At 51.2% G+C, this 57,135-nt stretch carries 64 protein-coding genes and 3 tRNA genes (1 of these 67 only partly in view); 16 read left to right on the forward strand and 51 right to left on the reverse strand.

Going from position 1 to position 57,135, the window contains the following annotated elements; all coding sequences use genetic code 11:
* Positions 1-72 precede the first annotated feature (72 nt).
* Entirely contained in the window at positions 73-969 is an 897-nt protein-coding gene (locus EZM41_RS00700; protein ID WP_198468413.1) for a Gfo/Idh/MocA family oxidoreductase, read from the reverse strand.
* Between the two features lie 728 nt (positions 970-1,697).
* Between EZM41_RS00700 and EZM41_RS00705 the strand changes: the two genes are divergently transcribed.
* Entirely contained in the window at positions 1,698-2,894 is a 1,197-nt protein-coding gene (locus tag EZM41_RS00705; RefSeq protein ID WP_198468415.1) for an MFS transporter, read from the forward strand.
* A gap of 40 nt (positions 2,895-2,934) precedes the next feature.
* On the opposite strand, the gene EZM41_RS00710 is transcribed toward EZM41_RS00705, so the two are convergent.
* From EZM41_RS00710 to EZM41_RS00725, 4 genes are all read right to left on the reverse strand, one after another.
* Positions 2,935-4,227, reverse strand: a complete 1,293-nt coding sequence (locus EZM41_RS00710) for a TRAP transporter large permease subunit (protein WP_198468417.1) — start codon at positions 4,225-4,227, stop codon at positions 2,935-2,937.
* 5 nt (positions 4,228-4,232) lie between these two features.
* A complete protein-coding gene (locus EZM41_RS00715; RefSeq protein WP_198468419.1) occupies positions 4,233-4,730 on the reverse strand; it encodes a TRAP transporter small permease in 498 nt (165 codons plus the stop codon).
* A gap of 148 nt (positions 4,731-4,878) precedes the next feature.
* Complete coding sequence (locus tag EZM41_RS00720; RefSeq protein WP_198468421.1) at positions 4,879-5,877, reverse strand: TRAP transporter substrate-binding protein; 999 nt, start codon at positions 5,875-5,877, stop codon at positions 4,879-4,881.
* Positions 5,878-6,191: 314 nt separating this feature from the next.
* Positions 6,192-7,589, reverse strand: a complete 1,398-nt coding sequence (locus EZM41_RS00725; RefSeq protein WP_198468423.1) for a DJ-1/PfpI family protein — start codon at positions 7,587-7,589, stop codon at positions 6,192-6,194.
* A gap of 1,052 nt (positions 7,590-8,641) precedes the next feature.
* Between EZM41_RS00725 and EZM41_RS00730 the strand changes: the two genes are divergently transcribed.
* The 4 genes from EZM41_RS00730 to EZM41_RS00745 are packed head-to-tail and all read left to right on the forward strand — an operon-like array spanning position 8,642 to position 12,281.
* Positions 8,642-10,396 (forward strand): carbon starvation CstA family protein, encoded by a 1,755-nt coding sequence (locus tag EZM41_RS00730; RefSeq protein WP_198468425.1) that lies wholly within the window; start codon positions 8,642-8,644, stop codon positions 10,394-10,396.
* A gap of 10 nt (positions 10,397-10,406) precedes the next feature.
* Positions 10,407-10,667, forward strand: coding sequence for a hypothetical protein (locus EZM41_RS00735; RefSeq protein ID WP_198468427.1), 261 nt, complete (start codon positions 10,407-10,409; stop codon positions 10,665-10,667).
* A gap of 37 nt (positions 10,668-10,704) precedes the next feature.
* The gene (locus EZM41_RS00740; protein WP_342449184.1) at positions 10,705-11,637 is read left to right on the forward strand and encodes an ArsA family ATPase; all 933 of its coding nucleotides are present in this window, start codon (positions 10,705-10,707) and stop codon (positions 11,635-11,637) included.
* On the forward strand, positions 11,634-12,281 hold the full coding sequence (locus EZM41_RS00745; protein ID WP_198468429.1) for a hypothetical protein: 648 nt from the start codon (positions 11,634-11,636) through the stop codon (positions 12,279-12,281). Before EZM41_RS00740 ends, EZM41_RS00745 begins: the two co-directional genes overlap by 4 nt.
* Here EZM41_RS00745 and EZM41_RS00750 read toward each other — a convergent pair.
* A complete protein-coding gene (locus EZM41_RS00750; protein WP_198468431.1) occupies positions 12,214-13,248 on the reverse strand; it encodes an MBL fold metallo-hydrolase in 1,035 nt (344 codons plus the stop codon). The genes EZM41_RS00745 and EZM41_RS00750 overlap by 68 nt on opposite strands.
* A 165-nt stretch (positions 13,249-13,413) precedes the next feature.
* Entirely contained in the window at positions 13,414-14,652 is a 1,239-nt protein-coding gene (locus tag EZM41_RS00755) for an integrase catalytic domain-containing protein (RefSeq protein ID WP_198468433.1), read from the reverse strand.
* A 172-nt stretch (positions 14,653-14,824) separates the two neighbouring features.
* Here EZM41_RS00755 and EZM41_RS00760 point away from each other — a divergent pair, with 172 nt between their 5' ends.
* The 4 genes from EZM41_RS00760 (at position 14,825) to EZM41_RS00775 (ending at position 19,402) form a co-directional block, all read left to right on the forward strand.
* Positions 14,825-15,850 (forward strand): branched-chain amino acid aminotransferase, encoded by a 1,026-nt coding sequence (locus EZM41_RS00760; protein WP_198468435.1) that lies wholly within the window; start codon positions 14,825-14,827, stop codon positions 15,848-15,850.
* Positions 15,851-16,042: 192 nt separating this feature from the next.
* Positions 16,043-17,431: a dihydropyrimidinase gene (hydA, locus tag EZM41_RS00765; protein WP_198468436.1), complete on the forward strand. Its 1,389-nt coding sequence runs from the start codon at positions 16,043-16,045 to the stop codon at positions 17,429-17,431.
* 27 nt (positions 17,432-17,458) lie between these two features.
* The gene (locus tag EZM41_RS00770) at positions 17,459-18,700 is read left to right on the forward strand and encodes a DNA recombination protein RmuC (RefSeq protein ID WP_198468438.1); all 1,242 of its coding nucleotides are present in this window, start codon (positions 17,459-17,461) and stop codon (positions 18,698-18,700) included.
* Positions 18,701-18,730: 30 nt separating this feature from the next.
* The gene (locus tag EZM41_RS00775; RefSeq protein ID WP_198468440.1) at positions 18,731-19,402 is read left to right on the forward strand and encodes a SagB/ThcOx family dehydrogenase; all 672 of its coding nucleotides are present in this window, start codon (positions 18,731-18,733) and stop codon (positions 19,400-19,402) included.
* Between the two features lie 10 nt (positions 19,403-19,412).
* Here the strand turns inward: EZM41_RS00775 and nudC are convergent, their stop codons facing one another.
* Positions 19,413-20,195 (reverse strand): NAD(+) diphosphatase, encoded by a 783-nt coding sequence (gene nudC, locus EZM41_RS00780; RefSeq protein WP_198468442.1) that lies wholly within the window; start codon positions 20,193-20,195, stop codon positions 19,413-19,415.
* Positions 20,196-20,337: 142 nt separating this feature from the next.
* Between nudC and EZM41_RS00785 the strand changes: the two genes are divergently transcribed.
* From EZM41_RS00785 to EZM41_RS00805, 5 genes are read left to right on the forward strand one after another with little or no spacing between them, the layout of a single operon-like run.
* Positions 20,338-20,946, forward strand: a complete 609-nt coding sequence (locus EZM41_RS00785; protein ID WP_198468444.1) for a TetR/AcrR family transcriptional regulator — start codon at positions 20,338-20,340, stop codon at positions 20,944-20,946.
* Positions 20,936-22,273: a TolC family protein gene (locus tag EZM41_RS00790; RefSeq protein ID WP_198468445.1), complete on the forward strand. Its 1,338-nt coding sequence runs from the start codon at positions 20,936-20,938 to the stop codon at positions 22,271-22,273. Before EZM41_RS00785 ends, EZM41_RS00790 begins: the two co-directional genes overlap by 11 nt.
* Positions 22,270-23,418 (forward strand): efflux RND transporter periplasmic adaptor subunit, encoded by a 1,149-nt coding sequence (locus tag EZM41_RS00795; RefSeq protein WP_198468447.1) that lies wholly within the window; start codon positions 22,270-22,272, stop codon positions 23,416-23,418. Before EZM41_RS00790 ends, EZM41_RS00795 begins: the two co-directional genes overlap by 4 nt.
* A complete protein-coding gene (locus EZM41_RS00800; protein WP_198468450.1) occupies positions 23,415-26,519 on the forward strand; it encodes an efflux RND transporter permease subunit in 3,105 nt (1,034 codons plus the stop codon). The genes EZM41_RS00795 and EZM41_RS00800 overlap by 4 nt, the downstream gene beginning before the upstream one ends.
* 2 nt (positions 26,520-26,521) lie before the next feature.
* Positions 26,522-26,812, forward strand: coding sequence for a PG0541 family transporter-associated protein (locus EZM41_RS00805; protein WP_342449187.1), 291 nt, complete (start codon positions 26,522-26,524; stop codon positions 26,810-26,812).
* Between the two features lie 8 nt (positions 26,813-26,820).
* Here EZM41_RS00805 and EZM41_RS00810 read toward each other — a convergent pair whose 3' ends face one another.
* The 10 genes from EZM41_RS00810 to EZM41_RS00855 form a co-directional block, all read right to left on the reverse strand.
* Positions 26,821-27,096, reverse strand: a complete 276-nt coding sequence (locus tag EZM41_RS00810) for a (2Fe-2S)-binding protein (RefSeq protein ID WP_198468454.1) — start codon at positions 27,094-27,096, stop codon at positions 26,821-26,823.
* Positions 27,089-27,598 (reverse strand): 4Fe-4S ferredoxin, encoded by a 510-nt coding sequence (locus EZM41_RS00815; protein WP_342449185.1) that lies wholly within the window; start codon positions 27,596-27,598, stop codon positions 27,089-27,091. Before EZM41_RS00815 ends, EZM41_RS00810 begins: the two co-directional genes overlap by 8 nt.
* Positions 27,585-28,709, reverse strand: a complete 1,125-nt coding sequence (locus EZM41_RS00820) for an NAD(P)/FAD-dependent oxidoreductase (protein WP_446697795.1) — start codon at positions 28,707-28,709, stop codon at positions 27,585-27,587. Before EZM41_RS00820 ends, EZM41_RS00815 begins: the two co-directional genes overlap by 14 nt.
* Entirely contained in the window at positions 28,706-29,023 is a 318-nt protein-coding gene (locus tag EZM41_RS00825) for a (2Fe-2S)-binding protein (RefSeq protein WP_198468455.1), read from the reverse strand. Before EZM41_RS00825 ends, EZM41_RS00820 begins: the two co-directional genes overlap by 4 nt.
* Before the next feature lie 119 nt (positions 29,024-29,142).
* A complete protein-coding gene (locus tag EZM41_RS00830) occupies positions 29,143-29,868 on the reverse strand; it encodes an aspartate/glutamate racemase family protein (RefSeq protein ID WP_198468457.1) in 726 nt (241 codons plus the stop codon).
* Positions 29,869-29,882: 14 nt separating this feature from the next.
* Positions 29,883-31,799, reverse strand: coding sequence for a TRAP transporter permease (locus tag EZM41_RS00835; RefSeq protein ID WP_198468459.1), 1,917 nt, complete (start codon positions 31,797-31,799; stop codon positions 29,883-29,885).
* A 16-nt stretch (positions 31,800-31,815) separates the two neighbouring features.
* Positions 31,816-32,838, reverse strand: a complete 1,023-nt coding sequence (locus tag EZM41_RS00840) for a TAXI family TRAP transporter solute-binding subunit (RefSeq protein WP_198468460.1) — start codon at positions 32,836-32,838, stop codon at positions 31,816-31,818.
* 46 nt (positions 32,839-32,884) lie between these two features.
* A complete protein-coding gene (gene dapA, locus EZM41_RS00845; protein ID WP_198468462.1) occupies positions 32,885-33,763 on the reverse strand; it encodes a 4-hydroxy-tetrahydrodipicolinate synthase in 879 nt (292 codons plus the stop codon).
* 31 nt (positions 33,764-33,794) lie between these two features.
* Positions 33,795-34,994, reverse strand: a complete 1,200-nt coding sequence (locus EZM41_RS00850; RefSeq protein WP_198468464.1) for an NAD(P)/FAD-dependent oxidoreductase — start codon at positions 34,992-34,994, stop codon at positions 33,795-33,797.
* Positions 34,995-35,025: 31 nt separating this feature from the next.
* Positions 35,026-35,760, reverse strand: coding sequence for an FCD domain-containing protein (locus tag EZM41_RS00855; RefSeq protein ID WP_198468466.1), 735 nt, complete (start codon positions 35,758-35,760; stop codon positions 35,026-35,028).
* Between the two features lie 289 nt (positions 35,761-36,049).
* Here EZM41_RS00855 and EZM41_RS14475 point away from each other — a divergent pair, with 289 nt between their 5' ends.
* Complete coding sequence (locus EZM41_RS14475) at positions 36,050-36,430, forward strand: transposase (protein ID WP_446697796.1); 381 nt, start codon at positions 36,050-36,052, stop codon at positions 36,428-36,430.
* A 162-nt stretch (positions 36,431-36,592) separates the two neighbouring features.
* The gene (locus EZM41_RS00865) at positions 36,593-36,820 is read left to right on the forward strand and encodes a DDE-type integrase/transposase/recombinase (RefSeq protein ID WP_198468470.1); all 228 of its coding nucleotides are present in this window, start codon (positions 36,593-36,595) and stop codon (positions 36,818-36,820) included.
* 648 nt (positions 36,821-37,468) lie between these two features.
* On the opposite strand, the gene EZM41_RS00870 is transcribed toward EZM41_RS00865, so the two are convergent.
* The 33 genes from EZM41_RS00870 to rpsH form a co-directional block, all read right to left on the reverse strand.
* The gene (locus EZM41_RS00870; protein WP_198468472.1) at positions 37,469-38,707 is read right to left on the reverse strand and encodes an MFS transporter; all 1,239 of its coding nucleotides are present in this window, start codon (positions 38,705-38,707) and stop codon (positions 37,469-37,471) included.
* 312 nt (positions 38,708-39,019) lie between these two features.
* Positions 39,020-39,095: transfer RNA gene (locus EZM41_RS00875), tRNA-Phe, on the reverse strand.
* Between the two features lie 16 nt (positions 39,096-39,111).
* Positions 39,112-39,188, reverse strand: a tRNA-Asp gene (locus EZM41_RS00880).
* Positions 39,189-39,202: 14 nt separating this feature from the next.
* Positions 39,203-39,277 (reverse strand) — tRNA-Val (locus tag EZM41_RS00885).
* Positions 39,278-39,332: 55 nt separating this feature from the next.
* Positions 39,333-39,779, reverse strand: coding sequence for a YkgJ family cysteine cluster protein (locus EZM41_RS00890; protein ID WP_198468474.1), 447 nt, complete (start codon positions 39,777-39,779; stop codon positions 39,333-39,335).
* Positions 39,725-40,015, reverse strand: coding sequence for a hypothetical protein (locus EZM41_RS00895; protein WP_198468476.1), 291 nt, complete (start codon positions 40,013-40,015; stop codon positions 39,725-39,727). Before EZM41_RS00895 ends, EZM41_RS00890 begins: the two co-directional genes overlap by 55 nt.
* On the reverse strand, positions 40,012-41,121 hold the full coding sequence (locus EZM41_RS00900; protein ID WP_198468477.1) for a flagellar basal body P-ring protein FlgI: 1,110 nt from the start codon (positions 41,119-41,121) through the stop codon (positions 40,012-40,014). Before EZM41_RS00900 ends, EZM41_RS00895 begins: the two co-directional genes overlap by 4 nt.
* Positions 41,122-41,133: 12 nt before the next feature.
* On the reverse strand, positions 41,134-41,706 hold the full coding sequence (locus tag EZM41_RS00905) for a flagellar basal body L-ring protein FlgH (RefSeq protein WP_198468479.1): 573 nt from the start codon (positions 41,704-41,706) through the stop codon (positions 41,134-41,136).
* 6 nt (positions 41,707-41,712) lie between these two features.
* The gene (gene flgA / locus EZM41_RS00910; RefSeq protein WP_198468481.1) at positions 41,713-42,612 is read right to left on the reverse strand and encodes a flagellar basal body P-ring formation chaperone FlgA; all 900 of its coding nucleotides are present in this window, start codon (positions 42,610-42,612) and stop codon (positions 41,713-41,715) included.
* Between the two features lie 8 nt (positions 42,613-42,620).
* Positions 42,621-43,409 (reverse strand): flagellar basal-body rod protein FlgG, encoded by a 789-nt coding sequence (gene flgG / locus EZM41_RS00915; RefSeq protein ID WP_198468482.1) that lies wholly within the window; start codon positions 43,407-43,409, stop codon positions 42,621-42,623.
* Positions 43,410-43,427: 18 nt separating this feature from the next.
* Positions 43,428-44,207 carry a flagellar hook-basal body protein gene (locus EZM41_RS00920; protein ID WP_198468484.1) on the reverse strand — a complete coding sequence of 260 codons (780 nt, stop codon included), beginning with the start codon at positions 44,205-44,207 and terminating at the stop codon, positions 43,428-43,430.
* A gap of 13 nt (positions 44,208-44,220) precedes the next feature.
* Positions 44,221-45,258 carry a rod shape-determining protein gene (gene mreB, locus EZM41_RS00925; protein WP_342449186.1) on the reverse strand — a complete coding sequence of 346 codons (1,038 nt, stop codon included), beginning with the start codon at positions 45,256-45,258 and terminating at the stop codon, positions 44,221-44,223.
* A 67-nt stretch (positions 45,259-45,325) separates the two neighbouring features.
* On the reverse strand, positions 45,326-46,084 hold the full coding sequence (gene truA, locus EZM41_RS00930) for a tRNA pseudouridine(38-40) synthase TruA (protein WP_198468486.1): 759 nt from the start codon (positions 46,082-46,084) through the stop codon (positions 45,326-45,328).
* Positions 46,085-46,089: 5 nt separating this feature from the next.
* Positions 46,090-46,896 carry a CbiQ family ECF transporter T component gene (locus EZM41_RS00935; protein WP_198468488.1) on the reverse strand — a complete coding sequence of 269 codons (807 nt, stop codon included), beginning with the start codon at positions 46,894-46,896 and terminating at the stop codon, positions 46,090-46,092.
* The gene (locus EZM41_RS00940; RefSeq protein WP_342449188.1) at positions 46,869-47,726 is read right to left on the reverse strand and encodes an ATP-binding cassette domain-containing protein; all 858 of its coding nucleotides are present in this window, start codon (positions 47,724-47,726) and stop codon (positions 46,869-46,871) included. Before EZM41_RS00940 ends, EZM41_RS00935 begins: the two co-directional genes overlap by 28 nt.
* Positions 47,726-48,553: an energy-coupling factor transporter ATPase gene (locus EZM41_RS00945; protein ID WP_198468491.1), complete on the reverse strand. Its 828-nt coding sequence runs from the start codon at positions 48,551-48,553 to the stop codon at positions 47,726-47,728. The genes EZM41_RS00940 and EZM41_RS00945 overlap by 1 nt, the downstream gene beginning before the upstream one ends.
* 9 nt (positions 48,554-48,562) lie before the next feature.
* Positions 48,563-48,916 (reverse strand): 50S ribosomal protein L17, encoded by a 354-nt coding sequence (gene rplQ / locus EZM41_RS00950; protein WP_198468493.1) that lies wholly within the window; start codon positions 48,914-48,916, stop codon positions 48,563-48,565.
* A 6-nt stretch (positions 48,917-48,922) separates the two neighbouring features.
* Positions 48,923-49,918 (reverse strand): DNA-directed RNA polymerase subunit alpha, encoded by a 996-nt coding sequence (locus EZM41_RS00955; RefSeq protein WP_198468495.1) that lies wholly within the window; start codon positions 49,916-49,918, stop codon positions 48,923-48,925.
* A gap of 5 nt (positions 49,919-49,923) precedes the next feature.
* Positions 49,924-50,550, reverse strand: coding sequence for a 30S ribosomal protein S4 (rpsD, locus tag EZM41_RS00960; protein ID WP_198468504.1), 627 nt, complete (start codon positions 50,548-50,550; stop codon positions 49,924-49,926).
* Between the two features lie 30 nt (positions 50,551-50,580).
* Complete coding sequence (gene rpsK / locus EZM41_RS00965; RefSeq protein WP_198468506.1) at positions 50,581-50,973, reverse strand: 30S ribosomal protein S11; 393 nt, start codon at positions 50,971-50,973, stop codon at positions 50,581-50,583.
* Positions 50,974-51,004: 31 nt separating this feature from the next.
* Positions 51,005-51,388, reverse strand: coding sequence for a 30S ribosomal protein S13 (rpsM, locus tag EZM41_RS00970; protein ID WP_198468508.1), 384 nt, complete (start codon positions 51,386-51,388; stop codon positions 51,005-51,007).
* Positions 51,389-51,394: 6 nt separating this feature from the next.
* A complete protein-coding gene (gene rpmJ, locus EZM41_RS00975) occupies positions 51,395-51,520 on the reverse strand; it encodes a 50S ribosomal protein L36 (protein WP_198468510.1) in 126 nt (41 codons plus the stop codon).
* Positions 51,521-51,579: 59 nt separating this feature from the next.
* Positions 51,580-51,798: a translation initiation factor IF-1 gene (gene infA, locus EZM41_RS00980; protein ID WP_198468512.1), complete on the reverse strand. Its 219-nt coding sequence runs from the start codon at positions 51,796-51,798 to the stop codon at positions 51,580-51,582.
* Positions 51,785-52,030, reverse strand: a complete 246-nt coding sequence (locus EZM41_RS00985; protein WP_198468514.1) for a hypothetical protein — start codon at positions 52,028-52,030, stop codon at positions 51,785-51,787. The genes infA and EZM41_RS00985 overlap by 14 nt, the downstream gene beginning before the upstream one ends.
* 73 nt (positions 52,031-52,103) lie before the next feature.
* On the reverse strand, positions 52,104-52,874 hold the full coding sequence (map, locus tag EZM41_RS00990; protein ID WP_198468516.1) for a type I methionyl aminopeptidase: 771 nt from the start codon (positions 52,872-52,874) through the stop codon (positions 52,104-52,106).
* Entirely contained in the window at positions 52,861-53,523 is a 663-nt protein-coding gene (locus EZM41_RS00995; protein ID WP_198468518.1) for an adenylate kinase, read from the reverse strand. The genes map and EZM41_RS00995 overlap by 14 nt, the downstream gene beginning before the upstream one ends.
* A 42-nt stretch (positions 53,524-53,565) precedes the next feature.
* Positions 53,566-54,858, reverse strand: coding sequence for a preprotein translocase subunit SecY (gene secY / locus EZM41_RS01000; RefSeq protein WP_198468520.1), 1,293 nt, complete (start codon positions 54,856-54,858; stop codon positions 53,566-53,568).
* Between the two features lie 3 nt (positions 54,859-54,861).
* Entirely contained in the window at positions 54,862-55,311 is a 450-nt protein-coding gene (rplO, locus tag EZM41_RS01005) for a 50S ribosomal protein L15 (protein ID WP_198468522.1), read from the reverse strand.
* 3 nt (positions 55,312-55,314) lie between these two features.
* The gene (gene rpmD / locus EZM41_RS01010) at positions 55,315-55,509 is read right to left on the reverse strand and encodes a 50S ribosomal protein L30 (protein WP_198468524.1); all 195 of its coding nucleotides are present in this window, start codon (positions 55,507-55,509) and stop codon (positions 55,315-55,317) included.
* A 15-nt stretch (positions 55,510-55,524) separates the two neighbouring features.
* Positions 55,525-56,010, reverse strand: coding sequence for a 30S ribosomal protein S5 (gene rpsE, locus EZM41_RS01015; protein ID WP_198468598.1), 486 nt, complete (start codon positions 56,008-56,010; stop codon positions 55,525-55,527).
* Positions 56,011-56,047: 37 nt separating this feature from the next.
* Entirely contained in the window at positions 56,048-56,416 is a 369-nt protein-coding gene (gene rplR / locus EZM41_RS01020) for a 50S ribosomal protein L18 (protein ID WP_198468526.1), read from the reverse strand.
* Between the two features lie 14 nt (positions 56,417-56,430).
* A complete protein-coding gene (gene rplF, locus EZM41_RS01025) occupies positions 56,431-56,973 on the reverse strand; it encodes a 50S ribosomal protein L6 (protein WP_198468528.1) in 543 nt (180 codons plus the stop codon).
* Between the two features lie 12 nt (positions 56,974-56,985).
* A protein-coding gene (gene rpsH / locus EZM41_RS01030; RefSeq protein ID WP_198468530.1) for a 30S ribosomal protein S8 crosses the window boundary here: on the reverse strand, positions 56,986-57,135 show its 3' portion. 255 nt of this gene lie beyond the right edge of the window; 150 of the gene's 405 nt are visible here — the last part of the coding sequence; its start codon lies off the right edge, out of view; the stop codon is at positions 56,986-56,988.

The following is a 57,135-nucleotide window of genomic DNA, read 5'->3' on the forward strand; positions in this document are numbered from 1 at the left end:
GTACCCCATATTCGCTGGATATCTCCGCTATTGTCTTTTCTCCCTTTACTGCTTCTAAAGCTATTTTAGCTTTTAATGTAGCATCGTATTTCTTGCGAATGTTGCCCATATGTCTGCCTCCTTTTTGTATATACAGGCTAACATCCATCTTATTCCTCTGTCCAGCTTATGGGGTCCATCATAGTCTTCCACGTCTTCCCAGTCGCTTACAAGCCATTTTTTGTTTCCTTTCAGAAAAGAAGGAGTTTTTGTGAGATTACCCACTTCTGCGGTAACAGACTTTACTTTGATCGGTTCGCCTTCTGTCATTAAACCCTCGAAATACTTCAAATGTATCGCCGCGCCCAATGGATGAGATCCCAGTCTTAAGAGGGAACCGCCTCCTGCCAGTTTCCATTTCTTTGCATACGCAGCGTGCGACCCGCTATGGCTTTCTTCAGCCCTGATATCGAGTATTGTCCCCTTACTCGTTCTAATGAGACGTTTAGCTTTTGTTAACGCAGGAGCATATATATAGTTCTCCGCATAACACAACTTTACTTTATTGCTTTTAGCTTCCTGCACAATCCTTTGCGCGCTTTTCATAGCCTGTGTATACATTTGTCTCTTAGAAATAGTCTTCCCGACATTCTCAACTGTCTCTGATAAATCTTGGCCAAAATACCCGGTCAGCGGTTTTTCGCAGATGATGTGCTTGCCTGCCATTGCAGTTTCCATACAGACTTTCTCGTGAAGAATGTTCGGGACACAAACATCAATAACGTCGATGTCTTTAGAGTCTAAAAGATAACGATAGTCAGTGTAACAGTTGTTAATGCCAAACTGTCTCGCAAAGGACTCAACGTGCTCTTTTGTGCGCGAAGCAATTCCTGCTATTTCCACTTCAATCCCTGCTACTCGACTTAAGGCATTGACATGGATGTGTGCTACAAAACCACACCCCACCATCCCAACCCTTACCCTCTCCACAGATTACACCTCCATTGAAACTCCTATTTAGTTCACAAAATGCCATATAGTAGAGCGAGTCTGCTGAATAGCCTACATTTTAGCTACACTATTAGCAATATAACTTGTAAAATACATCAGCACTGTCTTAATTCTTCTCTGCCATTTAAATAAACCAAGGGCGAATGTAAGCAAATTGAGCAATTTTTTAGTAATTTTGAGTAAGTAGTGGCAATAATTTATCAAATAGATTAGTACTGCACGCTCACGATAAAGTCCACATAATGCTTTGTTTTCTCAAGCAAAACCAAAAACCTATAACTGATTCAGCAACATGTTTATCTTACTAAAGAATGTTCCAGTCCTTCGAAAAGCATTTTACTAAATGACGCTAATTTCTGTCAACTCTGTGTCTTGCATAAAATAAAAGCAAAGTTACCAATTCCTTTAAAAGATGTCATAGGGGGGCGGAGGATGGGGGCTGTCGTCGGTGTAGACCGGAAGAGAAATCATCCAGTAAATAAACATGTAAAGACGAATCGTGACCAAAAGTCATAGATCATTAGGAACGTTAAATTAGGCAACAGGCTCACAGTTTTGGATGAAGATGGCTTCGTTTCAAAACAAATTGAGGTCAAAACAAATTGAGGTTTTTCGGATAACGTGATGCAAAACGGGTAAAAGTAATGTAATCTTTATTATGGCTCGAAGCTATCGAAAGGGTTTCTACTGTCCGAGGAGATGACAAAATGCAAGAACAAGCGCGCGAAGGCACTGCCTTAAAAAGAGTGCTCCTTTTGGCGTTGGGGCATTTCATCAACGACATCCATGCGTCATTTTTGCCGGCTTTCGTACCCACGCTGGTGGCACGCCTCGGGATATCCATCACCCAGGCGAGTTTCTTGAGCTCAGTCTCCGGAATAATAAACATGACGGGTCAGCCGATGTTGGGGCATCTCGCGGACAGGACGACCAAAACAATCCCCCTCTTGGTGGGGCCAATCCTATCCGCCATCGGGGCATCGCTCATTCCCTCATCACCGACTTACGGACTGGCTTTCATTTTTGTGGCGCTCTGGGCTATAGGCAGCTCTACCTTTCACCCTCAGGCTCAAGGTTCTATCGGCTTCATCGTGCCTCCGGGAAGACTTTCTTTCTCTCTGTCTATATTTTCGACAGGCGGCATCTTAGCGGCAGCCATAAGCCCTCTTTACGCCGTCGGCTTACATCAAACCGTAGGACCAAAGTTAATGCCGATGGTAACACTGATACCCGTCTGTGCTTATGCGTTTTTCATCCTGAAATTTTTGCCGCACATTCCCAAGCAGCTGTGTAGCAAAACTGACGCTTCGAGGGCAGGGGTATTCATCGATGTCTGGTCGGTGGCGAAGACCACACTGCCCGCCTTAGTCGTAGCCATAGCGCGCGACACCGTTGTCCAAGGGGTGCGCTTCCTTCTTCCACTGGTGGTGGCAGCGGGTGGTGGATCGATAGCAGACGTAGGAACGACGCTGTTTATCATCTCCATAGCTCGAGTGGGGGCACCTATGGCAGGGGGCTACATTGCCGACCGCATGAACAAAGGAACACTTTCATGCTATTCGGTCATCATATCAACAATCTGCCTTGTGCCCGCTGCCCTTATCACAGGAGCGCCATCGCTTATCTTATACATCTTAGGGGTGAGCGCTCTGGAAGCGAATATAGCAGCCACTGCCGCCATGGCTCAAGAGATGGCACCCCACGCGCGCAGCGTGGCCAGCTCTCTATCTATGGGCTTTTCTTGGGGGATGGCAGAGCTCTTAGTCGTCCCCCTCGGCATGGTGGCCGACTTTGCGAATCTTACAACTGCCTTGCTGGTAATGGCCGTCGTACCGCTCTTAGCACTCCCGAGCGCACTAAAGCTTAAAAAAGCTCAAAGTGCGAGGCGACTTCTTGATTCATAAACTTAAGTCCTCTCTAAAGTGCTCGTTGTGCTTCCCTCCTTTACCTTGATCCCAACAGCAGGTCTGGCAAAAAAGTGACAACCGGTGGGAAGAGGGTAATCACGATGAGGGCAGCAAAAAGGGGGATAAAAAAGGGCAAACAGGCTCTCGCTATTCTGGTCGATGGTATGCCCGTTATCTTGTTTAAGATAAATAGGTTCATACCAAATGGAGGGGTAAGCAAACCTATCATGAGGTTAAGGATCATAACGAGGCCGAAATGTAACGGGTCTATGCCAACTTTTAAGATTAAAGGGGTAACAGTGGGAACCAAAATGCCGAGTGCTGCTATACTTTCCATAAAACATCCTATAATGAGTAAAAAGATGTTCAGCAATAAAAGTATCACCAGAGGATTAGTGCTAATTCCAGTGATAAACTCCAACAAAATAATTGGCGTGCGGCTGCGGATCAATACCCAGCCGTAAAATGTCGCGCAGCTAATGATAAAGGTTATGGTAGCGGTTTCCCGAGAGGCTTCTTTCAATATTTTCCACAAATCTGCCAACGATATCTCTCTATATACGAAACAGCCTAAAATCAGGGCATAAATGGCAGCTATGGCTGCAGCCTCTGTAGGCGTAAAAATCCCGCTTAAAATACCACCTATGAGAATGATGGGGGTCAACATAGCGCCGATAGCTTCCTTAAAGGCTTGCCAGATCTCCTTAGCGTTGCTCTTCGGACGTCTCGGGTAACCCTTCCTCTTGGCGTAGACAGACACCATCATCATGAGACAAATGCCTACCAAAACGCCCGGAACTACCCCACCTATCAATAGGCGGCCAATGGATACATTAGCAAGTATCCCGTAAATCACCAAAGGCACGCTGGGCGGAATGATCGGTCCGATGACCGAACTCGCCCCAGTAACTGCACAGCTGAAATCATCGTCATAACCAGCATCTCTCATGGCTTTAATTTCAACGAGGCCTAAGCCGGCTGTATCTGCGGCGGCCAAGCCGGACATTCCAGCGAAGATCATGCTCGCTACCACATTTACCTGTCCCAATCCTCCATTCATATGCCCAACGAGGACATCTGCGAACTTGAAGATGCGTTTCGTAATTCCGCCAGTGTTCATCAACTTTCCAGCTAAAATAAAAAACGGTATGGCCAGTATGACAAAGTTGTTGGCCCCATAAAGCAACCTTTGGGCCACAATCCCGAAATTCAAGGAGCCTCCCCACAAGATCTGCAACAGGATCAGCCCCGTAATTCCCAAGGCAAACGCGACGGGCATTCCACCCATAAATAAAGCGATCAATACAGCGACAAAAATAAAGAATTCCACTTCTATCAACCTGCTTTCACTTTAATAATATCGCGCAATTCTTTTAATATTTCTAACGCCCAAGCTACTAAATAAATTAACATGAGAGAAGTACCTGTAGGAAGGATCAAATAAACCCTACCGAGTGTGAGCCAATGAATGGAGCCAACGGGGGAGTTCCAAGTCAATGCCGTCATAACGACACTGCCCCTAAACACTACAACCAAAAAGATGCCCATAGCCACAATAAAAATCAACTGGATAAATAAACTTGCGCCTTTTGGGAGCCTATCCAGCAGTACGGGGATGCTGATATGCTCTCTGGTCCTTATAGCCACAGCCCCGCCCCAAAATGTGACGAAGATCAAAAAATATCTCGCCGCTTCCTCTGTCCAAGGAATAGGAACATGCACAACGTAACGAAAGACGACTTGCATGACAACGCACAACAACATCAATATGAAGCCTAATGTCGTAATACATTCCAGAATACTGTCAAAACGATGTTTAAATCTTACAACCAAGTCCATCCTCTCCATTTTTATGGGATCCATTGCGGGATACCAAAGTTACAACCTCGGTATCCCGCATATAGACAACATGATCACTAAATATTTATTGAGCAAGTTTTTGATACAAAAGCGATAATGCGAATTTGTGCTCTATGTTGCTTTAGTACGAAAGCACCTCATCCCACGTAGTAACAGTCCACTGCTCCTTGAACAACCTTTCCACAGCAGGTCGTGCTTTCTCTCTGAAGGCTTCGGCGTCCGGGGTTATCACTTCCATACCTTTTGCCTTTAGATCTTCTATAATATCTTCCTCGCCACTCAGTATTTGCTGAGATCCCCACTCCGCAGCCTCCAGGCCGGCCTCTTTTACTATCTTCTGATGCTCCTCGCTGAGGCTATCGAAGAAAGGCTTGTTTATAGTGAGTGCCCCTGTTTGGACCAAATGACCAGTCAGCGAGAGGTATTTCTGAACCTCGTACAGATGGAACGAATGAATCTGGGTGACGTCGCCCTCGGACGCATCAGCTACGCCAGTTTGTAGAGCAGTGAACAGTTCAGTTAAGGCTATCGGGACGGGCAGCGCCCCCAGCTCCTTCCAAACGGCCACCCATGTGGGAAGCTGTGGCAAGCGCAGTTTTATGCCCTTTAAATCTGCTGGCGTGCGAACCGGCTTATTGCTGGTGAAATGTCTCAAGCCCCTATATACGACGCCGAGATACATGGTGTTTCCGTTTTTCAACACCTCTGCTTGGGCTTTCTGTCCTAAGTCACCGTTGAATACCCGCTTGAAATGCTCCCAGTCTTTAATCACGTAAGGAGAGTCAAGAAAATAGTATTTCGGCGCATACATCTGGATGGGCAACCCGCCCCCAGCTTGCATCTCCACTGCCTTGATGCTCACGGCTTCGGTCACTTCCTCTTCGGAACCCATAACGCCGCCGAAGAAGAGTTCTACTTTAATTTCTCCATTAGAGCGCTCCTCTACCATGGTTTTGAATTTATCTGCTGATCTACAAAGGATATGAAGCGGCTCAAATGCGCTGGCAATGCGGATCGTCACGGTTTCTTTAGCCAATGCTTCGTTTGGAAGCCCAATCGCCACCGCACAAACCAAGGAAAGAATGGCAACCCATATCGCTGTAGCCTGACACCTTTTCATGCCCATCACCCCTCTTATAGTCGTTTTTTAATTAAAATCACGCCCTTTGTTGAAATATACAGTGCCATGATTTCTATGTCAAGAAACGATTAGAATCACGAGCTCTATGCTATTAAGCGTAACCAGATATAGGATCATCTTTCTATCATTTTACTTAAATTGCTCAACCTCAAAACCATAGCTAGCCTCTATGAGATACTATGGATTAATCGCACAAAGAATGCCATGAGCTCCGCACCTTTTTTGGGCAAACAAGCGAGACGAAAAATCATAAGGGCATGTCCGAACAAAAGCTCGGACATGCCCTTACTATGCTACAGTCTCAGTAGCGCCTCAGTAATGGCATCTACAAACTCGGGCACTTCCGGCGGAGTTCTTCCTGTCACAATTCGCCCATCGATTGCCGCAGCCCAATCTTTCATAAATGTACCACCCATAATGTTCACAGCGTCCTTGCAGGCCAACCATCCAGCGCATTTCCTTCCTTTCAGCAAATCAGCAGCGGCCAGAGGAATTGGACCATGACAAATAGCAGCTATAATTTTCCCTTTGGCGTAAGCGTCCCTCAGGAAATCGCGATGTAACACGGTTATATGCCATGGGTTAAAGGCGCCAGGAATAAATACCAAGTCGAAATCATCCATCCTTAAATCCTTTTCCTTTGTAACTTTATAGTAGCTATCTGGGATTTCCTGAAATGGAACGGTTGTCCCAAAACTTCCATGACGTACATCAGACCCTAAGAGCGCAGGTCGCGATTTCGTTTGAGGCTCAAACAGTCCGACAATTACTTCCGCACCTCTGTACATAAACTCAAGTATGGGGGCGCACAGCTCGATATCCTCCCAGTCCTCGCAAACCATAGCCATGATCCTCTTGCCTTTGAGGATATCTTTATGCTCGTCAACGAAGTTGGGGTCGAAAGCTTTGCACAACGCTCTGAGCACAGCAGGAGTATCGACTGTGTCTCTGCCGGTAATAATATTGCCATCTGTTACAACAGGTTCGCCGCGATAATCCCCGATCTCCTTCAGCATATAATCAACGGCTCGATTGCCCGTGCATTTCTTGCCATCCATCATGCCAAGACTGATCAGCGGGAGAATACCGCCCCCAATAGCAGCTATGGGAACATCCCTGTCGGCCACGGCCTTTATAAACCCTAACGCCACATCATCGGCACATAATATGTCGCCAGAATGGTCGCCCAAAATGACAATGGCATCGTACTTTTGAGGGTCTGCAACAGAATACTCAACCGCAAGGCCTTTCCCTTTTTGCGTCACTACCGGATATTCAAGTCTGTTGCCGTTGAGACCGAGGCCATCCATGCCACCGGTTAAACTTAAACCCCACATACCGTGCGGCTCGGTTGGCGTACCGCGCATTGGCCTCGTCTCTTTCCATAAATGATTATTGTTCATTACAAATTGAGGCGTTCCGCCAAACTCTCCAATGAACGATGCAAGATAATAGGCTTGCCAGTCGCTAAACTCACAACCAACGAGCAACCCAATTTTCTTTCCAGCTAACGGGCCGTTTGGTTTTATCTTCCCACCATATGGACCCGTCCATGCGATCACACCATCTTCTTGAATAATGCTGATCCCCGTCTTTTCAGCTACAGGAACGTAAGATCCTGCCATCGTAAATGTCGCGCCTCCTAAAATCACAAAGTTGATCACAAAAACAATTATTGCTGCTTTTCTCATTGTTTGCCCTCCTCTCCGCACTAAAGAACACCCCCTTTAATATTGCACATCTGTTTGGCATTTATCAGATTTAATTATGCAATATAGTTCCTGCTCGCCAACTATCAACTTATTGCACTCACAACTTCGGTTTTCACTTCTGCTCTCCAAAATAATGGCTTAAGTCTAAGGAAATATTGCGAGGATAAAAAATTAGTAGCAAAGGCAAATGCTAACATCTCAAAGAACGTAAGAATCTACAACTTTCCTTCTATCAGATCTATCACTCTAATAAATAGACCTTAGACTCCACCTCCTTTTTAAGTTTATTATATTAGACTAATGCCAAATATGTTTGCCTAAAGTATTTATTAAACACTTACATCTCAATCAGGTAAGTCATCTTTTATTTTATCGATTCATTTTGTCCATATAATTCTCCAAAGATATTTGTCGATTTGAAGTTTTTCCCGCTTGATGAAAGCTCAATGAAATTTTTGGCTCCTGCATGAGCAATCATGACGCATAACTTAACTATCATACTGCTATAAAAGTAGATGAAAATCATGCTACTATGTAAATAACTATTTCGCCATTATAATTTTGTTTAATTATATCTAACCAACAGCCACTTAACAAGTGATCGAGATACCTTGATTAAAAATCAAACTAAAGGTATCATTCCCTTTAATAAATGGAGGGCAGAAACAAAGCTACCAATGCAGGCACGTAGGGAGATCATCCGGGAAGCAAGCAGGGGATATAATGAACTCTCCAAGAAAGAGAAAATGGCGAGATTCGATCCCATATCTCATGATCCAAAGACTGAGAGTACAACAACCGTCTACAATTGGACTATACTTGTGGATATTTCCCCGACATAACAAATGCCTTTATGTTAAAGGCTCATCCGGAAGGCCATACAAACCTACTGCCAAGGATTTGCATGAGATGTATCATGTGCATTTCGCTACATTTTAGATAGAGCATTAGAGCCAGCAACCCCTTGTATTAGCGGTTGTCATGGCTCAGAATATACTAAAAGTCTTAATCTCATAGAGGGGGTTGGTGTCTTGAATACGTCGGTTTTGCTCGTCTTGGGAATAGCCATTTATGCTGTTTGTTATCTATCGTATGGGAGAAGCTTGGCGCGCAAGGTAGTGAAGGCAGATGATTCAAAGCCCACGCCAGCTCACACTAAATATGACGATGTGGACTTCGTCCCTACGCATCCTGCTGTGCTTTTTGGGCACCACTTTGCCTCCATCGCCGGCGGTGCACCAATACTTGGGCCCGCACTGGCCATGGCCTGGGGGTGGTGGGCAGGTCTGCTTTGGATATGGTTCGGCAATATCCTTATAGGAGCGGTCCACGATTATCTTTCCATCATGGCTTCCGTCCGCTATGAAGGCAAATCTATTCAGTGGATAGCTGGAAAGATGATGCGCCGGCGCACCTCGTACCTCTTTCAGGTCTTCGCATATCTGACGCTTGTGCTGGCCCTTGCCGCCTTTGCCACTTCCTTAGCTTACCTATTCATCGCACGCCCCGACGTGGCGAGCATGTCCATATGGTTCATCGCCGCCGCTGTCATAACAGGATTTCTCCTTTTTAAGTGGCGGATCAACTTCACGCTCGGCTCTATCATCGGCGTCATTCTTACCATAGGAGCAATATGGCTCGGTTCACTTGCACCATTAAATATCAGTTACAAGGGGTGGATGGTCATCTTTTTCGTCTATATGATGGCAGCCAGCGCTTTGCCGGTGTGGATGCTCCTCCAGCCTCGAGACTATCTTAATTCCTTTATCCTGGTTTTAGGGCTCGTGGCAGGAGCCGTTGCTTTGATCTTCGCTGGAGCAAAGATGGAGCTGGCGGGATTCACGAGCTGGAGTCCTAATATAGTGGGGGGCGTGCCTTCACCGTATTGGCCAGTTGTGCCCCTAATCATCGCCTGCGGTTCCCTATCGGGCATTCACGGCCTAATAGGCTCAGGCACAACCTCAAAACAGCTCGACAAAGAGACACAAGGATTGATCGTCGGATACGGAGGAATGCTGACAGAGGGTTTGCTATCTTCAGTGGTAACGATAACCATAGCCGCTTTTGGCCTACTTGTCTTTAGGGAAGCAACCGGAAAACTCACCGAAATGGGCATAGTCGCAGATAGTCTCAAGGAGCCCTTATACTTAGGCAAAAACTACGTGAAGGCCATAGGGGCCGTGGGAGGTCCCTTGGGTATATTCACTCAAAGCTACGGAAAGCTCATACAGCAAGCTTTTGGCATATCGGCTCAAGTTGGCACAATCTTTTCGAGCCTGTGGGTCTCAGCATTCACCCTAACCTCAATGGATACCGGAAATAGAGTGCTTCGCTTCGCTTGGGAAGAGGTTTGGGAACCGTTGAAAGATTCATTAGAAGACTTCCACGGTGTCATCACCAATCGGTGGCTTGCTTCAGCGATACCTTCGGCTCTCAGCATACTGCTCGCTTGGAATAAGGCATATAATGTGCTGTGGCCAGCCTTCGGAGGTGCAAATCAAATGTTGGCTGCCGTTACGCTTTTGACGGTTGCCCTCTGGGTCTTGAGATGGACGACCGCTTCTGGAGGACATGTCAGGTTTATCATGGCTTGCGCCGGAGCACTTTGGCTTACCGTCTTCGTGGGATTATGGTGGTTCTTGTTCGCCGTGCCATCGACCCCCCTCGTGCAGGGTTTCGTGGTATTGGAGATAGTCTTGGCCTTGATCTTCGCCTACGATTTCTACCGTTCCCTCCGGAGCATGCCGTCAAAAGGGACAGGAATGCCTGAGTCGATAAAATATTAGAAGGCGTGATATGGGCCATTGGGATATCCTCAAGCTATTAAAGACGGTACTGCGTCGTCAGGCGACAGAATATGTGAGGGCAGAGGTTCAAGCGTTAGAGGAGGCCTTTGCCCTCCTACTCGTAGGAACTTTCATCGGCCTGCCAGCTCCTACGACAGGATTGGTATTGCGGCTCCTACCTCACCTGGGTTCAGAGCTCGAGTTATTGGAAAGGCGAGTTGCAGAAAGCGATGACCTCTTCGCACAGGTCGCCGGGATCCTCAAAATCTGAGGGCAAGAAGACGAGTACGCCCCCCAAGCGGTTCATCGTGATCGGAAAGGGCGGCACGGGAAAGACTACCATATCCGCTGCTATGGCGTGTGCCATCTCATCGAGAGGGAGTTGCACTCTTGTGGCATCCTTGGACCCAGCTCACAATTTGGGTGACGTATTAGGGTCTCCTCTCGCGGCCGAACCGAAAGAGGTAAAAGAAAGGCTCTCAGCGTTAGAGGTAGATCTGGATACTCAGGTTCAGATATACGTGCGCAAAAAACTGTCCCAAGTGCGGCCGATCTACGGTCATTTGCAGATTTTCAATGTTGATCGCTTTTTAGAGGCTCTTGAGCAATCCCCAGGAATGGAAGAGTTCGCCATGCTCGAAGCCGTAGGAAGCATAAGTGAAAGGTCATCAGCATATGACACGGTGATTCTTGATACTGCACCCACGGGCATGACGCTGCGTATGCTATCGCTTCCCGCCGTCACGCTACTTTGGATCGATAACCTCCTCTCTCTGCGGCTCAAGATCTTAGAAAGGCGTGCCTACATTCAGAGGATTGATGGATCCGACAAACTCCGTACCGAGGACCTCAGCGGAGATGACCCGGTAGTGCAAGAACTGCGCAGGTACAGAGAAGAAATCATCGAAATCCAGTCGTTCCTCCGCGGCGCAAACGCTACGATTCTGTTGATACTGCAAGCCGACAAGCTCTCCGTAATGGAGGCCGAAAGGGCGATAGAAAAGCTTTCTAACGGAGGTTTCGTCGTAAGGACCTGCATAATAAACAAGACCCCGGAAGGAGAAGAACGCGTTGCACATTTCTCCGCTTCCGGTTTATATGAGTTCATTAGACGCCACAAAGGAATTTATCGAATAGAGCTGCCCGACATGGGAAGCGAGATTTCCACCCTTCAAGGACTCAACGCCCTCGGCAATATGATCATCGACGCTCTCTCGGCGCAGCAAGGAGAGCATCGATGAGCAAGAGCGCAATTGCCATATTGCTCTTAGGGCTACTCGCAAGCCTTCAATACTGGCGCGGAAGGAGGTTGAACCTTACTTTGGTCAGAGGTCTTGCCCGCCAGATGGAGGAAGCGCTCTCTCCTGTCGAGAAAGAGTATACATGGATAGGGGGATATGCGGGCGTCGTTGCCCGTTACAGCTTGGAAAACGAAGAGTATCCGGAAATCAAAGCCACTATATCGCTGTTGCCCCACCACAGTCTGCTTTACCTCCCCGTTTCCATACTCTTAGGTCGGAGGGATAGGGTATATCTTTTGATCCACTCCCAGAGAAAACTAACCGGCAAGGCTCATGTCAAACCAGGTAAAAAGGCCAAACTCCCTCATAACATATCTTGTTTGCACCGCGATCAAGTGACCATAAGAGGTGAAGTAGTCCATCGTTGTTACGATAGCGAAGAAGAGGCAAAATTCCTCACTTCAATCCTGTCGTGCCTTAAGAGCCCTTCCTCCGTAGAGCACTTGGCCGCAAACGTGGAAGAAAGCGCTTATTACGCCTCTATAAAGATAAGTCGCGGCGATCTCGCAGAGCTGTTCAATTGTTTCCTCTCATCACCTCACTCGGGGCGAGATCTCTTTCAAGGACAAAAACGCCGGCATTAGCTTTATAAACGAATATACCGTCTTCCTCTCTGCGCTCCATCAAACCCTCACTCACCAGATATTGGAGGTGAGCCATGGCTTCCGTGATGGCCAAGCGCAATTGTATGCCGGAATCGGCGCCCGGGAAGAGCCGCCTCGCTGTCTCATAGGCCGTTACAACCTCATCTCCGGCGAGATCGAGGAGGTGCCTCTCTCTTAAAGAGTGATGCGCCTCGATCCGCCGTACTTCATCCTCCCATTGGACCAGCTTTTCGCCATGTCCGGGCAGGATTTGATCGAAGGAAAATCCTCTGAGCCTGTTCAGGAAACGCTTATACTCCCTCAACGGGTCTGCCTCAGGTGTCCAATGCTCTTCATATCCTATATGAGGCGTAATGCCGCTCAGCACTTGGTCGTTGGCCAAAAACACCCCCTCCGCTTCATCCCACAGACAGGCACCGCCATAACAGTGGCCTGGGGCATCGACGAGCACAAGCCCAGCGGCCACGCACTCTCCTGGCTCAAGGGCAACTGGACGTCGGGGAAAGGAAACGAGGCTCGACCAATCGGCCACGTTGCATATCTCATCTAAAGCCTTCTCGGGCGTGCCGTGTTTAGAGTGAAAGGCTCTAACGGTTTGCTCGAATGTGTCTCTACCGCGAGAATAATACTCCATGAGTTCTATCGTCCCAACAGAGGCCGCCACGGAAAGTCCAAGGTCCTCTAACCAACCCGCCAAGCCCGCATGATCCGGATGAAAATGGGTGATCACGAGAAGTTCGGGCCTCACGCCTGTAGCATCGAATGCCGCAAGCATCCCGTTGCGACACTCCTCAGCCATAGTGGCACAGTCTACCAAAATCGGCGGATCGCCGTCGGCAAGATAAACATTCACGTTCAGAATGGGCAGCGGTACAGATATAGTTGCCTTGTACCAGCGCCGTAATTTCCCGCATCCTTCCATGGGGTGCACGGCGATAAGGCCCACGGTCAACTCTCCCTTTCGAAAAGCATTCTTCAAAAGCTCTTCAATTATAATTACAACTTCTCCCGCAACAAGGCTCGCCCTCGACCGTTGTGAAAGCTGCGAACCGAAGAGGCTTAGGTCGGCCGTCTTTCCTCAAAATTAAATGTCTCTGAAATGTGATTCTGTTTAAGCATCGTTAAGCCTCCTCAGTTTCTTCTCATAGGCATGGGACAGTCTTTCAGATGCCTGTTCTATCTCCTTTGATAGCCTCACTATGTCCGTAGAATTTCTGGAGTTAGTGAGGTTTTGTTTTGTATCTGCGTCGGCCGCCGGACTTTTTAAGACCCTGTTCAGCGGTATATCCATATCGTAGGTCTTATGTACCTTCCCGTCCTCCCTATGTCTCGATACGAGCCTCATATGTGGCATAAATAGATTGTGCCTTATCGTTATGAGCCTGAGCAAATTTCTGAGCGCTTCGAGCTCCTCATCGGTATCATACCTCCTCCATCCGGTATATGCCCTCACCATAGACCAGTTCTTGCTCTCTACGTAGGGCGAGTCGTTTTTTCTGTAAGGCCTGGAGCGCGTAAAATCTATCCCCCTTCCCTTGCAGAATTTATGCACATGGGCATTTATGAATTCCGAGCCATTATCGGAGTGTAACTTCTTCATGTGTATAGGCATTACATGGGCTACGTCCTCTAAGGCCTTGCGCGTCCACACCATTGCCTTGTTCTTGAGAGCTCGGAGCTCGGTCCAGCCCGTAGATACCTCTGTAGCTGTGAGTGTGTAGATGAATTCACCCTTACCAGACACTCCTGAATGATGAACCAGGTCTACCTCCACATATCCTGGCTCTTTGGGCTTATCGAACCAGGATTCCACCTGTATGGATTTTTTTAGGTTGCTGCTGAATGGGTTTGCCCTGTATCGTTTTTTAAGCTTAAGCTTGCCTCTATAGGGCTTGAGGAGCCTGTCTACAGTGGAAGCCGAGACTTTAAGGAGCTTGTCCTTCGCGTCCTGTCTTAAGTCCTTAAACTCAGGATGAGTGAAGAGTATATCGTGATTGAGCCTTATGAAGGCCACGAGATGCTTAGAAGAGGCGTATCCAGTAAGGGGCCATATCTTCTTCAAGGCTTCTACTACGTCCTGGCCGTAGACTCTCTTTTTCCCCCTCCTCGACAGGCTTTTAGGGGACAAATCCGATACGACTACGACATTGCCCTTTCTCGCCACTACTCTTCCCGTATTCCTTAAAAGCTTTGCCAGATGTTGTCTATTCATGTGGAGCATCTCGGTAAACTCGTCGAGCATTATAGACTTCACCTTCTTCGTAGCCTTCCGATAGAGAGCCGCGTTGTGCTTGATGATGGCGCGTTTAGCCTTCATGGTGTATACTCCTTTTGGTATCTGGGCAACCATTCCAAAACCCCCCTTGATGAAAGTCTTGTCCAAAAGGGATTGTCGGAGTGGTTGCCCTTTTCGTCAATTGTGGGGAAACAATGAGATTTCGAAGAGATTATTTTTGAGGAAAACCGTCGGCAAGACATGGGACTGAAAGATATTATATAATCACCAAAAAGGGGGAGATACGATGGGTAAGACTGTGAACATCGACTGGAAGGCGTTGGGGTTCAAATATATGAAAACGGACTTCCGATATATTTCGAGGTGGAAAGACGGGAAGTGGGACGAAGGGAAACTGGTAGAGGACAACATGCTCGCCCTGAGCGAAGCCGCCAACGTCCTGCACTATGGACAGGAATGTTTTGAAGGGCTTAAGGCCTATCGTACGAAAGAGGGGGAAATACAACTTTTCAGGCCCGATATGAACGCCAAACGCATGCAGGAGAGCGCAAAAAGGCTCCTGATGCCAGAGGTGCCCGTGGAGAAATTCGTCGACGCCTGCGTAAGGGTCGTAAAGGCAAACGAAGCTTATGTACCGCCCTACGGCACCGGGGCCACGCTCTACATCAGACCCTTTCTGATAGGTTCAGGAGAAACTATCGGCGTAGCGCCGGCTTCCGAATACATCTTTTGTGTCTTTTGCATGCCGGTGGGCGCTTACTTCAAAGGCGGCCTCACCCCCGTCAATTTCACCGTGACCGATTATGACAGAGCTGCTCCAAACGGCACTGGCGCCGCAAAGGTCGGAGGAAATTATGCGGCGAGCCTCTTGCCCCACGCTAAGGCAGTGGAAAGAGGTTTTGCCGATTGCATCTACCTGGACCCTGCAACCCATACGAAAATCGAAGAAGTCGGAGCTGCAAACTTCTTCGGCATCACGAAAGATAACAAGTTCGTCGCTGCAAAATCGCCCTCCATCCTGCCGGGCATAACCAGGCTTTCCCTGATGCAGGTGGCAAAGGACTATCTCGGCATGGAGGCCGAAGAAAGGGAGATATTCATCGATAAACTGGATGAATTCGCAGAAGCCGGCGCTTGCGGGACCGCTGCAGTAATAACCCCCATAGGCGGGATCGAATACAAAGGCAAGCTGCACGTCTTCTACAGCGAAACGGAGGCAGGTCCCGTAACCAAGAAACTATACGAGACCCTCTGCGGAATACAATTCGGCGACATCAAGGCACCTGAGGGTTGGATCCTGAAAATAAAGTAGACAAAGATCTTTCCCTGAGAAGATCTCCCTTCCGGCACGCAATTTGAGTAGGAAGGGAGATCTTTTGTTATTTAATCCCAAGCTTTCCGGTTTGATGGCAAGCAGATTGGGGCGACAATTGACTTAAAGCCTACTCCTTGCCTCAAGGGTAAATGAACATTATGATAAATTCCAAAGAGAGGGGGGGTTTTTATGAGCCACTTTGACTCGATTGTGAAAGGCGGCACGGTGTTTACGGCGTGCGATTCCTACGTTGCAGATATAGGCATTAAAGATGGCAGAATATCGGCTATAGGTATCAACTTGGGAGACGACGCGAAGGAAACCGTAAACGCTTTTGACAGATATGTTATACCGGGCGGCATAGATCCTCACACTCACTTCGATATGCCGTTCATGGGCACGAGGTCGAGCGATGACTTCGAGACGGGCGGCATTGCCGCTGCCTGTGGCGGAACGACGACTATTGTAGACTTCGCCAACCAATGGCGTGACGGGATGTCTCTCGGGGAAACCGTAGAAGAATGGCACAAAAAGGCCAGCGAAAAGTGCCCCGTGGACTACGGATTCCACGTGGTCATAGCCCACCCCAGCGACACGGTTATGCGAGAAATTCCAGAGATGATAAGGAATGGATATACAAGCTTTAAGCTCTTTATGACATATGAAGGACTCATGGCCACCGATGACGTGCTCTTAGAATCGTTGATCAAAGCGTCGGAGGGCGGAGGGCTGGTGGCAGTCCATGCCGAAAACTTCCATATCATAAACTACTACACAAAGCGCTTCATGGCAGAAGGAAAGGTAGAACCACAGTACCATGCTTTATCGCGCCCCCCTATTGCTGAAGGCGAGGCAACTGGCAGAGCCATTAAGCTTGCGCGCCTCGCGGGCGCTCCCATCTATATGGTTCACGTCTCCTGCAGAGAGTCAGTAGAGGAAATAGATCGCGCCAGAAGCGAGGGGATAACTGCGATGGGAGAAACGTGCCCTCAGTATCTCCTGCTTTCGTATGAAAACTACCTGGAACCGGGTTTCGCAGGAGCTAAATACGTCATGTCGCCACCTCTAAGGGATAAAGAGAGTCAACCATTCTTGTGGAAAGCCCTCAAAGAGGATGTATTGCAGGTCGTATCGACGGATCACTGTCCCTTTTTCATGAAACAGAAGGAGATGGACAAGGAGTCATTTGTAAAGATACCCAACGGTGCCCCTGGGGTGGAGCTAAGAATGGCCCTCCTCTATACCTACGGCGTCTGCGCCGGTAAGTTCGACATGAATAGATACGTTCAGCTCACCTCTACGAACGCAGCCAAGATATTCGGCATATACCCCAAGAAGGGCGCCATAGCCGTAGGAAGCGACGCAGACCTCGTAATATTGGACCCTAATGAAGAAAAGACGATCGAACGCTCGATGCTCCATGAAAACGTGGACTACACGCCTTATGAGGGGTTTGCGGTTAAAGGATATCCCGAGGCCGTCATGCTGAGAGGAAAGATTTTGGCAAAAGGAGGAGCCTTCGTGGGATCAAAGGGCGGAGGGAGTTTCATCAAGAGAAACTCGCCCATATTTATATAAGATGAGATTTATCGAGGGGGGAATATCGTGACAGGCGTATCTTTAAGCTTCGCTGTCTTCGCATTTATCGTCGGCTTCTTGCTGGGGTTGGTTATAGCCCTTCTTTTGAGCGCACTTCGAGCCAAGGCAAACCGAAAGATGGAAGAAGAGATGGAAGGACTGCTCGAAAACGTAACAAAATCCCTCAAAGAGAGCTTCGGCAGCCTATCTATGGAGGCACTCTCACGCTCCTCCGAAGAATTTTTAAAGCTCGCTAAAGTCAAGTTAGAATCGGAGAGGGAAGCCACGACGGGCGAACTGGAGAAGAAGAAAGAGCTCATCGACGAGCAGCTTCGGGCCATGTCTGCCAGGCTTGAGGCCGTATCCAACATGCTGCAAGAACTGGAGAAGGAGAGAGCATCCCAATTAGGAGAGCTGGCAAGTCAAATCAAAGGAGTGAGCGAACAAGCTGCCGCACTCGGCAAGGTCGCCGGCGCATTGAGGGAAGCGCTCGCAAGCGCCAAGACAAGAGGCCAGTGGGGCGAGCGCATGGCCGAAGACGTGCTCCGCCTCATCGGCTTTGTGGAAAACGTAAACTACTACAAACAAAAGCCCATAGACGGCTCAGGCGCACGGCCCGATTTTACATTCCCCCTGCCAAAAGGAGCAATTCTGAATATGGACGTAAAGTTTCCCTTCGACAACTACCTGCGCTACTTGGAGGTTGAGGATGAATCACAAAAAGCGCAGTTCCGCACCGCCTTTTTGCGCGACGTAAGGAGCAAAGTTAAAGAAGTAGCGACCCGCGGATATATAAATCCGGAGCAAAATACCCTGGATTTTGCGCTCCTTTTCATCCCCAATGAGCAAATCTATTCCTTTATACAAGAGTGCGACGGCTCCATCCTCGACGAAGCCCTGCAAAGCAAGGTGATCTTTTGTTCCCCCACAACGCTATATGCAGTACTCTCCGTCATCCGAAAGGCTGCGGACGACTTCGCCTTAGAGCGCACTTCAGGGGAGATTCTAAAACTCCTCGGGACCTTTAGAATCCAATGGGAGAAGTTTTCGGACAAACTCAACCACTTAGGCAAACAAATAGAGGGAGCGTATAAGGATTATGAAGATTTGGCGACCACCAGGAAACGGCAGTTAGAAAAACCGCTGGATGCAATCGAGGCGCTGAAGCGCAAAAATCTTCACCCCGGGCAAGAAAGCGAAGAAGACATCGCCGAAGGGTTGGATGACCTTTCAAATGACGATAATATAAAAAAAGTGGAGGAAATGTGATGCGCCGAGAGATGCAAGGAGGTGAAAATCATGCCGTTTTGGTTGATATTGCCCCTTTCTCTTGCGCTCATCCTGACGTCAGGGCAAAGTGCCACGGCGACGCTTAAAGAGATATCACTGTTAGAACCGAGGCTCTCGGGACCGATGTCACTCGAGGAGGCCATGGCCATGAGGAGGTCGGTGCGATCCTTCAGAGAGGCCCCGCTCGAGCTCGCCGAGCTTTCTCAGCTCCTATGGGCAGCACAAGGTATAACGGAAGACCGCAGGGGCTTCAGGACAACCCCATCGGCTGGGGCCACATACCCACTTGAGGTTTACATAGCAGCTGGATCGGTAAACGATCTACCTCCAGGGCTTTATAAATACGAAGCCCAAGAACACAAGCTTACAGAGTTGGCAAAGGGGGATCTCCGCGGTGCGCTTTATGACGCTGCGCTACGTCAGCGCTGTGTGAAAAATGCCCCCATTGTCATAATAATAGCCGCAGCATACGGAAGGACCATGGCCAGATACGGAGAGCGTGGCATACGGTACGCTCACATGGAAGCAGGGCACAGCGCGCAAAACATATGCCTTCAGGCCATATCGTTAGGGCTCGGCTCGGTCGTAGTGGGCGCCTTCAACGATGAGTCGGTAAAAATGGTGTTATCTCTGCCTCAAAACGAAAGCCCTCTCTATCTCGTACCCATCGGCAGACCATAAAAGCACTTCGCTAACCCCCATGAGGTGTGTGAACGCTTCTGAAGTGCTCGATGAGCTTGCGCGATATGCTCACCCCTTGGGGCAGGTCTGGCATTTCGTCCGGAGCAAACCATCCTGCATCTTCTATTTCCTTGCCGTCAACTCGAATCTCACCAGAAGCCCAATGGGCCGTAAAGCCCACCATGAGCGAGTGAGGGAAGGGCCACGATTGACTTCCGAAATATTGCAGATCCCTTATTTCTAAGGAAACCTCTTCCCTCACCTCACGCCGAACCGCCTCTTCCAGGCTCTCGCCCGGCTCTACGAAGCCAGCTATGACACTATATCGCCCTGGGGGGAAGCGGACATTCCTGGCGAGCAAGATCTTTCCATCCCTCTCAACAGCCACGATGACCGCCGGGGAGATGGGCGGATAGAAGATAGAACCGCAAGAAATGCACTCCCTCGCGTGGTCGTCGGACGAGTCGCGCAATGGGGCACCACAAGAGACGCAAAAGAAAGCGCGCCTGTACCAGTTCATTATCTGAAACGCCCTACCCGCTTCCGCAAAAACCTCTTCGCCCAAAAGCGCACCCACTTCGCGCAACCCCATAGGCACCATTTTCGAGGGGATAAGAAGATCCGACGGCACCTCCGCCCAAAAGGCTTCACGATATCCCAAAGAAAGCTTTCCGCTTCGGACCGATGAAGAAACCAACGGAGCTACCTCGCTCGAATGCGGCAATCTGGGTATTGAGGCGCTATATAAAAGCAATTCATCACCTTTGAATATATACCAAATATCCTCGTCCATCGCCTTTCCCCCTTTTCATTGCGTCCGCAAAAGATTATAATCCCTTTTCGTGCCGGGGGTGGAGCCAAGGTGCCCTTGACTGACCAGTCGGTATGTGTTATATTTCCAACACAAAAGGACCGCGAGGGGAGAAATTCGATAAATGGCATCAAATTTGAGTGGCACAAAGGAGCAGATAATGATAGTGGCCCGCCATTTTTTCGCCCGCTACGGATACCACGGCACGAGCGTAGATTCCATAGTGAAAGAAGCGAACTTGAGCAAGGGAGCACTTTACTGGCATTTTAAAACCAAGATGGATTTGTACAGAGCAGTATTAGAGGCGGAGGTGGACAAGATCAAAGCCTTCTTCGCTCCTACAGAGGAAGACATGTGTTGCAAGCCAATTGACTATCTCATAGATAAAGGGGGAGACTTCTTCGGTTGCATAGCTATGGACGAAGAGGGAATTATGCTATGGATGAACCTGTGGATGGAAGCCAGAAGGGGGAACGAACAAATAAGTAAAATGGCCCAAGAACTCTCGGAATCGCTCATGCAAGATATGATAGACATGGTGAAGAGGGCCTTCCCGGCTATATCGTCCGGCACAGACAGGTTGTCTCCCAAAGAGCTCGCCCTAACTCTGAGTTCGTGTTTCGAGGGGATATCAAAGAACGTAGGGCTGAGGTGCGATGTCGATCAAGCTAAAAAATCTTGGCGATTCGTAGTGAAACGGTTAATCGAAGGGGGACGTAGTTATGCAGCGTAAGACATTTGCGCTCATATTTTTGATGCTATTTTGTTCACTCTTGGTTATAATGATGGGTCATCGCGCATGGGCACAGGAGGAACAAAAAGCGCTGAATCTCGATGATCTTTTGAGCATTGCTATGGAGAAAAACCCGCAAATAATAGCGGCGAGAGAGAGGACAAATCAAGCAAGCGCGAGACTGGAGCAGGCAGCGGCTGGACTCGCGCCAAAGCTCGATTTGTCAGCGAATTACTCAAAGAGTGAAGGAGGGTTGACAAACAACCCCTTCGACGAGACATACGAAGTGGCCATAAACCTCACCCATCTCCTATACAGCGGGGGGAGCATGGAGGCTCGAGTCGAGTCGGCCAAGTTAGAACTTGAGGCTTCTAAGGCTGATGAGTTGCGGACCATACAGATGGTGGACAACGGCGTCCGCGTCTCATACTATAACCTCCAGAGGGCGCGCTCGCGCCTTAACGTAGCTCTTGAGGCCTTAGCCCTCGCCAAAGAACACCTAAACGAGGTGGAGGCCCTTCACAGGAACGGCGTCGTGGCTTTAAACGAGGTCTTGAGAGTGCGGGTAGACGTTTCCAGTGCCGAATTGGAGCGCATCAGTGCTGCCAATGCCGTGGACGTGGCCTTAGCGGCCCTGGAGAAAGCCATCGGCGTGTCTTTGCCGAAAGGCATTACGATGCCTCAACCAGAGGCCGAAGCGGAGGTGCCTCCGTTTCATCTGCCAGAGGACCCGCAAATGGAGGCGCTGAAACTGCGACCCGAACTGAAAAGCCTGGAGTCGTTGCGAATGTCAGCCCAAGCGCTCGCCAGATCCGCAGCGGGACAAGCCAGGCCACAGATTTATATTCAAGGATCTGGCGGGATGATCGACACAAACCTTCTGCCCGAGGAGGACGAATGGAGGGTGGATCTGCTCTTCCAGTGGAGACTTTATGACAGACGCGAGATAGAATCGAGAGTTATGGAGGCAAAATCCATGGCACAGGAGCTCTTACACCGCATCAGCGACATGGAAAACCAGGTTAAGCTCGAGGTGTCTCAAGCCGGCCTGGACCTCGCTTCAGCGTTACAAAGAGTCAACGTCTCCCAGGATCAGGTAAGGCTGGCTGAGGAGGATTATAGAATGGCGTTGAGACGATATCAGACCCAGGTGGGCACCAACATAGACGTCTTGGATGCGAGGGTCGCATACATTGACGCGAGCAACGCTTTGGTGAATTCCGTATATGATGCTTATACGGCTTACTCTAACCTGCTCTTCGCCATGGGAGCAACCGGAACTGAATTTGCATCTTTAAACAGCAGTAAGGGGGAAAAACCTCAATGAAGCGCAAGTATGGTGTTTTGATAGTAGTTATCGCTATAGCAGTTATCGTATTTCTACTTTGGAATGGAGGAAAATCTAACAGCGTAGACCATGCCACTCAACTTACCCCTTCTGTTCAGAAAATCAGAGTGGCCGCCACGAAGCCTACGCTCATGACGTTCGAAGACACGGTTACGTTCGTCGGAAATTTAGAGGCAGAAGAGAAGGCGAGTGTGGCCTCAAAAGTCGGCGATGTCACCATCTTAAGCGTCAACGTCGACGTGGGCGACGAAGTTAAAATGGGTGACATTTTAGTAGAAATGGATGACAGCCTCAATAGAAGACAGATTGAGGAGGCGAGAGCCGCCGTGGCACGAGCGGAGGCCGCCATAGCGCAGGCCAGAAGCCGTCTTGCCACAGTTGAAAAGGATTACAAGCGATATAAACAACTTTACGAGGAACAAGTCATAAGCCGTCAACAATTCGATCAGACCGAGGGACAGTATGAGGTAGAAAAAGCTGGTCTGGACCTCGCACAAAGAGAGTTGAAACAAGCCCAGGCCAGATTGGAACAGCTGTTGATCGTCAAGAATTACCATAAGGTCGCCGCCCCAGTAAGCGGCATAATAGCAGAAAGGCTCGTTGACCCTGGAGATACCGTAAAAAGCGGAGACGTGCTGTTGGTGATCTCGAGGCAGGATAACGTCAAGGTCAAAGGCACTATTACAGAAGCCAATTACCCTAAAGTTAAACTTGGTCAAAATGTTTATATTAAGGTAGACGCGTTTCCCGAACAAGATTTTACTGGCAAAGTAAATAGAATAAGCCCTACTTTGGACCCCATCACGCGGACCGGCGAAGTAGAGGTTAGAATTGCCTCTCAAGGGTTATTAAAGCCCGGGATGTTCGCACGTGTCGAGATAGTGGTCGGAAGCCACGAGGCTCTGGCCGTGCCAAGGGAGGCGGTTAGACAACTTGCAGGAACGGGAGAGTGGTACTGTTTCGTCGTGTCCGATAACGTAGCACAACAACGCCCCATAAAGCGCGGCGCTGAACAGGGCAATTGGATAGAGATAACCGAAGGGATCGGTGAATCTGATCTCGTGATAACGACCGTCGTGAGGCAGCTCTCCGACGGCGTGCCTGTGGAGGTGGCAACACAGTGAACCTGCCGGAACTTGGCGTCAAAAGACCCGTAGCAACGCTCATGGCCTTCATGGCCGTGCTTCTCCTTGGAGCGGTTTCTTTTATAGGGCTGAAAGTCGACTTACTCCCCGAGATTGAACCTCCTGTCATCATGGTGATAACTACGTGGAGTGGTGCTTCTGCCAGTGACATCGAGCAAGAGGTAACAGAAGAGGTAGAAGACCGCCTCGCTACCATTCAAGGCATAGACGAACTTACCTCTGTGTCAGCGGATGGAGCGTCTGTGGTTATTCTCCGTTTCAAGTGGGACGAAGATTTAGACGCCAGGATGGGAGATGTGCGCGATGAGGTAAACCTTATAAAGCGCAGGCTGCCCGATGACGCAGACGACCCGGTAATCAGGCGCATATCATCCAATGCCCTTCCTATCATGCTTATAGTATTCACTGCAGGCCCTACTTATCCCGGGCTGTATCACTTTGTGGATAACGACGTTAGCGAAGCAATACAGCGCATTTCAGGCGTGGGCGACATCTCGGTTTTTGGCGGCGAGCGCAGAGAGATAAAGATACTCTTTGACCTCGATAGGCTTAACGCTTACAATCTCTCACCTCAGCAAGTAGCAGACACCCTTCAAAGGGAACATTTCAATCTTCCCGCCGGAACGTTTAAGGAGGGGCTCACCGAATACCAGATCCGAGTGCCCGGACGCTTTCAAACCCCCCAGGCCATGGGCAACGCTATTGTCGGTACGTACAAAGGTAAGCCCGTTTACTTAAAAGACGTGGCCACCGTGGAAGACGGATACAGAGAGCGCCCTACCTTCGGTTGGGCGAACCAAAGACAATCTGTGGTTATGCAGGTAACAAAAAATACAGACGCTAACACGGTACAAGTGGCAGGTGATGTCCTAAAACGATTAGAAGAACTGAAAGCTACAATATTTCCTAACGATGTTGATTACCTTATAGGGTATAACCAGGCAGATTTCATAAAGCGCGCCGTATGGCAATTGGCAATCACCCTTTTCCAGGGCATGGCTCTCGTGGCTGCCGTGACATATATTTTCTTGAGAAGGATTCCAGCTTCCGTAGCTGTATGCGGAGCAATACCTTTCTCTCTGATCATAACCTTTATAGCCATGCGCCTCTTAGGTTACACGGTTAACCTGATGACGCTATCAGCTTTGACCGTGGCAAGCGGCATGGTTGTCGATAACGCCATAGTCACCACCGATCAGATCATTTTCCACATAGAAGAAGGAGAGCGACGAAAGACAGCCTCAATGCTAGGCGCAAGCGAGGTAGGAGGCGCTCTCACTGCTTCGACACTGACGACGCTTTCAGTGCTCTTGCCTCTTGTGTTTATTACTGGGCTGGTGGGAATTTTCTTCTCCTCACTATCGGTGGTAATGGGCTTAGCCATAGCGGCATCCCTTGTAGTATCTTTGAGTTTTGTGCCGATGATAGGGGGACAATTTTTCCATCACCATGCGGATACGCGTCGCATTCACAAGTTTATAGAGCAATCCTTAGAGTGGCTTGAAGACCACTATCGAATGTTGCTTGGCGGCGCACTTGCCAACAAAGGTAAGGTAGTCGTGGCAGCAGCAGTTCTTCTAATCCTCACAGTGGTAGGTTTTACACGCGTTGGGACAGAACTCGTGCCCAGATCCGACTCGGGGTCTGTGCGCGCGAGCTTCCGCCTGCCGGAAGGAACCCGCATGGAAGAAACAGAACGGGTCGCCAAGGACATGATGACCTATGCCACAAAAAACGTTCCAGAGGCGGAAACGGTTTACATATACGGCGGAAGCAGCGGCGGAGGCATGAGCGCAATAAGAGGTGAAGGTTCAAACACGGGTAGTGTAGGCGTTCAGCTCGTCCCCAAGGGAGAAAGAGACCGTTCGGCCTTCGCCGTTGTGGCACAGTTGAGGCAGCAATTCAGTCAAATGCCCGGCTTTGAGGCCTTGAGTGTTAATGTAGCTTCGCCTATTATGATGGGTGGGAGCAGTAAGCCGATCGTCATAGAGCTTTACGGCGACAACATCACCGAATTGCTCTCCTACGCCGAACGCATCCAAGAAAGGGTGCAAAACATACCCGGGGCCGTTGACGTGGAGATAGCGCAAAAGCCAAACCGACCTGAAATATGGGTAGAAGTTGATAGAGAAAGGGCAGCGCTCTTAGGGGTCACCACCAGCAATGTAGCTCAAGCATTGAGGGCATACTATTACGGCATAGAATTTGATGAGGATTATTGGGAGGGTGACGACAACTACGAGATATGGGCGCGTCTCGACCCAACCCAACGTCACTCTTGGGATACGTTAGAAAAATTGCTCGTGCCCTCGGTTACAGGCGAAATGGTCCGCCTTGCGAATATAGCAAAACCTGCCGAGGCCTTTGGTCCTCCTGAAGTCAACAGGAAAAACCGCCAGCGCTACGTAACAATCGAACTCGACACAGAGGGTCGCTCCTTGGGAGAAGTAGCAGCAGACGTAGAGAAAGTCCTTTCGGAAGTAGAGTTAAAACCAGGCATGAGGACTGCCATATCTGGCGACGTAGAAGATCTCAGGGAAACGTTTATCCAAATGGCAGCTTTAATACTGTTAGGGATAATCCTCGTTTATATGGTCATGGCCGGACAGTATGAAGCCTTCTTAGACCCCTTCGTGATAATGTTTAGCATTCCTTTTGCATTGACAGGTGTCGTCTTTGGGCTTTTAGTCACACGCGTTTACCTTTCGTTGCAGGCTCTTCTGGGGATAGTCATGCTGGTTGGAATTGTCGTAAACAATGCCATAGTACTGGTAGATTACATCAACCTTTTGAGGGCGCGAGGTTCACGCCTATACGATGCCCTGCTTGAAGGTGGCAAGCGGCGTTTACGTCCAATATTGATGACTACGCTCACTACGATTTTTGGGATGCTGCCCATGGCTTTAAGTCGCGGTGAAGGTGCGGAGATATGGAGGCCGCTGGCAGTATCAGTTATAGGAGGATTATTGCTTTCTACACTGGTAACGCTTATCCTAGTGCCTGTAGTTTACAGTTTAGTGGAGGAAAAGGTCAGGAGAAAGAAGCGCTTCGTCGAAGCTAAGGAGGGAGCTCAGGCTTGAAGATGCTCTGGGTCATCTGCAACGAAAGTATAGCCGAAGACGTAAGGGATGTCTTAGAGGGAAACGGCGTCTCAGGATACACCATATGGAGAGAAGTGCTTGGAGCGCACATAGGTCATAAAACGCATTGGGGAGACGCGATATTTCCCGGCCACAATTGGACCTTCATGACAGTAGACGAGGAAGAACATATAAATGGCGTGATACAGCGCCTCAGGGAGATGAAAAGAGAAGACCGTTACCATAGAGCCGGCATAAAGGCTTATATACAGGATGCGGATGCGGCCGTCTGAGAGGGGTGTCAATCCCCCTCTCCTTCTTCGGTCAAAAGCCTCAAAGGAATGGGCTTTGCAGGGGGACGAAAGGTGCCGGGGTTAAGTTTTTCCAACGGTACGCCTGTAGCGCGCGATATCTCGCGCAGGACGATCTCCCTGCAGCCCCTTCCCTGGCACGGTCCCATCCCTACGCGGAGCAGTCTCTTTATCTCGTCGAAAGTGGCATAACCTGCCTCTATGCACTTCCTAATCTCCTCAAGTGTAACCTCTTCGCATCTACAGATGATTATGTCATCATCCATGAGGTTTTACCCCTATCGCCCTTATGTCTAATATGAGGTCTTTCGGCACCGCCACATGCACCACCAGGGTCCTGTCGCGCTGTGGCTCTTGAACCCTTATGACCATCCCTTTAGCCACTATATCCCCCACCCTGTTCAAGCAGTCCACTTCCATGCCATCTTCGGGACGGGGAAGCATTTCGTAAGGAAGCTTCATCAGCGCTTCATCATCACCCCCGTAGGTGAGATCAACTACAAAGCAGGCCAGACCAGGGCATTTTGCTACGCACATAGCACACCCTGTGCACTTGGCGAAATCGACTTTGGGGAGGTCGTTTATGTCCTCGAACGACAAGACCGCCCCTGTGGGGCAGCTCGTATGGCACGGGTCACACGGTATGGGTTGAGGGCACTCTATTATTACAAGGCCTCCCCTTTTGCTCTCCCAAAGCTCCGCTGGCGGTGCGGCGGCTTTCGCCATCTCCCGCGTCAAAACGCCGCTCGCAAAGTCATCGAACTTCAACGCTTCTTTCCTCCCATGTTTCGATCATGACCTTGAATGTGCCTGATCTCGCCTTGCTCCCAGCTTCGCCGCCGCGCAAGACGTCAAGGCGCCTCCAATACTCCCTCAATCTCTCTTTGAAGGCTTCTTCGTCGACATGCCCGAGGGAATGTGCGGAAGCCAAACCAGCTATACGCCCTTCCACCATGGCCGTAGATGCTTCTTCTATCCCGGCCGCATCCCCAGCTACCCACACGTCGGGACGAGACGTGCGCATCGTTCTGTCCCTCACGGCCACATGGCCTGCCAGCTCCGGTACATAACACATCTCACATCCAGCCTGCCAGAGGAGCTCGCACGTAGGGGTGAGGCCCACGGCCATGCATATGACGTCGCATTCGATGAACCTCTCGTCTCCCACAAACTCGCCCTTCTCGTTTACAGCCTGGATGACGGCGCCCTCTACAGCGTTCTCCCCGATCGCTCGCTTCACCGTATGGCGCAAATATATGGGCACGCCCAAACGGCGCACCTTGGCGGCGTGCACCCAATATCCTCCTACCTTGGGCGCAAACTCCACAATGGCAGCCACGTCAACGCCAGCCTGAAGTAATTGATAGCTCACGATGAGGCCAATGTTCCCAGCCCCCACCATGAGGACCCTCTTGGCAGGCTTTACACCATAGACGTTCATGAGAGTCTGCACAGCACCGGCTCCGTAAACGCCGGGAAGGTCGTTGCCGGGGAAGGGGATGAGCTTTTCAAGCGCTCCGGTAGCTACGATGACCTTCTTGGGTTTTACCTTGAAGTATCGCTCCTCCCCGACCATACATGTGACAACGCCATCGCGATAGTAGCCGAGGGCAGAGCAATTGGTAAAGACTTCTACGCGGTCGCCAAAGCGTTCGAGCTCATCTATCAAGATCTTCGCAATCTCGACGCCGCGCGTGCCAGCATGTTCCGCAGCGGACCCGAAAAATTTATGCGTCTGCTTGATAAGCTGCCCTCCCAGGGCAAGGTCTTCGTTCACTACTACCACATGGCAGCCGAAGGAAGCAGCCTCAACGGCGGCTGAAAGGCCGGCAGGCCCTCCACCTATCACTAACACATCGGGAGTACGCAAAATGATCACATCCCCTCGCGCAACATGCCGTTACCGTGCTGAGTTTCCACTTGCATCCCCTCACGTAGGGGCGTGATGCAGGTCCTGACGTTTGGCATGCCATCTACAACCATAAAACAGGAGGAGCACTTCCCTATGGCACAAAAAAAGCCTTTTGGCCGCCCCTTCTTTGGCATGTAGCGCAACACTTTAACACCATTGGCGTGGAGCGCAGCAGCGATGGGCTCCCCTTCGAAGCCATCCATTTCCCTGCCGTCAAAGGTGAACTTCACCTTACGGCCATGCTTGAACTCCAGTATCGGGTGCTTCTCCACCAGCTCCATGTCCCATCCTCCAAAAGAAATAACCATTGCTTTGCTTACCTTCAAGAACCACTCGGCTCACCCGGCAGGACGCATGCCACAACCTTGATAATCTGCCTAAACGGTTACCATATTGTCGCCTACATGGTGCCCTCGTATCTAAACTTGACGCACGCATGATAGATCATATTCCCAAGATCTACAATGTCGAAGACGGGAAGTCCCACAGCCTCCTGAACACTTTTTGAGAATGGCGGCATGTTAGTGCACTCGAGTACAATAGCACCAACCTCAGGATTTCCAGACACAAGCCTCTTTGCAGCTTCTATGTGTTCCTGCCTCGCCTTATCTGTATCCATTTCCACGCGGTCTCCCAATACGACTGAGCTGAAATGTCCGCCTTGGAGGCCGGCAAGGGCTATAGGAACGCTATCGGCCCCTACCCCTTCAAGATGTCTCTGGGTCAGCGCTTCGCTATTCACCGTGAGTATTCCCACCTTCTGGTCGGGCTTGAGCATTCTATGCACCAGCGGCACCATCATCAAAGAGGAGGTAAAGAGCGGAACGTTTACCGCCGCTGCCATATCCTTTTGAAACATCGCCAAGAAGCCACAAGAAGTGGTGATGGCACGGGCTCCTTTCATCTCAAGTTTTTTAGCAGCATCGATGAAGGGTTCAAGAAGGCTTATATCTCCCTCGTTTACGACCCTATGAGGCGAAGCCCCCTTAACGATCTTATATACTACAGGAAAGCCCCACGTGGAAGCATTTCCCACATCCCCCGGAATCCTGGGGAAATGAGTCTCAAGCACAATGATCCCCATTCTGAATCCATATACGCTCTTGCCGCCCTTTGCAATCGCCACGAAACCCCTCTCCATCAGCTTTCCGCGGCGTCCTGAGAGGCGCGGTTGTCTGCCGCCTTTTTGATAGCGAAATGTTTCAAGATCGCGCAAAGCGCTATCAAAAGCACCACGCCGATTGCCGCTATTTCAGCTGGTACACCTGGAGTAACCAGAAAGGCTATCAATATACCGGACACCACAAAGACCAAAGCTCTCCGAAAGGGTCCAAGTTTTCTGAAGAAATAACCGGCTATGCCGCTTGCCAGAAGCGCACAGGCAGCGCCAAGAAGTATTATGAGGGTTAAAATCTCCCACACGGAGCCCTTTAGGAGGAGGGCCTTGTTATACATGAAGATATAAGGGACTATAAAACCCACAATAGCAAGCTTGGCCGCTTCAAAACCGGTTTTCATCGGATCGGAACCGGCGATGGCAGCTCCGCAATAGGCGACAATGCAGACAGGAGGGGTTACTTCTGCTAGTATGGCAAAATAAAATACGAAAAGGTGAGCGCTCAACACATCTACACCCATCGCCAATAGAGCGGGCCCACCTATAGTGATGGCTATAATGTAGGCGGGCGTGCAAGGTAGTCCCATCCCCAAGATTATGGAAGTCACCATGATCAAAAGCAGGGCCGGCAAAAGCATTCCCCCAGACCAGCTGGTGATCACCGAAGCTATCCCTAAGCCCAAGCCCGTGTGGGTGACGATACTCACCACCATTCCCGCTCCTGCACAGGCTATGGCTATCATTATCATATTCCTGCCGCCCAATTCCAAGGCAGAAAGTAGCTTTTTAGGCGTCATCATCGTTTCTTTCCTGAAGAAACTTACACCCAAAGCGAGCAATATAGCATAAAAGGCGGCCATAAAAGGCGAATAACCCTTAACCAAGAGATAGACCAGCCCAATGGCGGGGAGCAAAAGATAAGCATCGCGTGCGATCTCTTTCCATGAAGGCACCTCCTCCGGAGGTATCCCTCTGAGATTGTGCTTTAAAGCCACAAAACGAACGGTCAGGCTCAAAGTCATATAATAAAAAACCGCCCCTAACAGCGCAGCAGCGCATATCTTTATATAAGAGATGCCCGTCAACTCTGACATGACAAAGGCCCCGGCTCCCATCACGGGAGGCATAATAAGCCCTCCAGTGGAGGCTACGGCCTCAACTGCTCCGGCGAATTGCGGCCTATATCCTATCCTCTTCATCATGGGTATGGTGAACGTACCAGTGGCATACACGTTGGCTGCGCCTACGCCGCTTATGCTGCCGAAGAGGCCGCTGCTTATGACGGCTATTTGAGCGGGTCCACCTGGGCTTGTGCCGGCCACTCGAGAGGCCACCTTGGTGAAGAATTCCCCCATCTTGGTAGTCTCAAGAAAAGCTCCGAGGATGACGAAAAGGGCAACGAAGGTAGCAGACACCCCAGTAATAGCGCCGTATATGCCAGCATCGGTGATAAGATACTGCATCTCGACAACCCTGGATAGTGCTATGGGTTTGCTGTAGAAGATGCTCGGGAGGTGCGGCGCCGCATACAAATAAACAACGAAGGCTCCCACTAAGATCGCCATAGCTGGCACCACTGCGCGCCTTATGGCTTCCAGGAGCATGAGAATGTTGAGGATTCCCAAAAATAGCTCGAACGACGTCACAGGATCCACAAACTCAAACCTCATGTTGAGGGTCTCATTTGCAACTATGAGATAGATCGGCGGAATTGCAGAAAGAACCGCCAAGAGAGCGTCTAAAGCTGTGAACCTATCTTTGGGCGATTTCTTCGTGGCAGGATACAGAAGGAACGCCACAGGCAAAAGGAAGAAGAGATGAATTCCCCGTTGTACGCGCGGCTGCATAATACCGGTAGCGGCGGTATAAAGCTGGAAAAGGGCGGCGGCCACAAGCCAGCCGCCCACCACCCATCTTCGCCATCCTTCAAGCCGTCTCATCTACCAGCAACACCCCTCACTTCATATAGCCAGCTTCTCTATAGTACTTCTCAGCGCCTGGATGAAGAGGGATTGCCACGTCCTTCCAGCCTCTTTCAGGAATAAACGTCTTGAGCGGCTCATGGATGGCATGGACTTGTTCTACATTTTCGCAAACAATCTTGGTAATGATATAAACCACAAAGTCGGACAGATCTTTGTTTGCAATTATTTCGTTGCCGCCTGCCACAGCCAGGACGTCAGCGTTCTGGTCTTTATAAGTGCCCGCCGGAATTATACATTTGCCAGATTCTCTCGATATTGTTCCGAGTTTTTTGCTAAGCTCGTCCACGCACTCTTCGGATACAGGCAATAGCGTCGTATCTCTGGAAAAAGACATCTCCGTTATGGCGGCAGCTGGGAGAGCCAGGTAAGTTGCAACGAAATCTACGTGATGGTCCTGATAAAGGCTTACCATGTCGGCGTATACGGCATTAAAGACTTTGCCGCCAGCCCCCTCTATATCCTTCAGAGAAATGCCGTAAAAGCTCAAGATGAACTCCGTAAGTACGAGATCAGAAGTGCCTTTCATGGGAGCAGCTATTTTTACGGCCTTGCCGCTTTTAACCATCTGAGATAAATCTTCGACGCTCTTTACCCCAGTTTCTTTGGCAGCTACAAAGTGCAGGTAAGAAATCCCAAAAATACCTCCGATGGCTCTTATGTTAGGATAAGATTCTTTATAAACAGGCGGTATGCCGTTGTAGGCCATTTTGTCTACCCATGGAACACCCCAGCCCAACTCACATTCGCCGCTCGATACTCTTACCGGATTTACGACACCGCCGCCGGGGATGACTTTTATGGCTATCTTCGGCTCTTTCTCGTTGATCAGGCGCGCTATGCCACCAGCTTGAGTATACCAACCACCACCCACGCCGCCAGCAATCCACGTGAGCGTTGTCGGTTTTAACTCCTCCGCCGCAAAAGTCGGCAACGCCCATAAACAGGCACAACAGACAATCACGACTGCAGTTAAAGCTTTAATGTACTTCCTCACCGCGCTTCCCCCCTTTTTCTTGGCTAATCTTTACTTGAACCAACAGCTACTGCAAAAACCCCAACTCGACCAGGGCCCCTTTAACCACCTCCTTGACCTCCGGGTTCGCCTCCATTAGAGGAAGCCTCAAACCACCTACAGCAAAGCCGAGCATATTCAGAGCTGCCTTCACCGGTATTGGGTTCGTCGTCACGAAGAGGGCTTTCATAAGGCCAAAAAGCTCGAGATGAAGCTTCGAAGCTTTTTCTACATCCCCTCCAACAAAGGCGTCTACCATCTCCCTCATTTGAGCGCTCGCCACGTTAGAAGATGTGCTGACTACACCATAGCCACCGATCGCCAAGATGGGCAGGGTAAGAGAGTCGTCGCCGGAATAGACGAAGAAATCCACATTCGCCTCCTTTATAATCTTGGCGACTTGATCCAAGTTGCCGCTGGCCTCTTTGACAGCCACTACGTGAGGCACTTTAGAAAGGGCAATTGTCGTGGAGGCCTCCAAATTGCAGCTCGTCCTGCTCGGCACGTTATAGAGCATCATGGGTAAGCCCACCTCTTCGGCAATCACCTTGAAATGTCTGAATAAAGCTTCTTGAGGGGGTTTGTTGTAGTAGGGCACAACAGCCAAGATCCCATCCACGCCGCATGACTTAGCCATCATGCCCATCTCTACGGATGCTTTTGTGCTGTTAGTTCCCACTCCGGCGATGACCGGAACGCTCACTGCCTTCTTTACAATCCGAAACAGCTCGCATTTTTCCTCAGCCGAAAGGGTCGGAGATTCCCCGGTGGTGCCGGAGACCAATAGGGCCGTCGTCCCCTCATTGACCAACCTCTTCGCCAAGAACGCAGCTTGCTCATAATTCACATTGAGATGCTCATCGAACGGCGTCACCATCGCAGTGACGAGTCTTCCCCACTCCTTCAAAATCCCCACTCCCTTCATTTTCGACAGACTATCAGTTTAAGTGCCTCGTCATTGCCTCAGCCTTGCGAAATCGCGCCGGGCTCAATTCCGCAATATCCAGCTCGGCCTTGCGCCCACAGACCAAATCGGCCAGCAATTTCCCCGTTACTGGCGCCAGAGCGATGCCGTCCCCCTCGTGACCGGCCGCGACGAAAAAACCAGGGTTTTGGGGGTCCTCCCCAAGAACGCACTTCCCGTCCCTGCACGCCGGCCTCAAACCGGAGAAACTCCTAATGATGCGCACATTTGCGAGCGCCGGAAAGAGCGAAACAGCTTTGGCCGATATGGCCTCTATGGCTTCATGGGTCGTGCCCTTGTCAAAGCCGACATACTCCCTCGTGCTGCCTATGAGATAATTGCCGTTACAAGTCCTCGACAAGGCAAAGCCGAGCCCCAACCTTTCAGCGCGCTCATCCCTCGGGAGGTCGGGTATCAGCTTGGAGACGATATACTCGGAGTCCCAGACATTCGTCTCTCCGAAGGGATGTATGGGTTCTGTGACGACGATCTGCCCTCTTTTCGGTTCTATGGGCAGGGGAAGGTCCACTAAAGAGGCTACGCGGGGAGCCCAAACGCCAGCCGCATTCACCACCACGTCAGAGAAGTATGGACCACCTTCTGCGGTCGTCACTTTCCAACTGCCCCACGCAGTCTTGGCGACAGATGTCACCTCTGACCTCCTTTTGAAAGCCATGTCGGCCCTGGTGCCCGCTCGCAAAAGAGCGAACATGACGCGCAGCGGATTGACCTGAGAGTCATCGGGACTATAAGTGGAGGCCACCACGGAGTCGCTAACAAAAGGTTGCTTGGCCTTAGCCTCTTTTTTACTCAAAATTTCCACATTCAGGCCGAAGGATTTCTGCTTTGCCACAAAGTCTTTCATTATAGACAGATGTTCCGCCTTCTCGATGATTATCATGCCGCCTCGCGTCTCGAATTCCAGATCCTCACCCAGCTCTGCCTGTAAGGAACGATAAATATCCAGGCTCACAAAGGCCATCTCGAGGGAAAGCCCTGGTGTCTTGGACTGAAGGAGGATCATCTCGTCACACGCCCCAGAGGTACCGCTCCCTGCGTAGTTGCGCTCCAACACGAGCACGCGCTTCCCGGTCTTAGTGAGATAATAAGCGCAGGAAAGGCCTATTATGCCGGCTCCTATTACTATGGCGTCATACTCATCTTCTCTGCTCATACAAACCCAGCGCCCACCTTTTCCCGTATTCTTACTTTGCTTCAGGATAATAGAGATGCCAATATGCTCTTACGTCCTCTATAAGGCTGTCCATATGGCGAATCATGCTCGCTTCTGCTTCTTTGGGGTCACGTTTCTTCAAGGCATCAAAAATCTGTAGGTGGGAAGTCATATAAGGAGCACCGACTTGACTGCGGATATATTCAAATAGCTCTGACTGTTGTCCTGATAGCGAAATAATTTTATAAATATTATCCAGAACCTTATTGCGAGAAGCCGCAGCTATGGCACGGTGGAAAGCTATGTCCGTATCCGTTACGCTTTCGCTGCGCTCGTGAAGCGCCCTTTGCTGGCTTAGAATCTCCTCTAATTTTAAAAGCTCGCCCTCTGTGATATTTTGAGCTGCCAAGCGAGCTGTGGCACTTTCTACGACCTTTCTGGCCTCGAGAACCATGAGGAAGTCCTCCAGCGTTTCGGTATCTATAAGCCTGTTTAGTTCCTCCTGATAACGCTTTCTCCGCTGCAGCTCCTTGGCGATGCGTATGGCCTCCATCCCCTGGGGCGTAATGACTCTGCCCTTTAACTTTTCTTTTCTCAAGTAGCCAAGTTTCTCCAGCCGATTCAGCATGCGACCTATAGTGGCAGGGCTGACGGATACGCCCCTTTTCTCAAGCAGCTCAACCAGGTTCCACGACCCTATGGGTTCGCTCCCATTTGAGACTATCTCTAATATCGACAGTGCCTTTTCATCTGTAAAAAGTTCCACAGTTACCCTCCTACAGTAAAATTACTACTCATCACATGAGTAGCATATAATGATGTAATCCATTTTGTCAATACCCCGAGTTGCCTCACTTAAAATCAAAGCGAAACGGATTCGTTGCCTCACTTAAAAATCAAAGTGAAATTATCATTCCCCTTGAGGGGGGGAGATAAGGTGAGGATATACTGAACCCCTGAGAGCATGGTGGACTTGCCCCGGTTTAACGGACACCCTGTTAGTTGGAGATACAATTCAAGAGGGAGGGGTGTTTCTGATGCTCAAAGACAGGCCAATGTATTCTTTAGGAGTTTTAGGGCTCGAGGCAGTGAGGTTGGTTAAAGAGAGTGGAAAGCCTATACTCCAGATATCTCGAGATCTGGGTGTCTCTGTGAAATCGCTCAAACGTTGGGTGAAACAGCAAGAGATCGATTCCGGTACTCCTAAGGCCTTACCACTTCTGAAGCGATGCGAATTGAGGAAGCTTGCGCGCTTAAAAACTGCATCCTTCGAATTGAACGGGAGATATAAAAAGGGCGCGCACCTTTTTGCGCATGAGACGGACGAAAACTCCAGTCATATTTTCGTTTATAGAGGAAGAGAAGGCGGCCTTACCCTATTGCCAAATAGTTTCGCGTTCTGGGGGTCTCCACCAGCGGATATTATGATTGGCTAAAAGCGCAAGAGTTAGATCATACGATACAGGATTGGATCCTCCTCAGGTTTATCAAGGAGATCCATGAAAGAAGCCTCAGTGCTAGGTGAGCACCGAGGATCCATGCTAAAGCTTCCATTTAAGTTTGACATCCACTGCTCGAGGAAGAGGGTGGCCAGACTCATGCAAGAGGCAGGAATAAAAGACACACACATAGTAAGCGTCAAGGATGTACCAACAAATGTCCCCAAACGTCCTATCTACCCTGACCTCGTCGAGAGAAACTTCGAGGCAGACGCGCCCAATACACTCTGGGTAGGCGACATAACGCAACACCCCACAAGCGAGGGCTGGCTATATTTGGCCGTAGTGTTGGATGCCTTTTCCAGAAAGGTAATCGGTTTCTTTTAGGTAGCCGTATAACGTCTGAATTGGCCGTAGGCGCTTCAGGTATAGCAATTAAACGCAGACGCCCTCATAGAGGGGTGATTCACCACTCAAGACCTGAGGTTTTCAATATACCTCTATCGTCTTCACCGACAGGGTGAAAGAGGCTGGCATATTGGGCTCCATGGGCTTTGTCGGAGATGCGCTTGTACTTGCAGTAGCTGAAAGCTTTTACGCTACACTCAAGGCTAGATTGCTCGGGCAGGAACAAGTTGGCCAACACGAGAAGAGCTTAAAAATGCCGTCTTCGAGTACATCGGGGTAGGTTGCAAAGGATTAGGCGACATTCGACGCTCTGGCGCTTAAGCCCAGATGAATTTGAGCGGAGGTGGTTTGACGAACACGAAAAGTCAGAAGCAGCTTAAAGGCTAAGTTTGAAAGTGTCCAGTAAAGTGGGGCAACTCCAAACAGCGCCCTGGACCGCTTGGCCAATGCCAGCTACCAGATCGTCATCAAAGGTACCAGTTACCTGGAGAGGCTTTCCCCACGCCGCAGGAAGGAGGCGTTGACTACCATGAACACAATGTGATAAAAAGCATTCAACCGGGTGGGTCAATGTCTGTGGTGAAGAGTGGATCATGGATAGTGGCGATTGACAGAAATAACCCTGACTCAACCTTGCCTTTGGGCAGCACAAGATAAAGCCCAACATATAACACCTCCTATCAATATAAGACCAGCGCTTGCTATATATCCATAAGATAACGAGCACGTTTCTGAAAGGTAATAGCCCATCAATGGACCAACAGCAGCTCCGGCATCAATCCATGTCGCATAGACCGGCAAGAACCGGCCAGGCGTGCGTCCGGCAATGTCACCGGCCCACCCATCAAGTGCCACAGCGCATGCAGTACCTGAACAGAACAACACAACCAAAGACAGGACTATCACGAGAAGTCCACGCGCGCTCGACAATACAAACAACATCATTACAATTGCCAAATAACCAGCGACCAAAGCTAAAGAACGTCCCCAACGGTCGGTACACCAACCTAACAGAGGACCAAGCAAGAAATCTATTACCCATCGCGTGCTCAACAATAGCCCTGATAATGCCCCTGCGCCAAGCACCCAACAATTTAAGGCTATTCGATCCCCCAACCGTGTGGTCACGAGCAAACCTACTGTGGAGGTCACAATCCCGCTAGTTACAAAGTATAAGCTCGCAGCGCATATACAAACTACCCATTCTTCGTGTCCTTCAGGTATCCACCCTGTTGCCGCTCGGAGCAAATCACGATTAACGCCTTCCTCTTTAGCGGGTGCACCCCACTGCCCATTTGCAGCAGGCGGCAATGAACCTATGATGGCACCCAACACCGTCGCGACCGATAGCCAAAGTGCTGCCATCTTAAAGCCCACTATGTCGGCCAAATAGCCACCCACTACCATACCAGCCAAGCTTCCCAATCGATACATCCCTGTAAACAATCCCATGTGGGAGGCGCGCTGCCCAGGCGCACTCTCGGCCAGCACGGCTGCTTGTCCACCCAAGCGAAGGAGCGACCAACAAAGCCCCCACAGCCCTCTGAGTAACAGGAGTATCGGCACAGATCCAGTACGTCCATATCCGAAGGTTGTGATCACTGTCAGCCATAGTGCCGCTGTAAACACCGTGTTCCAGCCCAAACATGAACCGAGCCAACCCGCAACAGTATTAGTGAAAAGGCGTACCCATCGGTTGAGGCTGAGCAACCATCCAACCATTATCAAGCTGACGCCAGCCTCTCGATAGTGCACAGGTAAAGCGGCGTAAAGGAAGGAATCCCCAAGTATTGCTAACGCTACTAAGGCACCTGTAAAAGCAGTTCGTTTATATGATACCGCCCATTCTTTTATAGACGTCTGCATAGCTTAGTCTTCGAGCCTCTAAAGTACCTCTATAGCCTATCTTTTTACCTGAGGACTTGTCTTGTCTACAAAACCCATGGTAACACTCTCCGTTCTTTTTTGCTATTTAGACGAGCTGAGGGCGAATGAAAGCGAATTAGTGGCTTTCCAACAACCTCATTGGAAGCAAAAACGTAATAAAAGGGGAAGCCAGAAATTCAGGAAAAGGCGTAATTTCGAGGGCTATCATGACACAGCAAGAAAACAGTCCGACGCTCCTAAATCGAGCACAAAAAAATCCCGACACAGCACAAACCCGGTCGGGACAAGGAATGGTGGCGAGACCCGGAATTGAACCGGGGACACGCGGATTTTCAGTCCGCTGCTCTACCTACTGAGCTATCTCGCCATCACTAAAACTAAAATGGCGGGGCTGACGGGACTTGAACCCGCGACTTCTGGCGTGACAGGCCAGCGCTCTGACCAGCTGAGCTACAGCCCCAAACCTACTGTTGTTGGTGGGCGGAATAGGGTTCGAACCTATGACCCCCTGCGTGTAAGGCAGGTGCTCTACCCCTGAGCTATCCGCCCAACGTAAATCAAGTATATCCGCCACTCAAAACAATGTCAACAGCTCTGGAGAGGGCTAAAGGTCCGGAAAGGGAGAGAGGCGCAAGAGAGAAGATATCTCCTCTTGCGAATAGAGCCTACCCATGTCGATACCGGGGCATCTCTTGGCTTGGGCCTGCCAAATTCTTCTGCTTGTCAAAATAGACGGCCAGAACGGATATAAAGCGCATTGGATCGGACGAACCGGATAGATGGAGCAACTGTTATCTTGAGGATTTAAAAACGCACAATCACCATTGGGGCGCTCGCGCAAACTGTGGCGCCCCAAACGACTAATGACGCAAAGCCTGTAAAACTCCTCCTCGGAGATGCCCAAATAGTCGGATATCTTTTTGCCTTCCTCGGGAGAAAACCAGACAGCCCCAGGCTCTCCGCGGCAACAGCGACCGCATCGTATGCACTCAAACTTTAAGCCCTCGTGCCACCAAGGTTTGTCTTCAGTTCCTCGTAAAGGAGGCGCCACAAGCCTACGCCTCCTCCCTCGGCAAGCTGGGTCGCGGCCATTTCCCAAGACAGATCCTCCAATGGACCGAAGGGGCGACCGGAAGCACCCCCAAGGCCTCTAACTCCGTCGCGCATGTCCTTCCACAACATCCCCAATAGGAGCCCCTCGAACTGCTGACACGTCTTTTTAAGGCGTTCTTCTTCCGAATGGCTATCGCCCGCCAAAAAAGAGGAACCAATACCGCTAACGATCACATGACCACCAGCTCTCCGTGCAAGGCTCCGGCCTGATCTATAGCCTGAAGGATCGTAATGATGTCCCTCGGCGTAGCCCCTATGGCGTTCATGGCCTTCACCAGTTCATCCACAGTGGATGAGGCCGGCAGAGAGACGAGCTGCCCCGCTCCCTCGGTAACGGCAACACCGGTGCGCGGCACAACTGCCGTTACTCCTGTGCCAAAGGGTTCAGGCTGCACCACCTCGGGGGCTTCCACTACGCGCACGGTCAGGTTGCCATGAGCAACGGTGACAGCGCTGATGCCCACCTGGCCGCCCATTACCACAGTGCCAGTGCGCTCGTTGACTACTACCCTGCCAGGGACATCGGGGGTAACCTCGAGCTGTTCCACCTGGGCAATAAAGGCAGTTGGATTGGTAACATATCGCGGCGGGACTGCAACCTCCACGCGTCCAGCATCGGCAGGGCGCGCAACACCGCCATATCGCTCGTTTATAGCATTTGCAATGCGCTGGGCCGTCGTAAAGTCGGGCTCCTCAAGGAGCAGCGAGATCCAGTTGCTTTGGACGAAATCCATAGAGACATCGCGCTCGACTATGGCACCGCCAGGGATGCGGCCTGTCGTAGTCACATTTTTCGTGACCCTCGCAGCGGCACCGCCCGCGACGAAACCGCCCACGGTGACTGGTCCCTGCGCCACGGCATAAACTTTGCCGTCGGCGGCCTGCAATGGAGTCTGAAGTAATACACCACCTTCAAGGCTCTTCGCGTCACCCATAGCGCTCACCACTACATCCACGGTTTGTCCTTGGCGCACAAAGGGCGAAAGCTGCGCTGTGGCGGTCACCACAGCCGCATTCCTGGAGCGGATCATCTTTTCGTCCGTAGATATGCCGAAGCTCGTGACCATGTTGCGCATCATGCGAAGTGCCAGTTGGCTCCTATCACCAGTCCCCTGTAGGCCGACGACCAATCCCAAGCCGGTGAGTTGGTTCGACCTGACCCCTTCCACATGAGCCAGCTCTTTGATGCGCACAGTAGGATGAACAGCAGCCGAAGCGAACGGCACTGCAAAAAGCGCCGCCGACATAAAAACGATCGATGCAATCACAAGTCGTCTCATTTCCTTCTCCCCTTAGAATATGGCTTGCAGCAGTTGCGTAAGCAATCCGGGGCGCTGAACACGGCTCAATGTGCCCTTTCCTTCAACAAAAAGCTCGGCATTTGCTACGTTATCACTTCCTATTGTATTGTCAGGGGTAACATCTTGAGGGCGTATAACGCCGCGCAAGTGCAGTTTCAACGTCTCCGTATTCGTGCGAATGTCTCTCACGCCCTCTATCACCAGATTGCCGGTTGGCAAAACTTCCGTCACTAAGCATGTTATCTGCGTCTGTAGTCTATGGGTGCGCTCCGTGGACGCGTCAGCTTCCATATCGCTGGTGGAGCTGGTGCCAAAGCCCCTTATAAAGTCGAGTATTCCAGTTCCGTCGTCTACCTGGTGATTGCTATCCTTTGTAACATCCGTCTTCGCTTCGTCTTTGGTGTTAGTGCGCTCATTGACCACAACAGTGACTATGTCGCCCACGCGCCTGGGGCGCTGGTCGGCATAAAGACTGGCCCCATCCTGCCATAGCGATTGTCCCCAAGCTGGGAGAGCGAGCAAAAATAGCACCGCAAGCGACGATAGCAGCGAAAATCTCTTCACGAGACATCAACCTCCTTCCACCAAAACAAAACCGTCGCCGGCCACTACGCCCACGATGACCTTCTTGGTACGCTCATTTCTCACCTTTACGCCTTCCCCTTTAAAACCGTCTTCCAGAGCTTTCCCCGGCATCTCGACAACCAGCCCACCGGCCTTGTAGACGAGGCGCACGATGGTTCCTCTTTCTACTAAAGGTAAACGCTTGAAGTCATCAACCGTCAGGGCTTCAGCCCTTCTTAAGTCGCGGTTCAGCACACTCCCCAAGATCTCATCGGGCGAAGAGGGGTAACGGCGACTACGAGATAGATTGACCACATCGAGCAGAAGGTCATCGATGGCGACAATCGCACCTCTTTTTAGGTCATGCGCAGCGATCATGGTCGGCTGAGACCAGTGAACCCTAAGGTAAACGATGGAACGATCTCCCGCAGGTCCCTCGAAACGTAACGCCACTCTTTCTTCGGCTGGGCTGATCGACGATGGCGCAACAAGTTTTCCGGCGCCTTTGCCCGAAGCTTCTACCTTTAATCCCCATCGCCAACCGGAAAGGCGCCGCACCGTGCTGGTCCATTCGTCCTCTTTCCTGCAGTGGACCACCTCAGGCATGACGATTTTTACAGCTATGCCGCCCACGCCCGCCCCTTGCAAGCTTTCTAAAATGTCGTCGATGGTGATGACCTCATCGCTCACATCCACCATGGCACGGGATGCCCGATAGGCCACGTCGGCCCTTCCCTGCACTCTGCCCAAGGCTCCCAGCGGTATGCGGACATCGTATACGGAGATCTCGGGCTGCAGTTCGATGGAAAGCAGAGGCTCCTCGCCGCATGACGGCGAGCCCTTGCCGATGAGAGAAAGCGCTATTATCATTCCAATCAACCCGAAAATCCGGAAAACTTTAATCATCTTACGCCTCATCGCCTCAAGTTGTTGGCTATACGGAGCAGCTCATCAGCAGTCTGAATGGTTTTGGAGTTGGCTTCGTATGCCCTTTGAGCGATGATCATGTTGACCATCTCTTCCACAACCTGGACGTTCGCCATCTCAAGTGCCCCCTGAAGGAGCGTTCCCATCCCTTCCTCGCCAGGGTTGTTGAGTATCGGTTCACCGCTCGCTTCCGTCTCTAAAAAGAGGTTCTTCCCGATAGCCATCAAACCGGCCGGGTTTACGAAACGCGCAAGTTCTATCTGGCCGATTTCATCCAAAGCCACTTGGTTGGGCAGGCGCACGGAGACCACCCCAGTCGGGCTTATGATCACTTCCATGGCATCTTCGGGTATAACTATCTCGGGCTCAAGCAGGTACCCGTTAGATGTGACGATCTGCCCGTCGGCATCGATCTTCCAAGAGCCGTCTCTCGTATAGGCAATTGTGCCGTCAGGCATAGTGACCTGAAAAAACCCGTCTCCCTCTATGGCGATGTCCAGAGGGTTAGATGTTATTTGGATGTTGCCGGGGCCCATTAGGCGGTTTGTCCCCACCACGCGCGTGCCAAGGCCGACCTGTATGCCCGTGGGTAGCATGGAATCGGGCTCGACCGGGGCTCCCGGTTCCCGGTCTATTTGATACAGCAGATCTTCGAAATCGGCGCGCATCTTCTTATATCCAGATGTGTTCACATTCGCCAGATTGTTGGAAATCACATCTAAGTTGGTTTGCTGGGCAATCATGCCCGTGGCACCGGACCAAAGAGATCGAATCATTTTACACTCACCTCACACTTAGCCTACACGGCTGAAGGTGCTGATTAGCCTGCCTGTCATCTCATCTTGTATAGTGACGCTTCTTGCGGCCATTTCATAAGCGCGGTTTACCTCTATCATTGCCGTCATTTCCTCCACCACATTGACATTGGCGCGCTCGAGCGCCCCGCGCACCAACCTAACGGCTCCGGTGGGCTGGGGTAAACCCGCTTGAGGGGTAGCCGTTAACAGAGATCTCCCCACCTGGCGCAGATATGTAGGTCTCTCGAAGGCGACGATCTGCAACTGGGCTATCACATCCCCATCCGCCACAACCTGCCCTCGATCGTCTATAAAGCAAGAGATGGCGTCGCCCAAAGCGATAGGACCGCCATCCCCCAAAACCAGCATGCCATCAGCGTTGACAAGCTCACCTGCGGCATTCTTTGAAAAATGGCCTGCTCTCGTATAGAAGGTGTTTCCTGCCGTGTCTTGAACTGCGAAAAAACCCTCTCCATCTATTGCCACATCCAATGGATTGTCAGTCACTTGAATCGGACCGCGTCTGGTTGCCATAGCTGTCTCAGACAGAACGACATTTAAAGCCGCATCGCCCAGCGGCGTGACGCTGGGCGATAAGCCTGGGGCATCTTGTGCGCTTTCCATACGGCTCACCAGAAGCTGAGGGAAGGATTTGTTGACATTTATGCGTCCCCTGAAGCCAGCACTCTCCGCATTGGCTAAATTGTTAGCCACCACATCCAGCGCCTTCTCTTGAACCAGCATTGCTGATGCGCCGGTATATATGCCTCTGTACATAAATAATTCCCCCTCAACCGCGTCTACTTCCCCTTTTGAAGGCCGACATCACGGCTCCCGATCTCTTGAGGTTGTCCAACTCTTCTAAAGCCTTGCCGGTCCCCAGGACCACACACTCGACGGGGTGTTCCGCCACGTATGTGGAAATATGAGTGTGCTCAAAAATCAGCTCTGGCAATCCTTTGAGCAACGATCCTCCGCCGGCCAAAACGATCCCTCTGTCAATAATATCGGCAGATAGTTCCGCAGGGGTTAGTTCTAAGACGTGCCGAATCCCCTTGATTATGGAGAGCACGGAGTCCTCGATTGCCTCCATCACGTCGTCACTCGTCACCTCAACTTGTTTGGGTAGGCCTTGGACTATATCTCTTCCCTTCACGTTCATCCGCATGACTTCGCCGCTTCTATAGCATGTGCCTATCGTAGTTTTTATAGCCTCCGCGGTCTGTGCCCCTATTTCCAAATTGAACTTCTTGCGCACCATCCTGACGATATCCTCATCAAATTCGTCTCCCGCTATGCGCAGCGCTTCAGCCACTACGATACCCCCCAAAGAGATGACTGCTATGTCGGTAGTGCCGCCACCGATGTCAACCACCATGTTGCCCCTCGGTTCGCCCACGTCCAAGCCTGCCCCAATCGCAGATGCCATAGATTCCTCAATGAGGTAGGCTTCCTTTGCGCCTACCTCGATAGCCGCCTCCAAGACGGCCAGCCTCTCCACTCCTGTTGCGCCAGACGGGACTGAAATCATTACGCGGTGTCGAAAGAGTCGGCTCAAACCCGGCGTTATTTTTTTAACAAAATATCGTAACATCGCTTCCGTAATTGTATAATCAGCTATCACACCATCACGTAGTGGACGCACAGCTACCACGTGCCCTGGAGTCCGCCCCAACATGCGCTTCGCTTCCGCCCCAACCGCCAGGATCTTATTTGTATTCTGGTCAACCGCCACAACAGACGGCTCATTAAGCACCACACCTTTGCCCTTTACAAATACGAGGACAGTGGCAGTCCCCAGATCTATGCCTATATCCATGCTCCACACGTCGGAAACCTCCTCGCTCTCTTCGTCGTGAAAACGACCTTCCAACTGAAATTATAAACATCATGCCTCACATATCCCATGGTGATGGGCAATATCCCACGCGCCATAGGAAAAGCCCCTGCGGAGGTGCTGTCGGCCCGGCCTCGAGGCGTGACCCACCTAAAAGCAACCTTTCAAAGGCCTCAAGGCTGATCTTCCCGTTACCCAATAAATCGACGGTGCCGGCTATAATGCGAACCATGTGAGTTAGAAAAGCATCCCCGCGAAAGCGCAACCAGCACAGCGCTCCACGCCGTCTGAACTTGACGATGTGAAGGGTACGGGTGGCATCCTGCGGACATTCAGAGGCCTCGCAAAAGGCCGCAAAGTTATGCCGCCCCAAAAGCAGGGCGCAAGCCTCCTTCACCCTTTCTTCATCCCAAGATTTTGCCCTCCACCAGACATAATGGCGCAATTGTGGGTAACAATAGGGCGCCTGCCATGTGAAGTATATATACTCCCGCCAACGGGCGCTGAAGCGGGCATGAAACCCTTCAGGCGCTCGCGCCACCCGCACTACTGCCACGTCCGAAGGAAGGTTCCCCTGAAGGGCCAACCGAAGCCTTTCCGCCTGCCATTCCTTAGTCATAGAAAAGGATATGACTTGGCGCCTGGCATGAACTCCTGTATCCGTCCTCCCAGCAGCTGCCATGCTTACTCTTTTGCCGCCTTCCAGGCGGGAAAGGGCATTTTCGAGGGCCTCTTGGACCGTCGGCAGCCCTTTTTGTCTCTGAAAGCCGAAAAACGCACCGCCATCATAGCTAATCTCGGCAGCATACGTAAGCATGGCACTCAAGACCACCCGTCTAAGTAAATGAAGGTCAAAACGACAACAACTACAAGGATCAAGGCAAGCGTATCCGACAAAGACCAACACAGGGGGTGCATCCTGCTTCTTCCGACTCCGCCCCTATATCCGCGCGCCTCCATGGCGACAGCAAGTTCGTCAGCCCGCTTGAAGACGATAACGAAAAGAGGCACCAAGACGGGTATGAAGGCTCGCAATCTCTTTATGATGCCGCCTTGATCCAGTTCCGCGCCTCTCGCAAGCTGTGCCTTCATGATGCGATCTGTCTCATTCAGTAGCGTAGGAATAAATCGCAACGCTATGGTCATCATCATGGCCAACTCATGGGCCGGAAAACCCAATGGCTTCAAAGGCGAAAACAATTGCTCTAATCCGTCGGCCAGCTCCATTGGGCTTGTAGTGAGCGTCAGGAGGTTTGCAAAAAGCACAAGAAAGAGAAGCCTGAGGCCCATCCTCACGGCGAGGTTTGCGCCTTGGCTGGTCACGGTTAAAAAACCCAACTTGAATAAGGCATCTCCTCCGGTGAAGAAAAGATGCACGATGGCCGTAAAAACCACGAGGATCAATACGGGCCGCGTGGAGCGGACCAGAACCTTAAGCGACAAACGAGAAAGAAGGACGGAGAAGATCAAAAACGCTCCCCAGAAAGAGAAAGCCAAGGGGTGGAATGCCGTAAACACTCCGATCAGGATAATCACTGTCGAAAGTATCTTGCAGCGCGGGTCGAGGCGATGAACGGCGGAATCGGCCGGGATATATTGACCTAACGTGAGATGCTCGAGGAAGCGCACGGCGAAACCTCCTTGGCCACTGCCGAAAAGAGCCTTTCGACATCCCACGTTATGGGCACGTCCATGCCTCGCTTACGCAACTTCCAGGCCAATTCCACCAAGGGCGGCAAGACCAATCCCTTGGGGGGACGTTCAATTAGCTGCTCAACGATGACACACGGTGGGCCCCAAAACCTGCTCTTCCCGCCTTCTAAAACTAAAATGCGATCGCACAATTTGAGCGCGATGTCTAGGTCGTGCGTGATATGCACTATACCAAACCCTTCTTCTTTGAAGGACTTCAACAGCGCAATGAGCTCCCTCTTTCCGCGCGCATCCAAGCCGGCTGTAGGTTCGTCGAGTACGAGATAAGACGGGCGTGCCGCCAAAACAGAAGCAATCGCCAGCCGCCTTTGTTCCCCTCCTGAAAGGCTAAAGGGACTCCGAGAAATCATACCTTCGTCCAAGCCTACAAGCCGTAGAGAGTCACGCACTACTTTGTCAAGTTCGCCTTCCGGCACCCCAAAATTGCGCGGCGCAAAAGCGACTTCATCGAATACGCTCTCGGCAAAAAGCTGCTGTTCGGGATATTGAAACACGAGCCCGACGCAACGGCGGATATTCTTAAGCTGCGCACCTTTTGAAACTACAGGTACGTCATCGACACATACGCTTCCCTTTGTAGGCAAAAGCAGCGCATTGAGGTGCTGTGCCAGCGTAGATTTACCACTGCCCGTGTGTCCGACGATCGCAACCCACTCTCCTCTGTCCACGGAGAGACTGACCCCGTCCAGGGCCACGGTTTCGATGGGCGTGCCGCTATGATAGACGTATTTAACGCTCTCGACCACTATCGACAAAGGGATTCCACCACCTCAAGGGGAGACGGCGGCACGGTGCGCTCTATCAACCCACACACCATCAACTTATGCCAAAATAGCACCACATCGGGCACATCTAAACCCCATTCGAAGAGACGATCGGGCTCCAGAAACAGCTCAATTGGGGTCCCGTTCCAAACCAGGCATCCTCCTCCCAATATCAAAACCCTGTCACAATCCAAGATCTCCTCCGTCCTGTGAGTTATTTGCACCAGCGTCATTCCTCGATCGCGAAGGGTAGAAAAGAGGGCCAAGAGCTCTTCCCTGCCGGAGGGATCGAGCATGGAGGTAGCTTCATCCAAAACCAAAACCTCGGGGTTCATGGCCAGTGCGCCGGCTATGGCTAAGCGTTGCTTTTGTCCGCCCGAAAGGGCATAAGTGGGGCGTCGGCGCAATTCACTCAATCCTGTCACATCGAGAGCCCAATCTACCCTCTCGCTTATCTCCTCAGGAGGCAACCCCAGGTTTTCCGGCCCAAATGCCACATCCTCTTCCACCACAGCGGCCACTATCTGATTATCAGGGTTTTGAAAAACCATGGCCACCGTTCGCCGTATGTCGAAGAGGCGCTCAGGGTCACGTGTGTCCAACCCGCATATAAGACAAACGCCCTGCGTCGGCTGAAGCAGGGCGTTTAAATGCTTGGCTAAGGAGGATTTGCCCGATCCGTTTTCCCCTACTATCGCCACCTGTTCTCCCCTGTATATCTCCAGGTCGATGTTCGATAGAGCGAAATGGGATGTGCCAGGATAGGCAAAAGATACCCCCTTTAGGGCGCATATTGCCTCTTTTGCCATGATGCCAAATTATTGGACGAGCTCTATCACTGCAGTTGGAGCTCCATCGCTCGGCCTGTTGCCGGCCTTGACAACCCTGGTATAACCGCCCGGCCTGGTGGCATATCTTGGTGCAAGCTCATCGAAAAGCTTCTTCGTAGCCTCTTTATTGTTAAGGCGCGCTGCTACGATGCGACGATCGTGCACGCCTCCTCTCTTGGCTCGAGTGATCAGCCTCTCGACGAGACGGCGCAGTTCTTTAGCTCTGGTCACCGTAGTGACGATGCGCTCTTCCATCACGAGACTTATGGCAAGATTTCTCATCATGGAACGCCTGTGGCCCCCTGGGCGCCCGAGCTTGCGCACGTCAACTCTATGTCTCATGGTTAATTAATCCCCCTTTTCCTCGTTATCCACGTTGCCTTCGTCTCGTAACGCCAATCCATGTTTGGCCAGCTGTTCTTCTATCTCCTTCAGGGCCATTTTGCCCAAGTTGCGTATCTTGAGCAAGTCACTCCTCGTGCAGTTAAGCAACTCACCGATCGTTCGAATGTTGCCCCGCAACAGGCAATTCTCGCTTCGCGTCGAAAGCCCGATGTCTTTTATGGGACGAGAGAGCAGCTCAGCCCCATAAGAAGGTGCGAGTGTCTTGGGCTCGACCTTGCCTTCTTCATGCTGCGAAGTGCGCTCTTCTATCGTCTTGCTCAATCGGTCTGAAAACTTAGCAAAATAGCCCTGCAAAATCCTGGCCGCTTCCACAATGGCATTGTCCGGCCGAACCGCCCCGTTCGTCCACACTTCCAACACAAGTCTATCGTAGTCAGTCCTCTGTCCAACTCTCGCATCTTGCACCTCGTAACTCACGCGCAAAATCGGAGAGAAGATAGCGTCAATCAAAATGGCATCGGCCGGCAAGTATTGGGGGCGTGGACGGTCAGAGGTAACATACCCTACCCCCCGTCCCACATAAAGGTCCATCGCAAGCGATGCCCCCTCCGCCAAAGTGCAAATGTATGCATTTGGATCTACAAACTCTACTTCGCTGTCTGGAAAGATGTGGGCAGCCGTGACGCGCTCAGGCCCTTCGACTTCCAGTCGCAATTGACGCACTTCTGCGCTATGGCTTTTAAGAGGCACGCGTTTGAGATTGAGCGAAAGCTCAATCATGTCCTCCTTTACTCCAGGAATTACCGAAAATTCATGAACAACCCCCTCAATGCGCACTGCCATGATCGCCGCTCCCTCTATGGACGAAAGAAGCACACGGCGCAGGGCATTGCCCAAAGTGGTCCCATAACCGCGCATCAGAGGCTCTACAACTATCTTCCCATACCGCTCGGCGAGATCCACAGTGCGAATCTCGGGCTGAATATGCTCCAACCCCATACCTCCTATCTGGCGTAAAACTCCACAACCAGCTGCTCGTTCACTAGCACGTCTATTTGCTCTCTCGTAGGAAGGCTTAAGACCCTGCCTTCCGCCCTGTCGGCATTAAGCTCAAGCCAAGCTGGCACGCCCCTTGTGCGCGCAACCTCCAAGTTGTCGCGCACCCATGCAATGTCGCGGCTCTTCTCGGCAATGGCCACGATGTCGCCCGGCCTGACCAAGGCGCTCGGTATATTCGCCCTTTTGCCGTTCAGGGTGATGTGGCCGTGACGAACAAGCTGACGCGCCTGACGCCTGCTCGAGGCGAAACCCAACCGAAAGACTACGTTGTCCAACCTTCTCTCCAGAAGCTGGAAGAAGGCATGCCCAGTCTGTCCAGGCATTCTGGTGGCCATCGAATAAAAGCGACGGAAAGCGGCCTCGTGCATCCCATATATACGGCGCATCTTCTGTTTCTCCCTTAAGCGCACCCCATATTCGGTCTCCTTCGGCCTACGAGAGCCATGCTGACCAGGACGATGGTTCCTGCGGCCTACGGCGCATTTTTCGCTGTAGCAACGATCGCCCTTTAGAAATAACTTGGTCCCTTCGGCACGGCAAAGCCTACAAAGGGGACCTGTATATCTGCTCATCCTGCTCCACTACCTCCTTTGTAGGTAACGTTAAACGCGGCGCCGCTTTGGCGGGCGGCAACCATTATGAGGAACGGGTGTGACATCCCTGATCGTATTCACCTGAAGGCCGACAGTCTGAAGACTGCGAATGGCTGACTCGCGCCCCGGCCCGGGTCCCTTAACGAGCACATCGACCTGCTGAACGCCGTGAACCTGGGCTTGCTTAGCCGCCTGTTGAGCGGCCAATTGAGCGGCATAAGGCGTAGACTTCCGAGTGCCCTTGAAGCCGACGTTGCCGCCGGATGCCCACGATAGGACGTTCCCTCCCTTATCGGTTATAGTGATTATAGTGTTGTTGAACGTGGAGTAAATGTGAGCCACACCATAACTCACATTCTTCTTTTCTTTTCTTTTACCCCTGCGTTGTTTGCTTTTCGCCAACCTGGCTCAACCTCCTGCAAGTTCAATTCGCTTATTTCTTAGCGGTGGCCTTCTTCTTGCCGGCCACAGTGCGACCCGGTCCTTTGCGAGTTCTGGCATTCGTTCGCGTCCTCTGCCCCCGCACGGGAAGCCCCAACTTGTGTCTGATGCCTCTGTAGCAGCCTATATCTATGAGGCGTTTGATATTGCCGGCCACCTCGCGCCTCAGATCGCCCTCCACTCGGTAATTGCGTTCTATCTCCGATTGCAACTTCTGGATTTCCTCTTCCGTGAGATCCTTTACGCGCGTATCGGGGCTTACTCCTGTGTTTGCAAGTATCTTGCGGGCAGAGGATAATCCTATACCGTAAATGTATGTAAGGGCAATCTCTATCCGCTTTTCGCGGGGTAAATCCACACCTGCAATGCGTGCCATATCTTCTTACCTCCTCGCACCTTGACGCTGTTTATGGCGCGGGTTCTTGCTGCAGATAACCCGCACAACCCCGTGACGTTTAATGACACGACAATATTCACATATTGGCTTTACGGAAGGTCTGACCTTCATTACGCTCACTTCCCTTCTGAAAAAACTTTTAAGCAGCTATGACCTCGAGGTGCTCATTTTTATTTATACCTATACACGATGCGACCCCTGCTCAAATCGTAAGGCGAGAGCTGCACCAACACCTCATCCCCTGGCAATATGCGAATGAAGTGCATGCGCATCTTACCGGAGACATGTGCCAATATGCGATGACCATTTTGCAATTCGACACGGAACATCGCGTTGGGCAACGGCTCCAATACCTTGCCGCGCACTTCTATCACCTCATCTTTGGTCATACGGCTGCTTCATCCTCCTTGATCCTCCTTCAATTTCATATCCGGCAGCAGACGCGCGCTCTGTCAACCATCCAGGATCGACAACGCCGCCCTCCTTCAACCTACGAGCTACCTCTGAAACGACCGAGCGAGTCCACTGAATGTGCTTCGGGTTCTTTTTCTTGAAAATCAAGTTACCCCTGTGGACTCCGAGGAGAACCAGTCGCCCCTCCTCGCTCAGGTAGCCAGCCACGATATACCAGGCACCTGCATCTTTGCCCTTGATAGAGTATACTATTTGTCCCACTTCAAACGGATATGGTGGGTCACTCCCAAGGGGTAAGGATTTCCGCTTCGCCATCGGTCACTAACACAGTATGCTCAAAATGGGCAGCATCGGCCCCATCGGCTGTCACCACGGTCCAGCGATCGGACAATGTTACAACTTCTTCTCCCCCTGAAAGCACCATGGGCTCTATGGCTATCGTCATGCCTCTTTTCAACGTCACGCCGTTCCCAGGACGGCCGTAGTTTGGCACCTGGGGCGGCTCGTGGAGCCTGCGACCTATGCCATGCCCGCAATAATTACGAACAAGGGAAAACCCTTGAGAGATCACATACGATTCGACGGCATGACCTATGTCGCCCACTGTCTTACCCTCCTGAGCAGCCGCAATAGCTCTATGCAGTGACTCCAGGGTAACCCTAAGCAGTGCCTCTTTCCTCGGCGAAACTTTCCCTACGGGATATGTACAAGCCGCATCACCATAATACCCTTTATACAGTACGCCCACATCAACGCTTACAATATCGCCTTCACTCAGCGCGCGCTCGTGCGAGGGAATGCCGTGGACAACTTCTTCGTTTATAGAGATACACAGAGCGCCCGGAAAAGGAATTGGGCAACCGGGCATCGTGTAACCCTTAAAGGCCGGAATGCCTCCGCTGCGCTCGATTAGCTCGCTCGCCGCCTCATCCAGCCTTGCCGTATCGATTCCCGGCTGTATACGTTCTCTCAACAACTCCAAAACCGAGGCTACAATTCGCCCGGCCTGGCGCATTATGTCTATCTCCCAATCCTTCTTAAGCGTGACCATGGTACCCTCCAGCCAAACTTTCCTCGATCGCATGCGCTACCTCGTCGCTTCCACGGGCAGCTTCCACTTTTTTGAGGATTCCTTTTCGCAAATAATAGTCGATGAGCGGAGCCGTTCGCTCCCTGTAGACCGCCAGGCGTTGCCTTACCACTTCTTCCTTGTCGTCGTTTCGTTGTATTGCCATCTCTCCGCAATGATCGCAGAGCGAATCTGCCTTCGGAGGATTGAATGAAACATTGTAAATAGCACCGCACTTAGGGCATACGCGTCGGCCGGAAAGTCTTTTTACTATGGTCTCGTCATCCACTTCCAGGAGAATGACGGCATCCAGTTTCACCTTTAATTTTTTCAGAATGCGGTCCAACGCCTCGGCCTGAGGCAACGTCCTCGGAAAACCGTCGAGTATAAAGCCCTCGCTGCAGTCCGGTTCCTGCAGGCGACTTTCTACCATCTCCACGATGATATCATCCGGAACGAGATCACCGGCTTGCATATAACGCTCAGCCAATTTGCCCAGTGATGTCCCTCGCTTTACGTTCTCCCTTAAAATATCACCCGTCGAAATGTGGGCTATCCCGTATGCCTCTTTGATTTTAGCTGCTACTGTACCCTTGCCAGCCCCTGGGGGGCCTAAGAATATCAGACGCATTTTACACCTCGTTCCAGTTCCGCCGCGACAAAGAGAACCGACCTACAAGCGCAGCAAACCGCCAGTGCGCTCCCTGCGCTTTAGTATGCCCTCATAATGACGAATTAAAAGCTGAGCTTCGATCTGGTGAACTGTATCGAGAGCCACGCCTACGACGATGAGCACGGCGGTGCCGCCGAAGTAAAACGTTGTTATCCCCATAAGGCTCGTCATTAACGTAGGAATTAGCGCTATGGCAGCGAGAAATATTGCCCCTCCCAATGTGATCCTGGATAGAACTTTTTCGATGTATTCGGCTGTAGGCCTACCAGGTCGAATTCCCAAGATGAAACCGCCGTATTTCTTCATGTTGTTCGCCACGTCCGCGGGATTGAATACGACTGCCGTGTAGAAGTACGTGAAGAATACGATCAGGGCTACATAAAGGACCATGTAAAGGGCACTGTTCGGAGAAAGTAGCCTTTGTATAAACATGGCGGCCTCGCCTGAGAAAAACCGCGCGATAGTGGAAGGGAAGAGCAGGACCGAGGAGGCGAATATTATAGGTATTACGCCTGCCTGGTTAACCCGCAGCGGTATAAAGGTGCTTTGGCCACCATAGACGCGATTCCCTACCACGCGTTTGGCGTACTGGACCGGCAAACGGCGCTGTCCTTCTTGAAGGACTATGCAGCTTGCCACGACGAGGACGATGATCACGAGGGCTACTAACAATGTCAAAGCATTCATTTCTCCAGACCCCAGCATCGACCAAGTCCTGATGACGGCCTCGGGCAAACGAGCGACTATCCCTGCAAATATCAGCAAGGAGATGCCGTTGCCGATGCCATGATCCGATATCATCTCGCCCAGCCACATGACGGTCATACAGCCGGCTACAAGGGTGATGACCACCACTCCCATGTTGAGCGCGCCGCTCGGAAAAACACCGAGACCGCGCAACCAGAAAGCCATGCCCGCTGCCTGAACGGCTGCGAAAAAGATTGTGCTCACTCTGGTGTACTGGGTGATCTTACGCCGCCCCTCTTCGCCCTCCTTCTGTAGGCGCTCCAGGGCAGGTATCACTACGGTCAAAAGCTGTATGACTATGCTCGCATTTATGTACGGCGCTACGCCTAAGGCAAACACGCTAAAGCGGCGCAAGGCACCACCTGCAAAGAGATCAAAAAAACTCAGCATGCCTCCCTCTTGAAAGAGGCCGGCCATGGCCGCAGCATCAATGCCGGGGGTTGGGATATGGGCTCCCAACCTGAAGACGAAGAGCACTCCTATTGTAAAAAGAATCCTCCTCTTTAGGTCGGGCAGCTTAAAGGCATCCCTAAAGGAATCGAGCATCCTCTAAATCACCTCGGCCTTTCCACCTGCGGCTTCAACTCTCTCCTTCGCCTTCATACTGAAAAGGTTGGCACGTACGACCAGGGGCTTTGTGAGCTCACCGTCCCCTAATATCTTTACCGGCGTGGAAAGATCTTTAATGAGGCCGGCAGCGAACAGCTCCGCCGGTCCAACGATGCTTCCATTCTGAAAAAGCTCATCGAGCCTCCCAATGTTTACGACCTGATACACCTTAGCAAAGCGCGCGTTGCTAAAACCCCTCTTGGGGATCCGCCTGTGCAGGGGCATCTGCCCACCTTCAAAGCCAACCGGCAGCTTACCAGTGCCTGCCCTCGCGCTTTCACCTTTGTGGCCCTTCCCGCAGGTCTTTCCGTGTCCGCTGCCGATGCCACATCCCAGGCGTTTGGGTTTTCGTTTGGAACCAGAGGCTGGCTTCAAATCGCCAATATGCATCAGCTATTCCCTCCCTTCCTGAACCGCCGACCACTCCACAAGATGCTCTACCGCCTTTATCATGCCGCGCACCTGAGGCGTGTCATCATGCTCTACCGTGTGATTGAGGCGCTGCAAGCCCAATGCCCTTATGGTCCTGGCTTGGCGCTTCGGATAACCTATGGCGCTGCGTTTCCAGGTGATGCGAAGCTTTCCCATCGTCCCGCGCCCTCCTCACTTAGTGAGTTCCTTCTCCTTGCCCCTGAGTTTCAACAACTCTTCCGGGGATCGGAGAGATTTTAAGGCCTCTAATGTCGCGTACGCCACATTGATGGGGTTGGATGTCCTGCCTATAACCTTCGTAAGGACGTCTTTAACCCCTCCGAGTTCCATGATCGCCCTGACCACAGCGCTGGCGATGACGCCCGTTCCTGGCGCAGCCGGTCTCAGCAAAACCGAAGCGGCACCGAAATTGCCGATTATGGGATGAGGTATAGTGGTGCCGACTTGTTTCAATTCCACAAGGTCTTTTTTGGCCTTCTCTATGCCCTTTCGCACCGCTTCTGGTATTTCCCGAGCCTTGCCCAAGCCAACGCCCACATATCGCTCCTCGTCCCCGACGACGACGAGGACGCTGAACTTAAACCTCTTGCCTCCCTTGACCACCTTGCTGACGCGGCTGATGGCTACAACTCGTTCCTTCATCGTCTCTTTTTCCATTACATCCCGCTTTGTCACCACGAAGGCCATCCTCCTCCTAAAACTTTAATCCAGCGTCGCGAGCTGCATCGGCCAGCGCTTTTATCCTGCCGTGATAAATGTGACCGCCACGGTCAAAGACTACTGCGCTTATCCCTTTTGCAGACGCGCGCTCAGCGATAAGTCTACCGACAGCCTTAGCGGCCTCCGTGTCTTTCTTGGAAGCCATGCTCTCCCTTAACGCCTTTTCGAGCGTCGAAGCGGCTGCAATTGTATGTCCCCGTTCGTCATCTATCAACTGGGCGTAAATATAATGGAGGCTCCGGAATACTGCTAATCGCGGGCGCTCCGCAGTGCCCGAAACTTTCTTTCTCAGGCGACGATGTCGCAGCTGCCGCCCTATGTTGCGGCTTTCCTTGTTGGTCAATGGTCCATACCTCCTCACTTCGCAGCGCTGGTCTTGCCGGCTTTGCGAACCACTTGCTCGCCCACATAGCGAATGCCCTTGCCCTTATATGGCTCTGGAGGGCGAAATCCTCTGATTACAGCTGCCACTTGGCCGACCTGTTGTTTGTCAATGCCTCGCACTATAATCTTAGCCGGGCCGTCAGTGGCCAACTCCACGCCCTTTGGAGCCTCGAATTCAACCGGCTTCGAATATCCCAGGCTCAATACAAGCTTGCCGCCCTGGACTTGAGCGCGATATCCTATGCCCACTATCTCGAGCTGCCTCTCAAATCCTTGAGCCACGCCTGTTGCCATGTTAGACAAAAGCGCCCTTGCAAGACCGTGGAGGGCCCTCGCTTCTTTATCATCGCTGTGTCTGTGTACATAGATTTGACCGTCTTTCACCTGTGCCTCGATGTCCGGCCACAGTTCGAGGGAGAGCTCACCTTTGGGCCCTTTCATTTTTACCCTTTTGCCCTCCACAACGGCGCTCACGCCCTTAGGGATGGGAATGGGTTTTCTCCCTATGCGCGACATGGCCTTTCCTCCTCACCATACATAGCAGACGACCTCCCCACCCAAGCCTTTGCGCCTGGCCTCTACATCGGTCATTAAGCCGCTCGGTGTGGATATGATCGCAACTCCAAGCCCTCCCATTACTTTGGGCAATTCCCTCTTATTGACGTAAAAACGCCTTCC

This window comes from Acetomicrobium sp. S15 = DSM 107314, assembly GCF_016125955.1.
GTDB lineage: Bacteria > Synergistota > Synergistia > Synergistales > Thermosynergistaceae > Thermosynergistes > Thermosynergistes pyruvativorans.

Coding starts and splice junctions, on each gene's coding strand:
- EZM41_RS00735 (WP_198468427.1), top strand. CDS start 10,407: ATGGGCCATTGGGATATCCTCAAGCTATTAAAGACGGTACTGCGTCGT.
- rpmD (WP_198468524.1), bottom strand. CDS start 55,509: ATGGGAAAGCTTCGCATCACCTGGAAACGCAGCGCCATAGGTTATCCG.
- rpsE (WP_198468598.1), bottom strand. CDS start 56,010: ATGGAAAAAGAGACGATGAAGGAACGAGTTGTAGCCATCAGCCGCGTC.
- EZM41_RS00850 (WP_198468464.1), bottom strand. CDS start 34,994: ATGAGCAGAGAAGATGAGTATGACGCCATAGTAATAGGAGCCGGCATA.
- EZM41_RS00865 (WP_198468470.1), top strand. CDS start 36,593: ATGCAAGAGGCAGGAATAAAAGACACACACATAGTAAGCGTCAAGGAT.
- EZM41_RS00720 (WP_198468421.1), bottom strand. CDS start 5,877: ATGAAAAGGTGTCAGGCTACAGCGATATGGGTTGCCATTCTTTCCTTG.
- EZM41_RS00775 (WP_198468440.1), top strand. CDS start 18,731: ATGCCGTTTTGGTTGATATTGCCCCTTTCTCTTGCGCTCATCCTGACG.
- EZM41_RS00790 (WP_198468445.1), top strand. CDS start 20,936: ATGCAGCGTAAGACATTTGCGCTCATATTTTTGATGCTATTTTGTTCA.
- flgA (WP_198468481.1), bottom strand. CDS start 42,612: ATGATTAAAGTTTTCCGGATTTTCGGGTTGATTGGAATGATAATAGCG.
- EZM41_RS00920 (WP_198468484.1), bottom strand. CDS start 44,207: ATGTACAGAGGCATATATACCGGCGCATCAGCAATGCTGGTTCAAGAG.
- EZM41_RS00760 (WP_198468435.1), top strand. CDS start 14,825: ATGGGTAAGACTGTGAACATCGACTGGAAGGCGTTGGGGTTCAAATAT.
- rpsD (WP_198468504.1), bottom strand. CDS start 50,550: ATGAGCAGATATACAGGTCCCCTTTGTAGGCTTTGCCGTGCCGAAGGG.
- EZM41_RS00825 (WP_198468455.1), bottom strand. CDS start 29,023: ATGGAGCTGGTGGAGAAGCACCCGATACTGGAGTTCAAGCATGGCCGT.
- EZM41_RS00810 (WP_198468454.1), bottom strand. CDS start 27,096: ATGGATGATGACATAATCATCTGTAGATGCGAAGAGGTTACACTTGAG.
- secY (WP_198468520.1), bottom strand. CDS start 54,858: ATGCTCGATTCCTTTAGGGATGCCTTTAAGCTGCCCGACCTAAAGAGG.
- EZM41_RS00755 (WP_198468433.1), bottom strand. CDS start 14,652: ATGGTTGCCCAGATACCAAAAGGAGTATACACCATGAAGGCTAAACGC.
- nudC (WP_198468442.1), bottom strand. CDS start 20,195: ATGGACGAGGATATTTGGTATATATTCAAAGGTGATGAATTGCTTTTA.
- EZM41_RS00945 (WP_198468491.1), bottom strand. CDS start 48,553: ATGGCAAAAGAGGCAATATGCGCCCTAAAGGGGGTATCTTTTGCCTAT.
- rpmJ (WP_198468510.1), bottom strand. CDS start 51,520: ATGAAGGTCAGACCTTCCGTAAAGCCAATATGTGAATATTGTCGTGTC.
- rplF (WP_198468528.1), bottom strand. CDS start 56,973: ATGTCGCGCATAGGGAGAAAACCCATTCCCATCCCTAAGGGCGTGAGC.
- EZM41_RS00705 (WP_198468415.1), top strand. CDS start 1,698: ATGCAAGAACAAGCGCGCGAAGGCACTGCCTTAAAAAGAGTGCTCCTT.
- EZM41_RS00870 (WP_198468472.1), bottom strand. CDS start 38,707: ATGCAGACGTCTATAAAAGAATGGGCGGTATCATATAAACGAACTGCT.
- flgG (WP_198468482.1), bottom strand. CDS start 43,409: ATGATTCGATCTCTTTGGTCCGGTGCCACGGGCATGATTGCCCAGCAA.
- EZM41_RS14475 (WP_446697796.1), top strand. CDS start 36,050: ATGTATTCTTTAGGAGTTTTAGGGCTCGAGGCAGTGAGGTTGGTTAAA.
- EZM41_RS00785 (WP_198468444.1), top strand. CDS start 20,338: ATGGCATCAAATTTGAGTGGCACAAAGGAGCAGATAATGATAGTGGCC.
- truA (WP_198468486.1), bottom strand. CDS start 46,084: ATGCTTACGTATGCTGCCGAGATTAGCTATGATGGCGGTGCGTTTTTC.
- EZM41_RS00745 (WP_198468429.1), top strand. CDS start 11,634: ATGAGCAAGAGCGCAATTGCCATATTGCTCTTAGGGCTACTCGCAAGC.
- rpsM (WP_198468508.1), bottom strand. CDS start 51,388: ATGGCACGCATTGCAGGTGTGGATTTACCCCGCGAAAAGCGGATAGAG.
- rplO (WP_198468522.1), bottom strand. CDS start 55,311: ATGCATATTGGCGATTTGAAGCCAGCCTCTGGTTCCAAACGAAAACCC.
- EZM41_RS00725 (WP_198468423.1), bottom strand. CDS start 7,589: ATGAGAAAAGCAGCAATAATTGTTTTTGTGATCAACTTTGTGATTTTA.
- hydA (WP_198468436.1), top strand. CDS start 16,043: ATGAGCCACTTTGACTCGATTGTGAAAGGCGGCACGGTGTTTACGGCG.
- rplQ (WP_198468493.1), bottom strand. CDS start 48,916: ATGAGACATAGAGTTGACGTGCGCAAGCTCGGGCGCCCAGGGGGCCAC.
- EZM41_RS00995 (WP_198468518.1), bottom strand. CDS start 53,523: ATGCGTCTGATATTCTTAGGCCCCCCAGGGGCTGGCAAGGGTACAGTA.
- EZM41_RS00835 (WP_198468459.1), bottom strand. CDS start 31,799: ATGAGACGGCTTGAAGGATGGCGAAGATGGGTGGTGGGCGGCTGGCTT.
- infA (WP_198468512.1), bottom strand. CDS start 51,798: ATGACCAAAGATGAGGTGATAGAAGTGCGCGGCAAGGTATTGGAGCCG.
- EZM41_RS00900 (WP_198468477.1), bottom strand. CDS start 41,121: ATGAGACGACTTGTGATTGCATCGATCGTTTTTATGTCGGCGGCGCTT.
- EZM41_RS00805 (WP_342449187.1), top strand. CDS start 26,522: ATGCTCTGGGTCATCTGCAACGAAAGTATAGCCGAAGACGTAAGGGAT.
- EZM41_RS00955 (WP_198468495.1), bottom strand. CDS start 49,918: ATGGGGTTGGAGCATATTCAGCCCGAGATTCGCACTGTGGATCTCGCC.
- map (WP_198468516.1), bottom strand. CDS start 52,874: ATGGTCACGCTTAAGAAGGATTGGGAGATAGACATAATGCGCCAGGCC.
- EZM41_RS00795 (WP_198468447.1), top strand. CDS start 22,270: ATGAAGCGCAAGTATGGTGTTTTGATAGTAGTTATCGCTATAGCAGTT.